This is a genomic window from uncultured Eudoraea sp. (assembly GCF_947258525.1).
Classification (GTDB): domain Bacteria; phylum Bacteroidota; class Bacteroidia; order Flavobacteriales; family Flavobacteriaceae; genus Eudoraea.
The window spans coordinates 1-41,930 of sequence record NZ_CAMYIP010000078.1 but is presented as its reverse complement, the minus strand read 5'-3'; the positions used below and the strand labels follow the sequence as shown (position 1 = coordinate 41,930).

Genomic DNA, 41,930 nt, shown 5'->3' with positions numbered 1-41,930 from the left:
CCTTTGCAGTAAACGGCACAGACCTGGAGATTACAGATAGCAATGGAACGCTTTCGGTGCCTTTAGCTTCACTTGGCACAGACGATCAGAATATCGATGTATTAACGCTCAATGCAGCCACCAACATATTAACGGTAGGTATCGAAAACGGTAGTGACCTTACGGTCGACTTATCAGGTCTTGTATCCGACGGTTCGGAAACGGTAGTAACCGGGGCAGGGATTAATGTGGTAACCGGCACAGGAACTACAGCAGATCCTTATGTGATCACTGCTACGGAAGTAGACGGAAGTGTAACCAATGAGATAAACACGGCCTTTGCAGTAAACGGCACAGACCTGGAGATTACAGATAGCAATGGAACGCTTTCTGTACCACTTGCAAGTTTAGGCACGGATGATCAGAATATCGATGTATTAACGCTCAATGCAGCCACCAATGTATTGACTGTGGGAATAGAGAATGGTAGTGACCTTACGGTCGACTTATCAGGTCTTGTAGCCGACGGTTCGGAAACGGTAGTAACAGGAGCAGGTATCAATGTGGTAACCGGCACAGGAACCACATCAGATCCTTATGTGATCACTGCTACGGAAGTAGACGGAAGTGTGACCAATGAAATAAAGATCACTGCTACGGAAGTAGACGGAAGTGTAACCAATGAAATAAACACAGCCTTTGCAGTAAATGCAGGGAACCTTGAGATCACCGATAGTGATGGAACTTTGTCAGTACCTCTTTCGAGTTTAGGTACAGACGATCAAACAGCTTCTGAAGTAAATTCTGATGTCCCTGTTGATGTTGATGGAGATGGGAATACAGAAGCAACAGTGGAGGATGTAATACAGGACATAGCACCTATTACCTCTAAAGCAGCACGTATATTTTATCCACCTTCAATAGCGGTAGATGCCTCTACAAATGGTGTAGGATATACGGTAGACCTTTACGCACAATATATAGCCCAGTTTGGAACGCCAACCGCAGCGAGCGCAGGAGCTCCCGCGGCCGTCCCAACATATGCAGCAACTGATTTATATTATTATGTAACCTATGCAGATCCTGCGGTATTTGCCAATATGAGTATCAATGCAAGTGGCGTCCTGACATATGATATCATTGGACAACCTGCAGATTACAATTCTTTAATCAACGTTGTATTTGTTGTTAAATAATAAGACATAAAGTCCCTAATGGGTTTGAAAACTGCAAACAGATATTATTTTCTAGTCCTCAGTACTGTATTTACATTACTGGGGATTAGTGCATCCAATGCTCAATTTTTACTTCAGGCACCTAACGGCGGTGACGAAAGTAATTATAGATGGTATGAAGCTTCTGATACCTCCACAGTATTAAGTACCGATTTCTTTTATGAGACGAGTACACCGGGAGTATATTTTGCCACTTATGATGGTACGTTATGCGGTTCTAATGCTACAGGATATTTTATATTAACAGATTGTACAGCTCCGGATAATCAGGTTACCCTGGACATTACCGCAAATGTCAGTGGTAGTGCTACGGTAAGCTGGAACCCTGCTGTTGGCGGTAATCAGTTACAGCCGGTAGTTACATCGACAACTTCGGTGGTACGTTATGTAGCCACAATTAGTAAAGCCGGTAATTCAATTGATCTTCCGGGTTTTACGGTGGTTTGTTTGCAGCAAGCTGCTACCTTAGTCGACGACTTTATTACGCTTGATGAAGATACTTCCGTCTTTGTTCCAATTTATGCCAATGACAGTGATCTGCCAACTATAGGAACTCTGACAACAACCAACCCAGCAAATGGAACTGTTACTATTAATGGCAATGGTACCCCTAATGATCCAACAGATGATATTGTTACATATATACCAAATCCGGATTATAACGGGCCTGACTCTTTTGACTATACAGTATGCAATACTACAGGAGATTGCAGTACAGCAACTGTTACAGTAGATGTACTGCCTATTGTAGATGCATTGCCGGATTCAATAGCCACAATAGAAGATATAGCTGTAGATATAGATGTTTTATTAAATGACAACGATATACCTACGATCGGAACACTTACGATTACTAGTCCGTCTGATGGCACAGCTGTAATCAATAATAACGGAACCCCCGGAGATCCTTCGGATGATATCATCACATATACTCCTAATCCTGGTTTTGTTGGGACAGATAGCTTTACGTATACATTATGCGATAGTTTATCCAATTGCAGTACCACCACAGTTACCATCCTTGTAAACCCGGTTGGAGTAGATCTTGATACAGACAATGATGGAATAGTAGACAGTTTTGAAGATTTAAACTTAGATGGAGATAATGATCCTACTACAAATCCAACAGATACCGATGGTGATGGTATAGCAGATTATCTGGATATAGATAGTGACGATGATGGTATTCCGGACAATGTAGAAGCGCAAACCACGGCAGGATATACTGCACCGAGCGGTATAGATGCCAATAGTAATGGTTTGGATGATGTATATGAAAATGGTGGTGGATTAGGAATTCTACCTGTGGATACAGATGGTGATGGTCTGCCGGATTATGTTGATACCGATAGTGATGATGACAATGTTCCGGATAGTATTGAGGGACATGATATGGACAGAGATGGTATACCTGATGTGGTATTTATTGGATCTGACAAGGATAATGATGGCCTTGATGACGGCTATGAAGGTTATACAACTATAGATGACGATGTAAATGATGAAATTGATGATCCGTATGATATGTTGCCAAATACAGATGGTGATTCTGAATCTGACTATAGGGATACAGATGACGATGACGACCTTATACCTACCGCATCTGAAGATACCAACGGTGATGGAAATTTTGCTAATGATGATATGGATGCAGATGGTACACCGGATTATTTAGAACCTAATGCCAGTGAAGAGGACATTGAGGTATTCAATGTGGTAACCCCTAATGGAGACGGTGTTCATGATGTTTTAAGTATTAGAGGATTAGAAGATTTCCCCGATAATACAATTCGCATTTACAATAGATGGGGTGTACAGGTTTATACCACAAATGCTTATAACACCCAGGGTAATGTCTTTGATGGCACATCTCAAGGAAGAGCAACGGTGGATGTGGATAACAAGTTACCGGTGGGTACATATTTCTATATCCTTGATTATGTGAATGATGATGGTGTACAGAAATCGCTGTCCGGATATATATACATTAATAGATAGACCAATGCTACAGTTAAAACAAAAAAGTTATTTGCAGAGAAGCCTGAAAATTATATATGGCCTTCTGGTTTTTCTATTAGCCGGACATCTTCATGCGCAACAAGATGCACAGTATACTCAATATATGTATAACACGGTGAGTGTTAATCCGGCATACGCAGGTTCTCGTGGGCATATGAGTATTGCAGGCTTATATCGTTCACAATGGGTAGGTTTGGATGGAGCACCAAAAACGCAAACTTTCAATATGCATACACCCTTGGGCTATAGAGGGGTTGGTCTTGGAGTATCTGTAGTAAACGACCAAATAGGACCTACATCTGAAACTTTTTTTGATATTGACTTTTCGTACACCCTGCAACTGGCAGAGGAATCTCGTTTAAGTTTTGGATTAAAAGCAAGCGCAAGTTTGTTAGATATCAGGTTTTCTGAGTTAAACCAGGATGTAACAAACCCCGGAGGACCCGATCCAACATTACAGCAGGATATTACAAACAGGTTCTCACCGAATATAGGTGCAGGAGTTTATTATCATACAGAAAGGTTTTATGCAGGTTTATCGGTTCCCAGATTTTTGGAAACCTCCCATTTTGATGAATCTTCTCTATCAACAGCCAAGGAACAAATGAATTTATATCTCATCACAGGTTATGTTTTTGATATGAGTGCATTTTGGAAATTTAAACCTGCTTTACTTCTTAAAGCCACACAGGGTGCACCCTTAGGAGTTGATTTATCAGCTAACTTTATGTACAATGATAAATTCATAATGGGGCTCGCTTACAGATGGGACGCTGCATTCAGCGGATTGGTAGGTTTTCAGATTTCACCTTCATTTCTACTCGGCCTGGCATATGACAGGGAAATTACAGAATTGGGACAGGCTGCCTTTAACAATGGTTCTTTCGAAATAATTTTGCGATATGAATTCATAAAAGTAAAAGGAAACCTAAAATCTCCGCGCTTCTTTTAGAACTATCTCAGCTTAAGCTAACTTACTTAATCAACTTTTTTGATCCTCTTAACCCAGAATATGGCATAAAGGTGCTATTTTTGCTGGATGGGAAATAAAAAAGAGGAAAATGTTATTCTCGTAAATCAATTGGATGAAGAGATTGGTATAATGCCAAAAATGGAAGCACATGAAAAAGCTGTACTGCATAGGGCTTTTTCTGTTTTTATTATGAATAAAAATGGTGAGACTATGCTACAGCAAAGGGCTGAACATAAATATCATTCTCCTTCATTGTGGACAAATACCTGTTGTAGTCATCAACGCCAGGGTGAAACCAGTTTGGAGGCCGGAAAAAGGAGATTACAGGAAGAAATGGGTTTTAAAACCGATTTAAAGGAACTTTTCTGGTTTATTTATAAAGCGCCATTTGACAACGGTTTAACCGAGCATGAGCTCGACCATGTGATGATAGGTTATTATGATGATCCACCAAATATTAACCAGGACGAAGTGGCCGATTGGAAATGGATGAGTCCAGAAAATATCAAAAAAGATATTTCAGATAATCCGGAATCGTATACAGTTTGGTTCAAAATAATATTTGAAAAGTTTTATGATCACCTTGTAGAGAATCACCAGATAGTATGAAAGTAAAAGTCAGTAGAAAGGCTCATTTTAATGCAGCCCACCGTTTATATCGAAAAGATTGGGATGATGCTAAGAATAATCTGGTTTTTGGTAAATGTAATAATCCCAATTATCATGGACACAACTATGAATTAGTAGTTAGCGTGACAGGGGAGATTGATCCCGAGACCGGTTTCGTAATAGACATGAAAATTCTGAAGGATTTGATCAAGTCTGAGATAGAAGATGCTTTGGATCATAAGAATTTAAATGTTGAAGTTCCTGAATTTAAGACGTTAAATCCAACTGCGGAAAATATTGTTATAGTTATCTACAATAAATTACTTCCGCATATAGATTCAAATAAGGAACTCGAAGTTGTTCTTTATGAAACTCCTCGTAATTTTGTCACCTACAATGGATAGATCATGGGTCTGAAGGTGGGACAAGTCATACCGCAATTTTCATTGCCCGATCAGGACGGTAAGCTATTCAACAGCAATGATATAGTAGGCAAGAAACCTTTTGTAATTTTTTTTTATCCTAAGGATTACACCCCTGGGTGCACATTAGAAGTATGTTCATTCAGGGACAGTTATGAGGAATTCACCGAACTTGGAGCAACAGTCATCGGCATAAGTTCCGATTCTGAAAATACACATCGTAGATTTGCATCAAAATATAAGCTGCCATTTAAACTTTTGGCCGATAGGCAAAAGAAAGTACAAAGTTTGTTCAAAGTAGAGAGCAAGTTGTTTAATTTACTTCCGGGCAGGGAAACTTATGTAGTAAGCAAGGAAGGTGTGATATTGATGGCCTTTAATAGTATTAATGCCTCATTACACATGAAAAAGGCTTTAAATACGTTGAAGAAATTGAAATGAACTTATATCCGATTAAATTTTACCCTATTCTTAAAGAACGTCTTTGGGGAGGAACAAAACTGGGTACCATTTTAGGCAAAGAACTGGAAAGTGATCTGGTTGGGGAGAGTTGGGAAATATCCGGCGTAAACGGAGACGTTTCAATCGTTGCCAATGGTCCTCATAAAGGAACTTCCCTAACAAATCTAATTGACGAATTTCCTGAAGCTATTCTCGGGAAAAGTGTTTTAGAACGATTTGGTAAGGAGTTCCCTATCCTCATTAAATTCATTGATGCACAGAAAGACCTCTCCATTCAGTTACATCCTAATGATGAACTAGCAAGAAAGCGTCACAATTCTTTCGGAAAAACTGAAATGTGGTACGTAATGGATTCTGATGAAGATGCCGAGTTGATAATTGGCTTTAATGAAGATGTTACGGAGGAAATCTATACAGAAAGCCTGAAGAATAATTCGCTAACAGACTTATTAAACTATGAGAGTGTTAGCGAAGGGGACACCTACTTTATAAATGCAGGTAAAATACACGCCATAGGTGCAGGGGTACTGATAGCGGAAATACAGCAAACTTCTGACCAAACCTATAGGGTGTATGACTATAACAGAAAAGATGCAGATGGAAATCCAAGAGAATTACATACAGAATTGTCGCTTGATGCTATTGATTATGCCAAAAAAGACGATTTTAAAGTTAGCTATGAGCAGAAAATGAACGCTGCTAACCCCATGGTAAATTGCCCTTATTTTAAAACCAATTTTATCAGCTTAAATCAAAATATCCGTTTTGATGTATCAGATCGGGATTGCTTTACCATATACATGTGTATTGATGGTGATGTTTTAATAGAAAACGATTTTGGATCGATCTTGATTAAAAAAGGCGAGACCGTTTTAGTACCTGCTAGTAGTAGCCATATTCTTTTGAATTCTGAACAAGCAAAACTTCTGGAAATTACTGTTTGAAATAGCGTACTTTTACACAAAATTATAGAGCAATGGCAAATATCAGAGAATTAAAAAAAGATATAAATTACGTACTGGGAGATATTATTGAAGCAGTTTACATTGTTGAGGCTTCCAATGATAAACAAGGCTCCAAAGAGGGGTCTGAAATTATTGATGGTGCAATTAAAACTTTTGATGAATTAATTTCAAAAGTTAACAAAAAAGACATTGAAAACAGGAAGGAACATCTAAAGGGTGTGCGTAAAGAACTGGAAGAAAAAGCCAGAGCCCTCGTAGATAAACTCAATAAATTACCTTAGGTATTTAACTTTCGTATTATTTATTTTCTACCTTTTCCAGATATTCTTGCAGAGCACTACCATATTTACCTTTAGCTACTTCAGGACTAAGTGAATTATTAATAGAATCCAGGTAAATTTTGTTGGCATCTGGCACCTCTTTTAAGGCTATATATGGCGCAATATGAGATTCTTTATTGTTAAGCGCAAAGTTTAAAGCATAGAGATAACCTCTTCTAATGTTCTGGTCACTTGCTTTTTGTAAGGAATCCTGAGTTAGGGAATCTTTAGGAGTTTCAGGATCGTAGACAGCTCTCATAATTTCGAGATTCGTGGTGTTAAAACGAGACATCACTTTCCTGTATTCCTCAAGTTTTTTATGTGTTTTAGAGCCTTCAATTTTAGCCTTGGTATCGAAAGTGTTCCAATTGGTGTTAATTGTAATTATTCCTGGCTCGCCAAAAAAAGTAATCCTGTCATTTATATCATTATTGTCTTTTTTAGCAAGGTATAAATAGAAAATCTCAGGACTTTCAACTTCGGTTTTAAAAGTGAAGTTACCATCACCCTCAACCTTTAGAGAATCTATTACTACCAGAGTTGTATCTGGTATATGCTGAAGATAAAGTGTGCCTTTTTTTAATCCTTTTACATTACCGGTAACTGTCATTGTATTTTCAGTATCCTTAGGTCCGCAAGAAATTATTACGGCACAGCTAAGTATAGTAATTATCAGGTTCCTCATAGTATTTTAATTCTGCGGCAAATATCAATAAAGTTTATTGGAAATTTAAACTTTTGAAGCAATTTCCATAAGTAAAGCACATATATATGCACCGGCGGTGCCTATAACGTAACCTAAAACAGCAAGCAAAATACCTACAGAGGTAAGTGAAGGATGAAACTCTGCCGCGACGATAGGCGCTGATGCCGCTCCACCTACATTTGCCTGACTTCCTACAGCAAGGAAAAAATAAGGAGCCTTAATAATTTTTGCCACAAAAATCAACAATCCGGCATGTATTGAAATCCAAATTAGACCTACCGCTATTAAACCCGGTTTGTCTAAAAGGCTTCCCAAATCCATTTTCATTCCAATGGTAGCTACAAGGATATAGATAAATAACCCACCTATTTTACTTGCTCCCGCACCTTCGTAATTTTTGGCTTTTGTGAAGGAAAGGATTATGCCCACAGTCGTAGCAAAAACGACCATCCATAAAAATTTTGAACCCAAAGAGGAAAGGGCTTTTTCTTTATTCCGTATGACTTCAAAATTGTCCTGTAGAAATTCTGAAAAATGGAACCCACAAAAATGAGCAATCCCAACTGCTGTAAATGACAAACTCAACATAATTATGTAGTCATTAAGTGTTGTTACCCTGGTAATTTTTGCTGTGTATTCTGAAACTTTTGTCTTGAGAGTTTCAATTGAAGAGGTATCTGATTTTAACCACTTGTCAATTCTTGCAGACTTACCGATACCAAGAAGAATTATAGCCATCCAAATGTTTGCAACTACGATATCTACCAATACCATATCCCCAAATTTCTTAGGGTTATAAGAAAAGACTTCGAGCATAGCTGCCTGGTTCGCACCACCCCCAATCCAGCTTCCGGCAATTGTTGCTAAACCTCTCCATACCGCATCAAAATCGTTCCCTCCAACCGTTTCAGGAGAAAATATTGAGACTATTAAGATAGCGATAGGACCACCAATGATAATTCCTGCAGTTCCCGTTAAGAACATAATAAGTGCTTTAGAACCAAGGTTCAATATCGCCTTAAGATCTATACTTAATGTCATAAGTACTAATGCCGCAGGCAGGAGATATCTGCTAGCTATATAATATAGTTTTGAATCTTCCTCTGAGATAAGTCCTATGCTTGTTAAAATTGCCGGTAGCATGTAGCACATTAACAGTGTTGGCACAACCCTGTAGAATTTTTTCCAAAATCCGGTTTTAATGGAAGAAGTGTAAAATACAAATCCAAGACAGAGACATAATAAACCAAAAATTACGGTGTCATCAGTTAGTGGTAAATGGTTCATGGAAGATTATTTAATTGTGAAAAGCCTTCAAATATAATGAAATTACATGGGGCTGCTCACTATAAAAATGAACCTAAATATTCAACCAATATGTAATTTTCAGATTAATGGATCTGGTCTTTGGTGCAAACCCATCCACAAAATAATTATCATTATACACCAGAAATAGATCCGAAAGCGGAGCAAAGCGCCATTGCAATCTGGAATTTATACCAAAATTATCCCTCTGATTGCTATATTGAATTAAAGTTGACCAGAATATTGATTTGCTGAATGTAACTTCAATTTTTGGACTTATCAACCAAATGTCCGCACTGGGGTAAGGGTCTGGTAGTTCAATTTTATCATACCTCATAAACATGGAAAGAAATACTTTGGGCTGAAAGCGAAAAGTCATTCCCCCTTGAACAGAAAAGCGGTTTCCATTAAAAAATCGGCCAATAGTAGGTTCAAGGGAATATGAGAAAATTTTCCTGCGGTCCGAATTAAATTCAACTTGAACACTGTTGTAATAATAGCCTTGATTTCCTGGTAATGGTATTCCGTCATCAGAGCCAGTCGGGTCAAAATCATCTATTAAGAAAGTATACTTATGTGAGAATTCAGCACTAAATCTGGATTGATCTCTAAATCTTGCTTGCCATTGCCCTCTTACATCATAGTCTGTATTTTTCAAATCCATGCTAGGACTCCAAAGGGCTATGGGAAAGATTTGGAATGCGTGATTTTGTATAAAACTATTTCTAGGCCAGAATACCCGTTCGAATTGTACGAAGCTTTTAAGGATATCCGTGCGGCGGACAAATCCTAAATCCGATCTGAAATCTTCTGCAACATAAATCAATTTGCCAGAAATATTATAATTTCTGGAGTTGTATTCCAGACGTGCGCCTGTAGCTATGTCATTATCTTTAATTCCCGGTTGAAACGATTTTTGAAAAAAGAACTTACCGTTCCACACGTTATCCCTTGAAATAAGATTGTAATCTATTCCCAGGACCCGGTTGTACTCGTCCTCCGGCAAGACAAAATCATAATCCTCAAAAGATTGGCGGTTAATAAAGAAAAAGCCAATATTAGACCTGGAAAAAACTGTTTGTTGCAGGGCCAGCATCATATTGTTATTCGAAGGAATCTCGTTGTCTTCATCCTCGGCAGTTTGAATATTAAGAAAACCCAATCGCAGGCCTTTGGTTAGCTTCCCGCTTAATCTGACACCTCCTATAATCTTATTTTCAATAGTATTACCTGCGGTATCATTTGCTATTCCAATCCTTCTTGAGAAAAAAGGATTTGCATCCCTGGAATCACCAAAACTTCCGAACAGGTCATTATTATCTATAAAGAACTGCCTTTTTTCTGGTAGTGAAATTTCAAAACGACTGAGATTCGTAACCTGGTCATCTACCTCCACCTGAGAAAAATCGGGATTTACAGTAATATCCAGATTCATGCTATTACCTATAGAAATTTTGGCATCCCCACCAACAGATAGTTTGTTAGTTGTGTTGTCTTCTTCAAAATCTTTAAGAGCGCTGCCATTTACGTAAGGGATAAGTGCCATTGGGGTTCTTGATTTACCGAGTGGTTTCTCAAAAACCATTTCGCCCATAAAACCTAAACCGAATATATTTTGGTTTTGAGGAATATTCGCCCAGGTAGTTGTTTCGTTGGACTGGTTATCAAAGCGATAACTATTAAACCTCCATTTTGTTTCTCCTTCTTTAAATTTAAATGATGTAAGGGGTATTACCATTTCCGAAGTATACCAGGAATCATAAATCTTAGAATTACCTTGCCACTTTACATCCCAGGAAATTGTAAACCCTCTTCGATCTATACCACCTCCGGATACTAGTCCTTCTCTTTGAACTCCATACGGATTTATACCAAATAAGAAAGCATTATTGTTATCATTGAATGTGTCAAAAAGCAAAGTAATATTATCACTGTTTCCTGCCCTGAAATCCCTTTTTAGCGATTGAATTGAATAATCCTTGCCCTCAGCATAAACGATAATTCCGATATAAAGGTTTTTATCGTCATAAAGCATTTTAATTTCAGTCTGCTGTTTGGCTTGTACAGAATCTAAAGGGAAATATTGCCAAAAATTATCGGCACTATTCGCAGTTTCCCAAATTGGCTCATTTAAAATACCATCGGGAATTATAACATTATCAATTTTTTTGACAACAAAAGACCTTGTTTTATTCTGCCCGTAGTAAATAGGGGATTTAATTCCAACTTGCCCGTAAAATGCTAATGAAGTAAGAAATAAAACTAAGCAAGTAAGATTTTTTACCATTTAATATTGATTAGACATTATCTGCTCGGGGATAATTAGGTACATAACGTTAAAGTAAATTTGGCACAAAGGTCTTCCTTTTTATTTAGAGGTCATTACCTTTTCTGCGAACGACCCGGGTTCTATTGTGAACGACATATTTTAGCGTATTTCTATCTAGGATTTTAATTGATTTACAACCTTTATAAGAAAATAAAAGAAAACAATTTTGCAAGATTAATGTCTTAAAAGATTACCAAAATTTCAACGTATTTAACTTAAGCTAGTTTTTTTCTTTGAAATTTTTGGTTTTCTTCCTTTTAGGATTTTTGAAAAGTCTTTTAAAGAAACCATCGCGTTTTTCAGGTTCGCAGTCAAGCATGGCAACGACTGCCGCATCCGGCTTCATAAACCTGGCCCGGGTTATGTAGTTATAAGCTTTCTCCCTGTTTAATTTTTGCATCCAAAGGGCGAAAATTGGTAATGCAGCACTGGCCCCCTGCCCAAGTGAAGTGTTCTTAAATCCAATTTCATGATTGTCCAAACCAACCCATGTTACATGAACTAATTTAGGAGTAATAGCAACAAACCAGGCATCTTTATTGTTCTGTGTTGTTCCGGTCTTGCCGGCAATATCATTTTCTAGTCCGTACGTATAGCGTATTCTGGAACCTGTACCTTCATTAATTGTTGCTTTCATAAATTCTACCATAATTTGCCTGTTTTCTTCATTAAATGACTGAACAGGAGAAATGGTTGGCTTAATGGTTTCAAGTATAGAATCCTGATAATTAGTTATACTACTTATCAAAAAAGGTTTAACGGCTCTGCCCTTATTTACATAACAAGCATAGGCTCCCGCCATTTCTTCAACACCTATTTCGCCTGCACCTAGCGCTAATGATGGTAAATTCGGTAAATCTGAAGTGATCCCCATCTTTTTAGCCTGATCAATGACATTTTCTATTCCTGTTTTTTCCAAAACCTTTACGGCAACCGTATTTACTGAATTACTTAAAGCCTGTTCCATGGAATAATTCATGAAAACTTCATCTTTATCCCCGGAATTTGAAGGGGACCAACCCTCAAAATTTTTATACTCCACTTCTTCGGCTGAAAAATAAGTGCAGGGTGCTATTTTATTTTCCAATGCCGCTGTATACACTATAGGTTTAAAGGTAGATCCTACCTGTCTTCTGCTTTGAGAAATATGATCGTATTTAAAAACTTTGTAGTTCACACCACCTATCCATGTTTTAACCGCCCCGCTACCTGGATCTATTGAGATGGAACCGGTATTGAGAAATTTCATGTAATGTGCAACACTGTCTATTGAACTCATTTCCACTTCTATTTCACCGTCCCATGAAGCAAGACTCATGACTTTCTTCTTTCTTAAGGCATTCAAGGCTTGTTGCTCATTTAACCCTTGTGCTATTAGATTCTGGTAGGCGGTTGAATTTTTAACTACTTTAAGAATTAAATCTTTATTGGTTAGCCAGGGAGCCGAATTACCATAACTCTTTTCAAATTTTCTTTGAAGACCTTTCATATGAGTTTTCATTGACTCTTCTGCTAGAATCTGCATTTTATAATCGAGGGTTGTGTAAATTTTGAGTCCTGATGTATAAATGTTGTAAGAATTTCCCTGGTCATTTTGATTTTTACACCAGCTTAAGACTCGTTTTCGAACCTCTTCCCTAAAGTACGGCGCCAATCCACTGTTATGATCGTAATCAGTATAATTTAAGGCCAACGGCAGTGACATGAGGCTGTCTTTTTCATCTGTTTTAATAAAATCATTTTCTTCCAGGGCCTTCAATACCAGATTTCTTCTTTGTAAACTTTTTTTAGGAAAAACTCTTGGATTATATGTGTAAGTGGCTTTAAGCATTCCAACAAGAACTGCTGATTCCTCAATACGGAGTTTGTTAGCTCCTTTGCCAAAGAATTTTATAGAAGCGCTTTCTATTCCAAAAGTATTGTCGCCAAAGGAAACCGTATTTAGATATTGCTCCAAAACTTCTTCCTTGCTATATATTTTTTCAAGTCTGGAAGCAATTATCATTTCTTTGATTTTATCAATAGCCAAAAAAAATGTTCCATTTCTAGTTCTTGGATAAAGATTTTTGACCAATTGTTGGCTTAAAGTACTACCACCTCCGGATGCTTCATTTTGTAATAAAATTGTTTTAATCGCAACTCGGAACAAACTTTTATAATCTACGCCAGAATGATCATAAAAACGTTCATCTTCAATTGCTATTAGAGAATTTATTAAATGTTTTGGTATGTTTTTATAAAGTATAGGCTGTCTGTCATTGAGGTAATATTTACCAATAAGAACACTGTCAGCGGTGAATATCTCCGAAGCCCTTGGATGTTGAATTTCTGCCAATGACTTCTTGTCCGGAAGTACTCCCCATACTCCAAAATAAATACTAAATACAAAAACTGCTGTTATCCCAATGAACAGGGAGGCTATTATAAGCGAATACCGTAAAAGCGGAGATTTTATCCGTTTAAAAATCACTTTGATAAAATTTAGGTGCAAGATGACATTTATTAATGAAAATAAGCCATGCCTTAACAATACATTAATGCCTATTCTTTAATTTTGAAAAAAATTAGTTATGAGGAGCATAATTTTATTACTTTTTTTAAGTGTCCATTTGGTAATGGGTAATTCAAATTTCTGGGCAAAAACAGGGCATCGGGTTGTTGGGGAACTAGCTCAGGGTCATTTGAACAGAAAAACCAAACGGGCAGTTTCAAAATTGCTGAAGGGGCAAAGTCTGGCAGCAGTTTCTAATTATGCAGATGCAATTAAGTCGGATAGGGCCTTTAAAAATTTCTCAGCCTGGCATTACGTAAATATACCATCGGGCAAGAAATATTCAGAGATAGAACCAAGCCCTAATGGTGATTTGGTAATGGGAATTCAAAGATGTATTGAAATACTAAAGAATGAGAGCAGTGCTGAAGAAGACAAAGTATTTTATTTAAAAATGCTGATTCATTTAATCGGTGATCTACATCAACCATTACATGCCGGGCGCAAAAAAGATAAAGGAGGAAATGATATTCAGCTGCAGTGGTTTGGAAAAGGAAGTAATTTGCATCGGGTTTGGGACTCACATATGATTGACGATTATGGAATGAGTTATAGTGAACTTTCAAGGGAGTTACCAACTCTTAGCAAAGAACAGATCAGAGAAATAAAAAAAGGGACCATTCTGGATTGGGTAGCGGAATCGCAGGAATTGGCTGACGAAATTTATAACTCAGTTGAGAAAGGTGAAAAGTTGAGGTATTCCTATAGCTATAAATATTGGGACATGGTGGAGAAACAATTGCAAAAAGGGGGGTTGCGTTTGGCCAGAGTGTTAAATGATATTTTTAGTTAGGCTGGAATAAATAAAAAATTAGAATACCATTTGTCTAATAAATAGGGGGTATGGCGATGGTTTATGTCTTTTCATCATTATTTTAAGTTATTTTAATAAGGTTGTATATGAGGAAATTGACATAGTATACCAAAGTGTTAAAGATAGTATGCAGCACCAAAACAAAAGGTATAAAAAAATCGACTTCTACAAGTCGATTTTTTTATTATGCGATAACCCTGAAAGTGAGATTAATCCTTTCTCCTATAGGCCTTCTTGTTTTGGCTATTTGATGATGCCAGAAATGTTGTGTTTCTCCACGCATAAGAAGAAGGCTTCCGTGTTCCAGGAGGATCTTGTGCTTTAAATGCTTTAATTTCTTATGCCTCAGATGAAAATAGCGCTCGTGCCCCAGTGAAACAGAAGCAATTACCGGATTCTTTCCCAGTTCCTTTTCATCATCTGAATGCCACCCATTGCTGTCCTTGCCATCTCTATAAAGATTTAGAAGACAACTCGTAAATTCAACATCAGTCAGGCTCGATATTTTTTCCCTGACATCAAATAAGGTTTCATTAAATGGCATAGGCTTCATAACAATACCTGAATAGGAATAAGAGCGATTATTATTTCCATATAACGCCGTTAACCTGGGCTGTGAATATATCTTACCATAAACTCTTATTTCATCCTGACGCCAGGGCACCGAAGATTTAAGCATCTCAAAATAGGCACTGGCCTTCTCACGATCGAGAAAATCGGAGAAATAAGTAATATCACTATCCCTGAGTTGCAGTTTCAACAATTTTCGCAGTTTTTTCTGTTATTGGACTACCTTTTTTAACCTGTTCCGAAATTCCGATGGACTTTGACCGGTAAATCCCTTAAATGATTTATTAAAATGTGAAAAATTATTAAAACCACTTTCATAACAAACGTCAGTAATGCTCATAGGTTGTTCAGCAAGCAATTTTGATGCGTGCACCAGGCGATATTCATTTACAAATTGAATAAAGGTCTTGTTCGTAATTTTTTTAAAGTACCTGCAAAATGATGGAACTGTCATCCCTGCTTTATCTGCAATTTCGGCAAGGGTTACCTCTTCTTTGAAATTATTTCTTACATGATTAAAAACGATATTTATTCGGTCGTTATCCTCAATATCTGTTTTAAATGAAAATCCCTCTGCATTCAATACTTTAAAATCCTTGGAATTTCCCAGCTCATTCAATACGGACAAAATGGACAATAATTGTTCAAAATCCGATTCATTTTTAAGTTTTTCCAGTTTTTCACCTACAATATTTTTGGTTTCGCCAAAGAATGCAACACCACCTCTCGCAATTTCAAACAAAGTCCGGGTTTGCTTCATCTCGGGAATATCAAAAAAAGAATTACCCAAAAAGTCTTCCTTCATTTGTATTACAATCTCACTTTTATTTCCGGTAAACTTATCCGTGAATCCACAATGAGGTAAATTACTTCCAATTAAAATTAAGTCGCCATCTGTATAGCAGGAAACATGACTTCCAATCTGCCGTTTCCCCGCTCCTCCGTTAACATAAACCAATTCTATTTCGGGATGATAGTGCCATAAATTGTCTTTGTTGTGTTTAGTAGAATCAAATTTTTGATACGTAAATGAATGCCCGAAATTCGGGGCAATGGCTTCAAAAGCCGGTTTTAACTTTTTCATTTTTTAATGATTGATAATGTAAAATTACTCAACCTTTATTTTTAAGATTGTTGCAAAATTACCTAAAATATGTGGAATATTAACCTGTATGCTTCAAACTACTCAAACTTGAGTTAAAATAGGATATAAATTTGAAAATCTTGTTGTAGTTCGGGTGAATTACTGGGTGTAAGTTTGCCCTGTAAATTATTCATTAACTCTAAAACGAAATGTTATGAAATTAAATTTGAAGTTTACCGCAATGATCGCCTTAATGTTTACTACAGTAGTTGGCATGGCAAGAGAACCTAAATTAAGCTTGATAAAAAATGGTGAATCCAAAAGCTTAGTTGTAGAATTAGACACGCAACACGACAAGACCTTTCTTAAGATAATTGATGAAGATCAGAACATCATATTTTCTGAGAAAGTTTCAGAAACCTCTTATTCTAAGAAGTTTGATCTGAATGAACTTGAAAGTGGTTCTTATTACTTTGAAGTAGAAGATGCCTTAAGGACGTTGGTCTATCCTATAAGTGTTGAGAATAAAGAGGTGAAAATTCTGAAAAGAATTGAAAACACAAAGCCTGTATTCCGCATCAAGGGAGATAGACTCTTTCTTAATTTACTTAATCTGGAGGGTAAAGATGTGCAAATCAAAGTTTTTGACAGTAATAACCGCACATTATACAAAGAGGTAATTGAGAACGAAACAGTAATAACTAAAGCCTTTAACTTCGAATCGGCCTACGAAGACCAGTACACCGTAGTAGTTAAAGAAGGTAAAAATATCTACTATGAAGATATAGTAGTTAATTAGTAGATTGTTTAGTTTGGTTTTAAAGGGGCTTTTTAGCCCCTTTTTTTATGAGTATTTTTTTAGTCCAACTCTTTTGTTTTCCGGTAGAGCCATATTTTCTAAGGCTAGTTTTACGAGTTTTTTATCTTTCTTCTTTGCATAAAGCAATTGAAAAAATTGATAGACAGTTAATAAATTATCCGAAGGTTTAATAAGTTTAAGTTCATCTTCCGGAGATACTTTGCCTTCTTCAAGTATTCTTACATACATCCCGGGGAAGCCATGATCAATAAATTCTTTCAAAATCTGCTGTGTCCCAAACCTAATGCCTAATTTAAAACAAGGCTCCCTTGGCTGAGTTATCTGCACTAATGCCGAACCAATTTTATAGATATCACCTATTCTAATTTGGGTTTCATCCATGTCACTAATGCTCAGGTTTTCTCCGAACATTCCCCAATTCCAATCCAGATTAGGATAGCGTTTTTCCCAATAAGGGTAGTGCTTAGCGGAAAAGAGATAACAAGCTTTGTAAATCCCGCCATGAACTTTTCGGTTTGCTATAGCATCATTTGCTACCGTTTCTTTTTCCAGCAATAAAGCGGAATTCGTAGGGTATTTATATATACCTGTGTGGAGTTCCTTCCCATTCCAGGTTATTGGGGTTAAATTTCCAATATTAGTAGATAATACGCGCATGTTTTGAAGATAACAAGCCTATGTATTAAATACAAATCAACACCCTTGATTTGTTTAAAGGATACCCAGATTGGGCAAAGATCATTGGTTTGTACGTAATCTAGATGATAAGAATGAAGCCTATGATCTTGGTTTTAGTTCAAATACCATAAATTTTAAATCCCCAAGACTCATATTCTCAAAATCAATAATAACCTCACCTTGCTGTTCTATGTTATAATAGTAAACATCACCTTTTTTGAACTGTCCAAATTTTATTTTTCCATCTCCCAGATGAAAAACACCAAAACCGTCTGTCATAAAAGTATAGCTGAAATCATTGGTTATTTTACGAAAAGGGAGTCTTTCCTTTGGTTTTAAAGTAATATTGTATAATCTGAATTCTTCATTTTCATATATAGGAGAATGGCCCAATGATTCGGCGAATTGTTCAGATCTCAATTCATTCAATCTGGTGACTTCCCAACTTTCAAAGTTTCCTTCCGGACTTAACTCTATTAAATTCATGAACATTTTTTTATAAATCTGTATTAAAGAATCAAAAAAAATAGGGCCAATTAATTGACCCTATAGGGAACTACCTAAATTCAACATATAGTAATACACTTTCTTAACTACTTGAACATTAGACATTCATGCACAATTGATGAATTCAGTGTGCAAAGATTGTCAAAAGACTTGTTTTACCTTTAAAATTTCATCCTGAAGCAGTATTGATTTCAGAATTATAAACTGAAAAAAGGAAGCAATTGATTTTAGAGATTAAAAATTCAACTTTAAGCGTATTTTTTTTGCGCTAGCTTTTTGAAGTTTCAATATGGTAATTCATTGGAGTGGTCCCGGTAGCCTTTTTAAATGCCGCGTAAAAAGATGCCTTACTGTGAAAGCCAACTTCACGGCTAATTCCTTCAATACTCAGATTGTTTAGAATATCGGTGCGCAGTAATTCCTGTGCTTTCTTTATCCTGAATTCATTTATATACGTATTGAAATTCTTATTGTAATGTTTATTAATTGCATTGGAGACATCTTTAGGATGTAATTCAAGGGCTGTGGAAATATCAACTACAGTCAGGTCCTGCTTTGTATAAATACCCGTATCAATCACGTAGTCATCAATCTTATTAATCAGATCTAACACTTTTTCTTTTGATACACCTTGCTTAATTGTTGCTTTAACAGGTAAGTTGGCATGTTGCACCGCAGAAAACACATTATACTGAATTATTCCGCTTATGGCAATTGAGAAGACAAGGATAAGGCTGGCACAGGAAATCAGTAATTCTAAAACCGGAGCTACTTTTATAAATAAGGTGCCAATATGTATTCCTACAAGCACAAAACAAAAAACTATAAAAAATCTTGTCCATTGTAGTTGTCTGTTTTTGACCGTTGCAAATTGATTTTTTACTTCTTCTGTGTGATTGCGAACATATTTATCAATTCGAACAACAATGTACAGGCTATAAGAAAGTCCTAAAACAAAAAATATTTCGAAAAGGTAGGTTCCACGCAGGTATTCCTTGGTTGATTCAGGTAATAAAAACAAAATAAAAAGGAAAAGAATAGAAATCACTCCGGGGTACAATATTCTGTAAGTAACTCTCTCATGGGCAAAAATGGAAATCTTTTGAACATACAGAAAGAAGAGCGGAAATAATATCCAGGAAAAACTAATCGGGAGCAAAAGAAGTCCGGGATGATTTTCAAGAATTTTAAAATCCTTTAAAATTACAGGCAAAAACTCAATGGCGAATCCAATGAGAAACAAACCGAGAAAGAAGGTAGATTTATTCTTTCTGTTAATAAAAAGAAGTATTACTCCTAAAATTAGCCCCTGAAATACTCCTAAGGCGTGTACTAAAGAAATAACATCATCATCCATTTAACTATGATTAAGAACCTTAAAGTTCAATAAACTAAGGCTTTAAACCAAATTATTCTACTGCAAATAAAAAAACCATCGCAATACTATGCGATGGCTTCATTTCCAGGATTATGGAGTTACACGTTTATTCCTCTTTGTCCAATTTTTTTGTAAGTGTAAAACCTGCAAAAAGTCCAAGACCGGCCATTAGGAAAATCGTTGCCGGATATGCAACCTCTTCATCCATGCCCATAGCATTTACAAATACAGAGGCAATAAATATGGCCAATCCAACACCTATAAGTAATAATGATAAATTAAGTATCAGTACCTTCCAGAAAGGGGCGGCGTGTCCACGCTTTCCTTTCACAAAAATACTTGCATCTGCACCTTTTTCAATTAATGCAAGTCGTTCTTTATTTCGTGTTGAAAAATACAAATAAAAAACTCCAAAGATTGCCCCGAATATGAGTGCAACTATAATTATTTCTCCTCCCATTTTATTTAGTTTTAATGGATTAAACAATTTGTTCATAGGGTATGACGAAAAAATTTGCATGATGGTTACAGGTTAATATTATTTTTTATATTTTCTGTAACCAGAATACATTTGTGAACGTCTTATATGACAAATGAGCCAGAAACCAGACGAGTACCTTATTAAAAAGGTAATAAGAGGGGAAAGTAATGCCTATGCCGAATTGGTAGACAGGTATAAGCACATGGTTTATACTCTGGCGTTAAAAATCGTAAAAAACCGTGAAGATGCTGAGGAAGTAGCCCAGGACACTTTTATTAAAGCGTATAGTTCATTGAAATATTTTAAAGGTGATTCCAAGTTTTCTACCTGGTTATATAAGATTGCCTATTATGGGAGTTTGGACTATTTAAAAAAGAATAAGAGACGGGTTGAGACAACCAAATTGGATATTTCAGAAGAATATAAGATTGCATCAATGGATGATGCTTTAGATGGGATGGAAGCAAAGGAACGAGCGGAAATTATAAAACATGCAATTCAGGAATTACCCGGTGAAGATGCTGTTTTAATTACCCTTTATTATTTTGAAATGCTGTCAATGAATGAAATATCGAAAGTTATGGGATTGGCCCCTAATACGGTTAAAGTACGTTTGTTTAGAGGGAGAAAGCGGTTGGCAAAAATATTAGAAAATAATTTGGAAAAAGAAATTATACATAGCTATGGAAGAAAATAGAGATAAACAGCTTGATGATTTTATAAAAAAAGTTGTAAATAATGCAGGACTTGAGGCACCTTCTGATGATTTTACTCAAAGTATTATGTCAAAAATAGCCGCTCAAAATGAAAAAAGTATGGTAACTCGTTATAAACCCTTGATTTCTAGAACAAGTTGGTTAGTTTTAGCCGGGATTGCTATTTTTCTATCAGTTTATATAATTTTTGGAAATTCAGACCTGAATGTCAGCTGGATACCTAGCATTACTGAGCTAGCTACCCACAACATAGGTATTATGAATACTTTGGAAAATTTACAATTACCTAATACGCTGGTTTATGGCTTAGCAGGACTTACATTCTTTATTTATGTGCAAATTGTTTTATTGAAAAAGCATTTGGAAAGCAGATATACCTTAAACTGAGCATTAAGAAAAGTATTCCATATTTAAAATGGTGTTCAATGCTACAAATAAGAGTACGCCCAATACATAAGACCAAACTGCAGCGGGATTCTAAGGATAAGAATCCAAGCGGGGATTCCTGCCGATGCTTTTTTTTCGGATAACATATAGAAGTGGACCGTAAGAAAAATGACCAACATTATTATAATACCGTAAATGGCAGGATCTTTAAGCGGAGCTATCAATATACCTATTCCTAAAAGTATTTCGGCAATTCCACTTAAAATTACCAAAAGTCGGTGAAAAGGAAGATACCTTGGCATGATACGGAGGTAGGCTTTTGGTTTTATGAAATGCATTACCCCTGCCAGGATATACATGACAGACATAAGCAGAAAATGCCAGGAATAATTCATAGACAAGTAAAGGAATAAAATTAGAATAAAAAACTTCACGGGGCACTGGGAATTATCCTAGAGATAATTTGAGTACACCCGTGAAGCATTCATTGAACATGAATTTTTTGAATTAATTATAAGCCAAAAATGACCTATTTAATCATCTCATAACTTCGGCTTATAAACTTAGTAAGCTCTTCTCCCTTAAGCAGGCCTTTTGATAGCCTGGCAAGGTCAAGAGACTGATTTATTAACCGTTCTCTTTTTTTAGCCGTCTTTGTTCCGAGAATCTCAGTTACAAGTGGATGATTTATGTTTACTATTAAATTATACATTTCGGGCATATTACCCATACCAAACATACCACCACCACCGGTTTGCTGCATTTCCTTCATGCGTCTCATAAACTCCGGTTCTGTGATAATAAAAGGAGAAGCATTACTGTCCATAGCCTCTAATTGAATGGTATAACCTTTATCTGTAGTTACACTTTCAATATTAGCCTTCAGCTTTTCCTTCTCATCATCAGATAATTTACTTATTTGAGTATCTTCTTTTTTGATCAGATTATCCAGATGATCGGCATCAACCCTGGCAAAAGATAATTTCTCATTAGAAGTCTCTAATTTTTGCATCAAATGCGATATAATCGGAGAATCAAGAAGCAATACTTCAAAGCCTTTAGCTTTGGCTGCATCAATATAACTATGTTGTGCTTCTTTATCTGAAGCATAAAGCACCACCAATTTATCGTCTTTATCTGTTTGAAGGTCTTTAATTTTTTCTTTCAACTCTTCAAATGTGAAATACGAGCCATCAACCGTAGGATATAGCGCAAATTTGTCAGCTTTTTCAAAGAATTTTTCTTCTGACAACATTCCGTATTCAATGACGATCTTAATATCATTCCATTTTTGCTCAAAATCCTCACGATTATTTTTGAATAAAGAGGTAAGCTTATCAGCCACCTTTCTTGTAATGTATGAGGAAATCTTTTTAACGGCACCATCTGCCTGCAAGTACGATCTGGAAACATTAAGGGGAATGTCCGGGGAATCAATTACCCCTCTCAGCATAGTCAAAAACTCAGGAACTATTCCTTCAACATTGTCTGTTACAAAAACCTGGTTCTGATAAAGCTGAATTCTGTCCTTCTGAATGTTCAGGTCATTAGTAAGTTTAGGGAAATAGAGTATACCTGTAAGATTAAAGGGGTAATCCACATTTAAATGAATATGGAATAGCGGTTCTTCAAATTGCATTGGATACAATTCCCTGTAAAAATTCTTATAATCCTCATCTTTTAGATTTGCCGGTATCTTAGTCCAGGCAGGGTTAGGATTATTTACGATATTATCAACCTCTTGTGTTGGAGCCGGATCTTCTTCTTTCGCATCCTCAGGCTTTGGAAGTGTCTCTGTCTTTGTTCCAAATTTAATTGGAATGGGCATGAATTTATTATACTTCCGCAACAATTCAGATATCCTGTTCTCCTCTAAAAATTCAGTTGAATCATCTGCGATACTCAAAATTATTTCTGTACCGCGCTCTTTTTTGTCAGATTTTTTCAAGCTGAATTTTGGTGATCCATCACAGCTCCAATGCACTGCGGGTTCATCCCTATAACTTTTAGTGATAATCTCCACCTTATCTGCAACCATAAAGGAAGAATAAAAGCCCAGGCCAAAATGTCCGATGATGCCCGAGTCTTTGTCTGCATCCTTGTACTTATCAAGAAATTCTTCAGCCCCGGAAAAGGCGATATCATTAATGTACTTTTTAACTTCTTCTTCATTCATTCCAATCCCCTCGTCAATGATATGAAGTTTTTTACCCTTCTTATCTATCTTCACTTCAATCATCGGATTTTCATACTCAACTTTTGCCTCACCAATTGAGCTTAGGTGTTTTAATTTAAGTGTAGCATCCGTCGCATTTGAAATTAACTCGCGTAAGAATATCTCGTGATCGCTGTAAAGGAATTTTTTAATTAATGGGAAAATGTTTTCAACTGAAACATTAATCTTACCAGTAGCCATATTTTATTGTTTTTATATTATTACTTACTCATGGCAAAAAAAGTACCACATTGTAGATAGGTGACAAACTGACACTTAACTTCTCTGAAAAACTTCACGATCGAAATTTTAACAAATTTTATGTTTAATAAATATAAATAATCATTAAACATTATGTATATTTGACCTGTGATTGCGAAAAACAATTGCTATGAAAAAGTTTTTTGATTTTGTAATCAGATTGTTTATTAATTGGTTAGGTTGTTTAAAAGTGTGTTTTCCCCTGAAAGCACACTTTTTTTATAATGATCTGGCTGGGGATAGATTTACATAATGTTTAATAAACAAGTTAATAAGATAAACATAAATATAATAGAATATGACTGCTAAAACCACTGCAAAAAAGCCCTCTAAAGAAAATATCATAGCTGCTTACATGAATTTTGTGCTGGAACAGGAAGCCGTTCCTAAATCTGTTTTCAAATTTTGTAAGGAAAACAAAATAAAAGAGGAAGAATTTTACAAGTTCTTTGGTTCTGTGACAGGAATACAAAAAGCCATTTGGGATTTGTTCTTAGAGAATACCATGAAGTTATTATCTAAAAACAAGGAATATTATGAGTTTTCTAGTCAGGATAAAATGCTGACTTTCTTTTTTACTTTTTTTGAAATGCTTAAGCTCAATCGTAGCTATGTGCTTTTCGTTTTGAATGAGGACAAAAACCCTTTGAAAAATTTAGAACAATTGAAGGGGGTACGCAGAGGAATCAAAAATTTTGCAAAAGAATTGATTGAAGAGGATAATAGTGAAAAAAGTTCCAGAATCACACAACATAACCCTGGATTATTTTCAGAAGGTGCCTGGGTTCAGTTTTTATTTATCCTTAAATTTTGGATGGAAGATACCTCAGCAGATTTTGAAAAGACAGATATAGCAATAGAAAAATCTGTCAAAACCATTTTTGATGTTTTTGATAATACACCTCTGGATAGTATCATCGATTTTGGAAAATTTTTGTTCAAAGAAAACTTTTCCTAATCATCTTAACCGAATTTTAAATGAAAACACTGGATAAAATTCCCACTGGGAAAATTGAAAGGGCAGGTAAGCTTGTAAAAACTGGTGTCAAAGTCGGTGGAAATTTTGTCAAGTATTATGGTAAAAAATTGGTAAATCCCGAGCACGATAAAGAGGAATTGAATGAAGACAATGCGTCTGATATCTACAATGGTCTTAAATCATTAAAGGGCAGCGCACTGAAAGTGGCACAAATGCTTAGCATGGAGAAGAATTTACTGCCATCAGCATATGTAGAAAAATTCTCTTTGGCTCAATTTTCAGTACCTCCTCTTTCCGCTCCTTTAGTTCGTAAAACTTTTAAAAGGTATTTAAACAAATTCCCGGAAGAAATCTTTGATTCTTTTGAACGTAACTCTATTAATGCCGCAAGTATAGGTCAGGTTCACAAAGCAACCAAAGATGGAAAGGAACTGGCAGTTAAGATACAATACCCCGGTGTAGCTGAGAGCATAAGCAGCGATTTGGCAATAGTTAAACCTATTGCTATACGGATGTTTAATCTTCAGGGAAAAGATTCTGATAAATACTTTAAAGAAGTAGAGCTTAAACTTCTTGAAGAAACCGATTATAGCCTTGAGTTTACACAAAGTGAAGAAATCACAAAAGCTTGTCGAATAATCCCAAATTTAGAATTTCCCAAATATTACAAAGAATTATCGAGTGAACGAATACTTACCATGGATTGGATGCATGGGAGGCATTTAAGTGAATTCACTAAACAGCACTTTGATTCGGAATTAGGAAATAAATTAGGTCAGGCTCTTTGGGATTTTTATATGTTCCAGTTACACGGGCTTAGAAAGGTTCACGCAGACCCTCATCCTGGAAACTTCCTGGTTAGCAAAGAGGAAACATTGGTGGCAATTGACTTTGGATGTATAAAGCAAGTCCCTGATGAATTTTATGTACCGTATTTTGAACTTGCCAAAAAAGAGAATATTGAAAATGACTCCATTTTCATGGAAAAGTTATATGAGTTAGAAATACTGTCTCCTTCAGATTCGGAAATAGAGGTTAAATTTTTTAAAGCCTTATTTAAGGAAATGCTTGGTCTTTTTACAACTCCTTTCCACGATGAATTCTTTGATTTTGGTAATGAGCAATTCTGGTCAAGAATTGCTGCCCTAGGGGAACGTTATTCCAAAGACGAACATATTCGAAAAATGAATGGAAACAGGGGCTCTAAGCATTTTCTATACATTAACAGAACTTTTTTCGGACTATTCAATCTCTTGCATGATCTTAAGGCAAATGTCGAGGTAAATTCATATCGCAAGTACTTAACTTAGTGCGGGAACTTACTTAAATCATCAATTATTTTTTAGTTATCTTAGATTTAAGGAATGATTTTTCTTGCACGATTGTTTGCAGACGTACAGGCAATTCTTTTCAGATTAACTAACACGCAAACCAAGTAATGTATAATTCAAAGATTATTGGACTGGGTTATTTTGTACCCGAGAATGTTGTAACAAATGATGATCTCTCTGAACTTATGGATACCAATGACGAATGGATCCAGGAAAGAACGGGAATAAAGGAAAGGAGACATGTTATAAAAGGTGAAGATACTACGTCCAGTATGGGTGTGAAGGCGGCCAGAATAGCCATTGAGCGGGCAGGGATAGATAAGGACGAAATAGATTTTATAGTATTTGCAACTTTAAGCCCAGATTACTACTTCCCCGGACCGGGCGTATTGGCACAACGAGATCTGGGAATAAAAACCGTAGGGGCAATAGATATAAGAAATCAATGTTCCGGCTTTGTTTATGGAATTTCTCTTGCAGATCAATATATCAAGAGCGGGATGTATAAAAACGTGCTAGTAATAGGTTCAGAATTACATTCTGGCGGCCTTGATATGACCACCAGGGGTAGGGGTGTTTCGGTAATTTTTGGAGACGGCGCCGGCGCCGTCGTTCTTACCAGGGAGGAGGATAATTCTAAAGGAATTTTGTCTACTCATTTGCATTCAGAAGGTGAGCATGCGGAAGAACTTTCCTTAATAGCTCCGGGCATGGGAAAAAGATGGGTCTTAGATATATTAAAAGACAACGATCCAGATGACGAATCTTACTTTCCTTATATGAACGGGCAGTTTGTTTTTAAAAATGCCGTAGTTCGTTTTAGTGAGGTGATTATGGAAGGGTTAAAGGCCAATAACCTTGAACCAAAGGATATTGATATGCTAATTCCCCACCAGGCTAATTTGAGAATTTCCCAGTTTATTCAGCACAAGATGAGGTTGGGAGATGACCAGGTTTACAATAATATTATGAAATATGGGAATACCACCGCGGCTTCTATTCCCATAGCCCTCACCGAAGCATGGGAGCAGGGTAAAATTAAAGAAGGAGATCTGGTAGTATTGGCTGCCTTTGGGAGCGGATTTACCTGGGGAAGTGCCATAATCAGATGGTAAACACTTAAAAAAATTTGCATGGGGAAGCGTTTTGAAAGTCTGAACTCAACACACATAGATTTTATATCTAAACAAAAACTATTTTTTGTAGCCACTGCCATTAAAGATGGATCTATTAACCTATCTCCTAAAGGAATGGATTCATTTAGAATTATAGATAACAGCAATATTCTTTGGTTAAACCTTACCGGAAGTGGGAACGAAACCGCTACCCATTTGCAATACGACAAAAGGATGACTATTATGTTTTGTGCATTTGAAGGGAAACCATTGATTTTACGTCTCTATGGCGAAGCAAGAACATTCCATAAGCGAGATGCCTTTTGGAATAAGCATATTGGACAGTTTCCTGAAATAGCGGGCAGCAGGCAACTAATTGATATGAAAATAAAGCTTGTCCAGACTTCCTGCGGGTTCGGTGTTCCTTTGATGGATTATAAAGGGGAACGAAACTTACTCAACGTATGGGCCGAAAATAAAGGTGTGGACGGACTAAACGAATATATGGGTCTGAAGAATGTTAAAAGTCTGGATGGTTTGCCCACTGGAATATTTGATGAATCCTCCTAAATTTAAAACCCCCTACTAATCAGCCGGGGATTATTTAATTGACAAATATTACAAGAGATAACCAACCAATACTCTGTATATTATATCAATTACTATTTATAAAATACCACCCCCACTTTGCTTTGTATTGCTATCTCTTCTTTTTCTTTTGGCAGCTTTGTTTTTTCCACTTCCAAACCGATACGAAATTCCTGCAAAAACCGTTTGACTCTCCCATCTGAATTCTCCTATCTGGTCATAAGGCTGATCGCCGGTTACTGAAAAGCGCATAGTATTAAAAACGTCATTGAAATTAACACTGAACGTACCTCTGCCATTCGCGAAATTGTAACGAGCACCGAGATTGACAAAATACATGGGGTCTACTTCAAATTGAATGGTTCTGTTTTGTCCTCTGTAGAATCCAAATAATTGAAAAGTAAGATTTTTGGTGGCTTTAAAACTGTTATTCATTCTGAAGTTCCAGGCTGTATTTTCCACTTCAATTTCCTCAATAATAATGTCATCTATTGTAGCGGTATTATTATCAGTTTGCAGACTCTCAGTAACTCCTCGCTGCGTTTGTGAATACAAATCAAAACTGGCATTAAAACTCCACCATTTAGTTACTTTATAATTACTTGAGATCTCAATGCCATAGGCCGAGGTGTCATCGAAGTTATCATGGGTTAATATAAGCTTGTTCAGATCTAGTCTGTCTATATAAACAGCCCTGTTAATTTCATCTTTAATACTTCTATAGAACACACCTGAAGTAATGCTGCCATTTTTCATTCGTCTGGTATAATTTAGTTCATACGAATTAGTGAACTGAGGTACAAGAGTTGGATTGCCGAAAGAAGATATCAAAGGTGTTGCCCATTCGCGGATAGGATTTACCTGCGTTAACCCCGGGCGGTCTACCCGCCTGCTGTAACTTGCTTGAAACGTATTTTTCTCTGATGGACTATAAGTAACATAACCCGAGGGATAAAGCTCAGTATATTTATCGGTGAATGCTCTCAGTTGGTTTGTATCTGCCTTAACCTCAACATCTTCGACACGCAGCCCAACCTGATATCCCCATTTGTCGTAATTCTGACCGAAATTGGCGTAAACCGCGTATATGTCCATACCATAAACAAAGTTAGTATCCGGGGTAGGAACAAGTGTTCCATCTGGTTCAAATGTTAATCCGGTAGAGGAATAATCCACATTGGTTTCAAATATTCTAACTTCAATTCCGGTCTCGAGTTTGGAAATAGAATCTAATGGATTTATATAATCCAGATTTACTATAGTCTGATCTCTTCTTGTGTCTACAAAATCCTCATAATCAGGGAATAAGGTATTTCCTGTAGATTTAAATTCGGCGTTCTCGTCATCTGTAAACCTATTATAGTCTACTTCCAACTCAATATTATGACCTTCTTTTTCAAATTCAAGTTTATAGTCAAAATTGTATTGCTCACTTAGGTTAGCGTTCTCATTATTAAAAATTTGATTCGTATTCAGAGGTGGATCATCAAAATAAGTAACTTTTGTTTCTCCGCTCGATGTTCCATCAAAATGATTTTGATTCGTAAAAAACGAAATGGTGTTCTTATCATTGAGATAAAAATCTATACCAAGTTTATATAAATGGGATTTACGATTATCCAGCCAATTGAATAATTGTTCTGAATTTTCGTCAATTCTGTATATAAATCCATTATTTACATATTTGCCTATATTGTTTCCGTAATTTCCATAAATATTGAACTTCCCATACCTGTAGTTTAGATCAATTGAGCTATTGAACTTTGCTTCCTGACCAACGGTAAGCCCCGTATTTAAACTTCCGTTAAATCCAATATTTGAATTTTTATGAAGTATTATATTTATGATTCCGCCCATTCCATCCGGAACATATTTGGCAGACGGATTAGTAATTAATTCAATAGACTTTATGGAAGTAGATGGTATCTGTCTTAATAATTGGGCAACCGGCACATTGGTTAGTTTGCCATCAACCATAACCCTTACATTTGGATTACCCCTTAAACTGAGCTGTCCGGTTTGCTGATCTATATTCACAGATGGGATATTATTCATAATATCTGAGGCTGTGGCTCCCGATGTAATAAGGTCTTTACCCACGTTTACTACCTTCCGATCTAGGCGCTGTTCAATAGTGGTTAGTTCAGCAACAACTTCCACACCTGATAGTTCTTCGGCTTCCTCTTTAAGCGAAATAACTCCTAAATCCGGATTGCGATTATCTTTAGATAATGTAATCCGCCGTATTTGCGATTTGAAGCCTATAAATTGAACCTCAACAATAAAAGAACCTTCAGGTAATTTTTTTATTTGAAATGTACCATCTTTATCTGTGATTCCACCGGTAATTGTGGTGTTATCTGAAGCTCGCTTGATCAGTATTGTTGCGTATGCCACCGGTTGATTGTGAACATTGTCAACTACCCTGCCACTAATGCTGCCGAACACAACATCTGAATCAGTTATTGCTCCTTTAACAAGTGTTACGCCACCCAATAGAAGGATAGAAAGTAGTACAATCTTGTTCATGAACTTCGTGATTTTGATTGATTGATGATACATACATGACGATAACATATAGTTAATGTTACTTTAAATAAATATTTTAACATATTTTCATGATTCAAATAATAGGCTGTCCTTTAAACTTATTTGAATGTGATTTGAATAAATTGATGTAGTATCTTTGGCTTTTTAATGGCCGGAAAATGCATTCATGTAGACTAATGTAATGAAATAACAAAACCCCGACAGATTTGCCGGGGTTTCTTTCGTTGCTGAGCCATACTAAACACTAACCATTAACTATAAAAATATAGCATCAACAACGAATTAAGTTTTTTGTTGTATTAATTAAAGACGAATTATTATTTGAAAAGTTACAGTCATTAACACACTTTAACGTAGCAAGAATTATTTTATGAAAAGAACACTTGTTTTTGGAGCTTCCTTAAACCCGAATCGCTACAGTAATTTGGCCATAAACAAATTGCGGGCAAAAAATATTGAAACCTTGGCTTTTGGTCTTAGGAATGGGTATGTGGCAGATGTGCAGATTAGTACGGAGCTTGAAAAATTTCAAAATATTCATACTATTACCTTGTACCTCAATGAAAAACGACAAAAGGAACATTATGAACAAATCATTCAACTAAAACCAGAGCGTGTGATTTTTAATCCCGGAACCGAAAACCCGGAGTTTTACGCACTGCTTCGAAATAATATAATTAAGGTGGAAGAGGCATGCACTCTGGTATTATTGGCTACAGATCAATATTAATTGATATGCTAAAGACAATTGTTTTTTTCTATTTGGCTTTTATGGTATTCACCGGAAATGCCCAGCAACAAGCAAATCAGAAATTAGTATTGTCAATAAACGAATATGTTGAAATGCTGGAGAATAAGTCGGATTGGGACTCAATAGTAGAATTTCAATTGTTAAACTATACCAGCAGCGGTGCTCATCTTAGTTCCTTTTTTGAGAAAGATGAAATCCAAAAGTTGTCGCTTAAGGCTTCCGGAGAAAATACTACTCTAGAAAAATGTTTCTATCTAAAGGATGACGAATTGATTTATTTTTCAGAAAAAAGCTATGACCTTCCTTATAATGAAGGTTCCGAAGATAAAGTACCTACCCGAATGCTTGACTATGAGACCAAATGCTATTTTGATGAAAAACGGCTTTTCCAGCAATTAGAGTTGGATGAATTAAATTCGAATAATACAGAGATCTATTTGAAAGAGATGGGAAATTCAATTCTTGAAGACCTTGAACTCTTAAAAGCCGCAATTATTGAAAAGTACTAATCAGGTCTTTTTCTTATCAGATATAATCCAATAAAAGTAAATAACCCATTAACAGGTAACAATTCATAGCCCACGGCATATCCTCCCAGGTATTCTACGGGGATATTCGCAATCCCTATTACCATTAGTACCGCGGTCACGGCTACAATCCAAACATAGTTGTCTGCCACTTTATGAGATGTAAAGATACCAAAGGCAAAGAGGCCCAATAATGGTCCGTAGGTGTAGGTAGCTACCGTTAAAAGGCCATCAATAACATTCCTGTCCAGAACATATTTGAATAGTATAACCATTAGAATCAGGAGCACGCTCATCCAGACATGGGTCTTTTTTCTTATTGTCTTTTGAGCGTTTGCCGGCTTCTTTTCAATTCCGAGAAAATCTACACAAAACGAAGTAGTCAGGGAAGTAAGAGCACTATCCGCACTGCTATAGGCAGCTGCAATCAGTCCAAGCATAAAAGTGATCGCAACGGTAATACCCAAACCACTGTTTAACGCAATTTCAGGAAAAAGAAGATCAGATTTTGGTTCCCCATCCATTAGTGGAGTTGCGATATCAAATTTAGAAGCATAAATAAAAAGCAAAGCACCCAATAGCAGAAAGACAAAATTTACCACAATAAGAATAATACTGAAAGAAACCATATTCTTCTGAGCATCTTTTAAATTCTTACAGGTTAAGTTCTTTTGCATCATATCCTGATCCAGACCGGTCATACAGATAGTAATGAACATGCCCCCCAGAAAAGACTTTATAAAGTGATTTTTCACATAAAAATCATCCGTAAACAGCACCTGACTGTACTCCTTTAATTCTTCAGAATTAAAAAACTCCGTAAAGCTCCAGCCCAATTTTGCGTTTATAAAGTAAATAGATAAGCCTACTGATAGTAGCATAAACAAAGTTTGCAGAGTGTCTGTCCAAACAATTGTTTTTATCCCGCCTCTAAAAGTATATATCCATATCAAAAGTATAGATAAAACCACGGTAACTTCAAATGGAACATTCCAGGCGTCAAATACAAACTGCTGCAGCACAATGGCTACCAGGAAAAGGCGGAAAGAGGCTCCCAATACCCTGGAGATAAAGAAAGATAAAGCTCCAATTTTGTAACTTACATTTCCAAATCGTTCCTTGAGGTACTCATAAATAGAGGTAACATTAGAGCGATAATATATGGGCATAAGAATAAAGGCAACGACAAAATATCCTACTAAATAGCCGAAAACAACCTGCATATAGCTGAATTGCGAACTTTCTACCCAACCCGGTACGGATATAAAAGTGACCCCGGATAAAGATGCGCCAATCATGCCAAAAGCAACTAAATACCAGGGCGATTGTTTTCCTGCCTTAAAAAAATCAGCATTGGAATCGTTTTTTCCGGTGAAGTAAGAGATAAGCAATAGCAAGAAGAAATAACCGCCAATAAGGAGCAGAATATGCGATGCTGTCATAAAAATAAATTACGAGCGCAAAGTACAAAAACTTAAAACATTATGTAATTTTGCTTTTATGGAATTTTCATCTAAACTCTTGGAAAATGCAGTATACCATATGTCTCAGTTACCGGGAATTGGTAAACGAACTGCTTTGCGGTTAGTACTTCACCTTTTAAACCAGCCGGAGGAACAAACATCAGATTTATCTCGTTCGCTCCAGGCGCTCAGAGAGGAAATCAGATTTTGCTCAAATTGCCATAATATCTCAGATGTTGCTCTATGTGAAATTTGTACAAATTCTAAAAGGGAGCAGGATGTGGTTTGCGTAGTGGAAGATATTCGTGATGTCATGGCTATTGAAAACACTGGTCAATATACAGGCTTATACCATGTGCTGGGAGGTAAAATATCCCCGATGGAAGGTGTTGGCCCGCAAGATTTAACCATTTCCTCCCTGATCTCAAAAGTTAATCAAAATAAGATAAATGAACTGATATTTGCCCTGAGTTCTACCATGGAGGGGGATACTACTAACTTTTATATCTACAAACAACTAAAGCCTTTTGATATAAAAATATCTACAATTGCAAGAGGTATATCGGTAGGCGATGAATTGGAATATGCAGATGAAGTTACTTTAGGAAGAAGCATTCTTAACAGAATTCCATTTGAAGGTTCCTTAAAGGCTACTTAAAGATAATTGATACAATAAATTTAAAAATAAGGACGTTTTTTTAGTATTTTTGCAAAATATTTAATCAAAAAAGCACTTTAAATAATAATATGGCAAAGTTTGAATTGAAATTGCCGCAAATGGGTGAAAGTGTTGCAGAGGCTACCTTAACAGCTTGGTTGAAGGAGGTTGGCGATACCATAGAAATGGATGAAGCGGTTTTTGAAATTGCTACTGATAAGGTAGATTCTGAAGTACCAAGCGAAGTTGAGGGTGTGTTGCTTGAAAAACTTTTTGAAATAGACGATGTTATAAAAGTAGGACAGGTCGTAGCTGTAATAGAAATGGAAGGCGGGTCAGATTCCACAGAAGGTGCGGTGGCCGAACATAAAGAAGAAATTAAGGAAGTTATTCCTGAGGAAGCCGGTGTTTTGGAAGAAAATGTGGCTAATGTCCAGGAATATGTTGCCAGCACTGCTCAAAGCACAGCTGATACTACCAGATTTTATTCTCCACTTGTTAAAAATATTGCGAGGGAAGAGGGGATAACCACCGAAGAACTCGATAAAATTGAGGGTACGGGAAAAGAAGGAAGGGTTACTAAGAACGATATATTGGCCTATGTTAAAAATGGCAAACCTGAAATCACACCGGTTGCAAAACCCACTCCAATACCGGTTAAGGAGCCTGAACCTGTAATAAAGGAAACTGCTGTTCGTACAGAACCACATCAGGTTACAAGAGTACAGTCTAATGGTGAAGATGAGCTTATTCCAATGACAAGGATGGGTAAACTCATTGCTCATCACATGATAGAGAGTATCTCAACTTCAGCTCACGTTCAAAGTTTTATTGAAGTAGATGTTACCAAGGTGGTTACATGGAGGAATAAGGTTAAAGATGAATTCCAGAAGAATGAGGGAGAAAAGTTAACCTTTACCCCAATTTTTATGGAAGCTGTTGCCAAAGCCTTAAAAAAGTATCCAATGGTCAACATTTCAGTTGAAGGGGATACGGTTATAAGGAAAAAGAATATCAACATTGGAATGGCTGCTGCATTGCCTGATGGAAATTTGATAGTACCTGTAATTAAAAATGCAGATCAGCTAAATTTAGTTGGTATGGCCAAAGTAGTTAATGACCTTGCAAACAGGGCAAGAAACAATGCGCTGAAACCGGATGAAATAAAAGACGGCACCTATACAGTCACAAATGTGGGCTCTTTTGGAAGCGTTTTCGGAACACCTATCATTAACCAACCACAGGTTGGCATATTAGCCCTGGGAGCTATTCGGAAAATGCCTGCCGTTATTGAAACTGAGGAAGGCGATTTTATTGGGATCCGAAGCAAGATGTTTCTTTCACACAGTTATGATCATCGGGTTGTAAATGGAGCATTGGGGGGCATGTTCGTTAAAACGGTTGCAGACTATCTTGAGGCCTGGGATGTGGATAGAGAGATTTAATAAGATTAAATTCAATCCGTATTTTTCTAACTTCATTAAACATTATTATAGTTGGCGCCCTTAAGCTAAAATTGTACAAAGACCCAATATTTAAGTCGGGTTTAACTTTGTTTTAAAAACTATCTTTGCTAAAAACCTCACAAATGGAACTAAAACTCAGCAAGCCCATATGTTTTTTTGATTTGGAAACTACAGGCACCAATGTCGCCAAAGACCGCATTGTTGAAATTTCTATTCTGAAAGTTTATCCTAATGGTAATAAAGAAAACAGGACCTGGCTGGTTAATCCTGAAATGACTATTCCTGATGAGGTAATTGCAGTCCATGGTATTTCTAATGAAAAAGTAGCTAATGAGCCAACTTTTAAGGACCTGGCTAAAGAAATTTTTAATATAATAAAAGACTGCGACCTGGCCGGCTTTAATTCGGATCGCTTTGATATTCCGCTTTTGGCAGAAGAAATGCTTCGTGCAGACATTGATTTTGATCTTAAAAACATGTTGTCTGTAGATGTTCAGACCATCTTTCATAAGATGGAAAAACGAACCCTGGCAGCTGCCTACAAATTCTATTGCGATAAGGATCTAACAGATGCCCATAGTGCTGAAGCAGACACTACAGCTACCTACGAAGTCCTTCTCTCTCAATTAGATCGTTATCCCGAATTGGAAAATAATGTAAAGAAACTCGCCGAGTTCTCTACTCATAGAAAGTTTGCCGATTTTGCCGGCTTTATTAGTTTTAATGAAGACGATGAGGAAATTTTTTCTTTTGGCAAGCACAAGGGCAAGAAAGTGCTGGAGGTCCTGGAAATGGAGCCTGGTTATTTTGGATGGATCCTGAATGCAGATTTTCCACTGTATACCAAAAAGGTACTTACTCAGATAAAACTAAGCCGGCTTAATAATAAATTAAGCTAAAATAATTAGGAATTAGGAGATGAAAATCATTTGTGTTGGTCGCAATTATGCAGATCATATAAAGGAATTGGATAATGAAAGGCCCAAAGACCCTGTAGTATTTATAAAGCCGGACTCTGCAGTTCTTCCAAAGGAACAGGATTTTTATATCCCTGATTTTTCGAACGAAATTCATTATGAATTAGAAGTTCTGGTAAAAATTAAAAAAGTGGGTAAGCATATCAATGAAAAGTTTGCACATACCTATTATGACGAAATTGGACTTGGTATAGATTTTACGGCCAGAGATCTGCAATCCAAACTAAAAGAAAAAGGTCTTCCCTGGGAAATCTCAAAAGGTTTTGATGGTTCGGCTGTAATTGGAAAATGGATTGATAAAAATAAATTTGAAAATCTGAATGATCTAAATTTTACACTTTCCAAAAATGGGGAAATCGTTCAAAACGGGAATACAGGTTTAATGCTATGGAGTATAGATTCGCTGATTTCTTACGTATCTAAATACTTTATGCTCAAAAAAGGAGACATTATTTTTACCGGAACTCCCGCAGGGGTTGGTAAAATAAGCGTAAATGATTACCTTTCGGCTGCGCTTGAAGGTGAAGAATTACTCAAAGTAAAAATTAAATAAATGATCTACAGTTTGGATAAAATTAATGAGATGGCTGAAGGGGATGAGGATTTCATCAAATCTGTTGTTTCTGTATTCCTTGAGGAAGTGCCTCAGGATATTAAAGATCTAGAGATCGCCATTGAAAATGGTGATTATGAGAACGTTTATAAACTAGCACATAAAATAAAACCCAATGTGGATTTATTGGGAATGGAGCAAAGCAGGGCTGTTGCTCTCGATATTGAAACATTAGGTAAAAGTTCGGAAAATAAAGAAGAAATTGAGAAAAAGTTTCCACTACTAAAAAAAGACATACATCAGGTAATTTCTGAACTAAAAAAGGACTTCGATTTCTGATGCTGGCAGAAATTATAACTATTGGCGATGAAATACTTATAGGACAAATAGTAGATACCAATTCTGCTTTTATCGCTACCGAATTAAATAAGATTGGCGTTTCTGTATTCCAGATTACTTCTGTTCAGGACGATAGATCTCATATTCTCAAAGCTTTTTCAGACGCGGAAAAAAGGGCAGAAATAATTATCATTACGGGTGGTTTAGGGCCCACCAAAGACGATATAACAAAACGTACACTCTGTGAATATTTGAATGATAAACTGGTAGAAGACAAAAAGGTATTAGCTCACATAGAGGAGTTATTTAAAAAGTATATCGCTACCCCGATATCCGATGTCAACAGGCACCAGGCTTTGGTGCCTTCCAAAGCTCAGGTCTTGCACAATGAATACGGTACAGCACCGGGAATGTGGATGTCTAATGAGAAAGCCACTTTTATTTCACTTCCGGGAGTACCTTTTGAGATGAAAAATCTCATAAACAATGCAGTTATCCCAAAAATTGCTGCTACTTTTCATCGTCCGCACATTTATCATAAGACGATCATGACCTATGGCCTGGGAGAAAGTGCGATAGCAGCTATAATTGAGGATTGGGAGGAAAATTTACCATCCTTTGTAAAGCTGGCATACCTCCCTAATTTAGGTAAAGTACGATTGCGATTAACCGCCAAGGGGCCAGACAAGAATCTTATAGAGGAGGCGGTTAAAACTGAAGCAGCAAAATTATATTCCATAATCGGGGATATCATTTATGGTGAAGAAGAGGATGGATCTATAGAATCGGGAGTTGCAAAATTGCTCACTGCAAAGAAAATGACCCTGGCTACCGCTGAAAGTTTTACGGGGGGTAAAATAGCAGAGCAGCTTACTGCCATTCCGGGTGCTTCGGCATATTTTTTGGGCAGTGTTGTAGGCTATGCCACTCAGGTTAAAATAGATGTTCTTAAAGTGCCTGAGGAACTGATAGAAAAGAATTCGGTAGTAAGCGCGGAAGTTGCAAAGGCAATGGCTATAAATATCAGGGAATTGTTGCAGTCAGACTTTTCCGTAGCAACAACAGGCAATGCAGGCCCTTTAAAAGGCGATTCGGACGCTCCTATAGGTACTGTTTATATTGCAATTGCTACCCCCAATGATGTAATCGTTGAAAAATTTACCATGGGAAATCACCGAACAAGAATAGTCCAAAAAGCAGTGCACAAGGCTTTCCAGATGCTGCAAAAAGAAATTTTAAATTTCTAGAAGAGAATTTTGTAAGAGAATTTTGTCCATCACACAAAAATGAATTAAATTTGCACCCTGTTTAAAATCAAGTAAAAAGTAGCGTAATGTCAAAAGTTTGTGAACTTACCGGGAAGAGAGCGATGTTTGGAAATAATGTATCCTTCTCTATCAATAAAACGAGGAGAAGATTTGATGTAAATCTTTCCAAAAAACGTTTCTATATTCCGGAAGAAGATAGATGGATCACTTTAAAGGTTTCTACTAGGGCTCTTAAATCCATAAACAAAAAAGGCATCTCTGCTGTTTTAAAAGAGGCTAGAGCAAAAGGATTGATTAAATAATCCTTTATTATACAGAATACAATGGCAAAAAAAGGAAACAGAGTTCAGGTAATATTAGAGTGCACGGAGCATAAAAATTCAGGTATGCCCGGTACATCCCGATATATTACAACCAAGAACAAGAAGAATAGCCCGGATAGGTTGGAGATTAAAAAATTCAATCCTATTCTAAAGAAAATGACTGTTCATAAAGAGATAAAATAAGAAAGCATGGCAAAGAAGACGGTAGCGAGTTTACAATCAAGTTCTAAAAGACTTACCAAAGCTATAAAAATGGTAAAATCACCTAAAACAGGTGCCTATACTTTTGTAGAATCTGTTATGCCACCAGAAATGGTGAACGAATGGTTGACTAAGAAGTAACAAACTAACTAAAATTTATGTTCCGAGCCGCTTTCTATTGAGAGCGGCTTTTTTAATTTCATATATTTGCTCAACGACTTTTAATGGTGCTATGAGCTTATTTAAAAAAATATTTTCCTCACAGAAAAAAGAAACACTGGATAAAGGTTTGGAGAAAACCAAAACCAGTTTTTTATCCAAACTTAGCAAGGCTGTGGCCGGCAAGTCTAAGGTAGATGATGATGTTTTGGATAACCTGGAGGAAGTTTTAGTTACCTCCGACGTAGGAGTAGCTACCACCCTCAAGATTATTGAACGAATAGAAGAAAGGGTTTCCAGAGATAAATACATGGGTACCGATGAGCTGAACGAAATTCTCCGCGAAGAAATCGCAGGCCTTTTATCAGAAACTCATTTGGGCGAAGAGGAAGAATTTAGGATACCCGACAGTAAAGGTCCATATGTTATTATGGTGGTTGGTGTAAACGGGGTAGGTAAAACAACTACAATTGGAAAACTGGCCTATCAGTTTAAAAAGCAGGGCTTGCAGGTTGTAATAGGAGCTGCAGATACCTTTAGAGCGGCAGCTATAGATCAGCTTCAGGTTTGGGCGGATCGTGTGGATGTGCCTTTAGTAAAACAAAAAATGGGCAGTGACCCTGCCTCAGTAGCCTTTGACACATTAAGTTCTGCTGTTACCCAGGGCGCAGACGTGGTTTTAATTGATACTGCGGGCAGATTGCATAATAAGGTAAACTTAATGAATGAGCTTGGTAAGGTTAAGCGAGTTATGCAAAAAGTTATCGATGAAGCCCCACATGAAGTACTTTTGGTACTTGACGGATCTACCGGGCAAAACGCATTTGAACAGGCCAAGGAATTTACCAGGGCTACAGAGGTAACGTCATTAGCGGTCACAAAATTAGATGGTACAGCCAAAGGGGGCGTAGTAATAGGTATTTCAGATCAGTTTCAGATTCCGGTTAAATATATAGGTGTTGGTGAAGGAATTGAGGATCTTCAGGTATTCAATAAATTTGAATTTGTGGATTCATTCTTTAACATCACTAATTGAAAGCCCTAAACTTCATACTTATTATTTTATGCTCAGCAGTTCTTACTGCACAAATTGAGATCCCTAAGGCCAGCCCATTTTCAAAGGTTGAGCAGGATGTTGGTCTTACGAAAATAACAGTGACTTATTCCAGGCCCGGAGCTAAAGGCAGAAAAATATTTGGTGACCTTGTGCCTTATGGACGCATTTGGCGGGTTGGCGCAAATGAGTCTACTAAATTTACTGTAGACTCCGATATATCTGTTATGGATAATAATTTGCCCCGGGGAACATATGCGCTATATGCCTTCCCATATGAAGATTATTGGGAGGTAGTTTTTCATAAAAATACTGAACATTGGGGTGATGGAAGAAAAGCATACGACCCTGCCGACGATGCCTTCAGGATCCGGATCAATCCTGTGAATAATTCTGATTATCAGGAAAACTTCCTTATTACTTTTGATGAAATTGATCACAATTCATGCAATATGTTGTGGATTTGGGAAAATACTATTATATCAATTCCAATCGCAGTAGATACAGATAGTAAAATGATGGAGGAGATTGCAACAGGAATAAAGGAAAACCCCACTGCGCAAACCTATTATGAGGCCGCGCGCTATCTGCAGGAGCAAGGGAAATTATACACGCAAGCCCTTCTTTATTTAAATAAGGCTATTGAAATTGGAGGGGATACTTATTATTTTTATAGGGTTAAGTCTATGGTTGAAGCTGCCTTGGAAGATTATGGTAGTGCCATTAATTCTGCACAAAAATCGTTGGAATTAGCCCAAAAAGAAGATAAAGATGAATTTGTTCGCATGAATGAGCAAAATATCTCTCTTTGGAGGGAGAAACAAGTAAAATCAAAACAATGAAAAAGAAAATTTTCTTACTTGCCTTTTTGGCAATTATTTCCTGCAAGGAAACCAAAGAAAAAGATTATTCCTCTGTTGTACTTTGGAAGGCCTACAATGACTCCTCTGAAGTAGCTGCAAATCAAGAGCACGAGAAATCACGGATGCAATACAAACTCATACAGTCCAGGGTATCCGACAAGAATGAGATATTCCGGCCGCTGTATCACGAAGTTGTAGAAATGTCCGAGGCTGAATATGAACAATTAAAACCCTTGATACTGGAACAGGATATTCCAACCATTCAAAGGCACATTAAAGACGGGAAATTAAATTACGAAAAATTGGTTCGTTTTTTTCTCTATAGAATTTATCTATTTGAACTCGATGGCAAAACTACTTTACATACCATAATAGCGCTAAATGAGAATGTGGTGGATGAAGCCAGGGAGCTCGATAAGTTAATGTCAGATGAACGTCATCCAATTTTTGGTATGCCTATTCTTCTTAAAGACAATATTGGTACGGAAGGTATGAATACCACTGCCGGGGCAATTGCTCTTAAAGAGAATGATACTAATGATGCTTTTATTGTTGAGCAATTGAAGAAAAACAAAGCTTTGATATTGGGTAAAGTCAATCTTAGTGAATGGGCGTATTATATGTGTAATGGCTGTCCTTTGGGATATAGCGCTATTGGCGGACAAACACTAAACCCTTATGGCAGGCGAGTTTTTGAAACAGGTGGCTCTAGCGCAGGGAGCGGAACCGCAGTAGCTGCGAACTACGCAGTGGCAGCCGTAGGAACAGAGACTTCGGGATCTATTCTTTCGCCATCGAGTCAGAATTCCGTGGTTGGATTAAAACCAACCATTGGACTTTTAAGCAGGACAGGCATTGTGCCAATTTCCAGTACGCTAGATACTCCCGGACCAATGACTAAAAATGTTGTGGATAATGCAATATTATTATCTGCAATGACCGGCAGGGATGCAGCTGATAAAAAGTCTGTTAGTACCAC

At 36.7% G+C, this 41,930-nt stretch carries 44 protein-coding genes; 30 read left to right on the top strand and 14 right to left on the bottom strand.

What is annotated here, in order from left to right:
- The 8 genes from Q0X89_RS06085 to Q0X89_RS06050 all read left to right on the top strand — a co-directional run.
- On the top strand, window positions 1-1,175 hold a 1,175-nt coding region (locus tag Q0X89_RS06085; protein WP_297692155.1), incomplete at its 5' end, for a hypothetical protein.
- 18 nt (window positions 1,176-1,193) lie between these two features.
- Complete coding sequence (locus tag Q0X89_RS06080; protein WP_297692154.1) at window positions 1,194-3,212, top strand: gliding motility-associated C-terminal domain-containing protein; 2,019 nt, start codon at window positions 1,194-1,196, stop codon at window positions 3,210-3,212.
- A gap of 4 nt (window positions 3,213-3,216) precedes the next feature.
- On the top strand, window positions 3,217-4,185 hold the full coding sequence (locus Q0X89_RS06075) for a type IX secretion system membrane protein PorP/SprF (protein WP_297692153.1): 969 nt from the start codon (window positions 3,217-3,219) through the stop codon (window positions 4,183-4,185).
- A gap of 87 nt (window positions 4,186-4,272) precedes the next feature.
- Entirely contained in the window at window positions 4,273-4,815 is a 543-nt protein-coding gene (idi, locus tag Q0X89_RS06070; protein ID WP_297692152.1) for an isopentenyl-diphosphate Delta-isomerase, read from the top strand.
- Window positions 4,812-5,219: a 6-carboxytetrahydropterin synthase gene (locus Q0X89_RS06065; protein ID WP_297692151.1), complete on the top strand. Its 408-nt coding sequence runs from the start codon at window positions 4,812-4,814 to the stop codon at window positions 5,217-5,219. Before idi ends, Q0X89_RS06065 begins: the two co-directional genes overlap by 4 nt.
- Window positions 5,220-5,222: 3 nt before the next feature.
- Window positions 5,223-5,678, top strand: coding sequence for a peroxiredoxin (locus tag Q0X89_RS06060; RefSeq protein ID WP_297692150.1), 456 nt, complete (start codon window positions 5,223-5,225; stop codon window positions 5,676-5,678).
- On the top strand, window positions 5,675-6,643 hold the full coding sequence (locus Q0X89_RS06055) for a type I phosphomannose isomerase catalytic subunit (protein ID WP_297692149.1): 969 nt from the start codon (window positions 5,675-5,677) through the stop codon (window positions 6,641-6,643). Before Q0X89_RS06060 ends, Q0X89_RS06055 begins: the two co-directional genes overlap by 4 nt.
- Before the next feature lie 32 nt (window positions 6,644-6,675).
- Window positions 6,676-6,945: a hypothetical protein gene (locus Q0X89_RS06050; protein ID WP_297692148.1), complete on the top strand. Its 270-nt coding sequence runs from the start codon at window positions 6,676-6,678 to the stop codon at window positions 6,943-6,945.
- Window positions 6,946-6,961: 16 nt separating this feature from the next.
- On the opposite strand, the gene Q0X89_RS06045 is transcribed toward Q0X89_RS06050, so the two are convergent.
- From Q0X89_RS06045 to Q0X89_RS06030, 4 genes are all read right to left on the bottom strand, one after another.
- Window positions 6,962-7,669, bottom strand: coding sequence for a DUF4369 domain-containing protein (locus Q0X89_RS06045; protein ID WP_297692147.1), 708 nt, complete (start codon window positions 7,667-7,669; stop codon window positions 6,962-6,964).
- Between the two features lie 45 nt (window positions 7,670-7,714).
- Window positions 7,715-8,977, bottom strand: a complete 1,263-nt coding sequence (locus Q0X89_RS06040) for a DUF819 family protein (RefSeq protein ID WP_297692145.1) — start codon at window positions 8,975-8,977, stop codon at window positions 7,715-7,717.
- A 73-nt stretch (window positions 8,978-9,050) separates the two neighbouring features.
- Complete coding sequence (locus Q0X89_RS06035) at window positions 9,051-11,282, bottom strand: DUF5916 domain-containing protein (RefSeq protein WP_297692143.1); 2,232 nt, start codon at window positions 11,280-11,282, stop codon at window positions 9,051-9,053.
- 262 nt (window positions 11,283-11,544) lie between these two features.
- Window positions 11,545-13,794 (bottom strand): transglycosylase domain-containing protein, encoded by a 2,250-nt coding sequence (locus tag Q0X89_RS06030; protein ID WP_297692141.1) that lies wholly within the window; start codon window positions 13,792-13,794, stop codon window positions 11,545-11,547.
- A gap of 100 nt (window positions 13,795-13,894) precedes the next feature.
- On the opposite strand from Q0X89_RS06030, the gene Q0X89_RS06025 reads away from it, so the two are divergent.
- Complete coding sequence (locus Q0X89_RS06025; protein ID WP_297692139.1) at window positions 13,895-14,668, top strand: S1/P1 nuclease; 774 nt, start codon at window positions 13,895-13,897, stop codon at window positions 14,666-14,668.
- A gap of 205 nt (window positions 14,669-14,873) precedes the next feature.
- Here the strand turns inward: Q0X89_RS06025 and Q0X89_RS06020 are convergent, their stop codons facing one another.
- The gene (locus Q0X89_RS06020) at window positions 14,874-15,449 is read right to left on the bottom strand and encodes an alpha-ketoglutarate-dependent dioxygenase AlkB (protein ID WP_297692156.1); all 576 of its coding nucleotides are present in this window, start codon (window positions 15,447-15,449) and stop codon (window positions 14,874-14,876) included.
- 21 nt (window positions 15,450-15,470) lie between these two features.
- The gene (locus Q0X89_RS06015) at window positions 15,471-16,343 is read right to left on the bottom strand and encodes an AraC family transcriptional regulator (protein WP_297692137.1); all 873 of its coding nucleotides are present in this window, start codon (window positions 16,341-16,343) and stop codon (window positions 15,471-15,473) included.
- A 214-nt stretch (window positions 16,344-16,557) separates the two neighbouring features.
- Between Q0X89_RS06015 and Q0X89_RS06010 the strand changes: the two genes are divergently transcribed.
- On the top strand, window positions 16,558-17,142 hold the full coding sequence (locus tag Q0X89_RS06010) for a hypothetical protein (RefSeq protein WP_297692135.1): 585 nt from the start codon (window positions 16,558-16,560) through the stop codon (window positions 17,140-17,142).
- Window positions 17,143-17,187: 45 nt separating this feature from the next.
- On the opposite strand, the gene Q0X89_RS06005 is transcribed toward Q0X89_RS06010, so the two are convergent.
- The 4 genes from Q0X89_RS06005 to Q0X89_RS05990 all read right to left on the bottom strand — a co-directional run bounded on the left by Q0X89_RS06005 (window position 17,188) and on the right by Q0X89_RS05990 (window position 20,186).
- Complete coding sequence (locus Q0X89_RS06005) at window positions 17,188-17,820, bottom strand: MOSC domain-containing protein (protein WP_297692133.1); 633 nt, start codon at window positions 17,818-17,820, stop codon at window positions 17,188-17,190.
- Window positions 17,821-17,940: 120 nt separating this feature from the next.
- The gene (locus Q0X89_RS06000) at window positions 17,941-18,327 is read right to left on the bottom strand and encodes a hypothetical protein (RefSeq protein ID WP_297692131.1); all 387 of its coding nucleotides are present in this window, start codon (window positions 18,325-18,327) and stop codon (window positions 17,941-17,943) included.
- Window positions 18,328-18,616: 289 nt separating this feature from the next.
- Window positions 18,617-19,705: a helix-turn-helix transcriptional regulator gene (locus Q0X89_RS05995; RefSeq protein WP_297692129.1), complete on the bottom strand. Its 1,089-nt coding sequence runs from the start codon at window positions 19,703-19,705 to the stop codon at window positions 18,617-18,619.
- Between the two features lie 127 nt (window positions 19,706-19,832).
- Window positions 19,833-20,186, bottom strand: a complete 354-nt coding sequence (locus Q0X89_RS05990) for a DUF6249 domain-containing protein (protein ID WP_297692128.1) — start codon at window positions 20,184-20,186, stop codon at window positions 19,833-19,835.
- Between the two features lie 133 nt (window positions 20,187-20,319).
- On the opposite strand from Q0X89_RS05990, the gene Q0X89_RS05985 reads away from it, so the two are divergent.
- On the top strand, window positions 20,320-20,904 hold the full coding sequence (locus tag Q0X89_RS05985; RefSeq protein ID WP_297692126.1) for a sigma-70 family RNA polymerase sigma factor: 585 nt from the start codon (window positions 20,320-20,322) through the stop codon (window positions 20,902-20,904).
- On the top strand, window positions 20,891-21,310 hold the full coding sequence (locus Q0X89_RS05980; RefSeq protein ID WP_297692124.1) for a hypothetical protein: 420 nt from the start codon (window positions 20,891-20,893) through the stop codon (window positions 21,308-21,310). Before Q0X89_RS05985 ends, Q0X89_RS05980 begins: the two co-directional genes overlap by 14 nt.
- Before the next feature lie 41 nt (window positions 21,311-21,351).
- On the opposite strand, the gene Q0X89_RS05975 is transcribed toward Q0X89_RS05980, so the two are convergent.
- Window positions 21,352-21,705 carry a MauE/DoxX family redox-associated membrane protein gene (locus Q0X89_RS05975; protein ID WP_297692122.1) on the bottom strand — a complete coding sequence of 118 codons (354 nt, stop codon included), beginning with the start codon at window positions 21,703-21,705 and terminating at the stop codon, window positions 21,352-21,354.
- A gap of 134 nt (window positions 21,706-21,839) precedes the next feature.
- Complete coding sequence (htpG, locus tag Q0X89_RS05970; RefSeq protein WP_297692120.1) at window positions 21,840-23,726, bottom strand: molecular chaperone HtpG; 1,887 nt, start codon at window positions 23,724-23,726, stop codon at window positions 21,840-21,842.
- 358 nt (window positions 23,727-24,084) lie between these two features.
- Here htpG and Q0X89_RS05965 point away from each other — a divergent pair, with 358 nt between their 5' ends.
- From Q0X89_RS05965 to Q0X89_RS05950, 4 genes are all read left to right on the top strand, one after another.
- Window positions 24,085-24,744, top strand: a complete 660-nt coding sequence (locus Q0X89_RS05965; protein WP_297692117.1) for a TetR family transcriptional regulator C-terminal domain-containing protein — start codon at window positions 24,085-24,087, stop codon at window positions 24,742-24,744.
- Window positions 24,745-24,764: 20 nt separating this feature from the next.
- The gene (locus Q0X89_RS05960) at window positions 24,765-26,075 is read left to right on the top strand and encodes an AarF/UbiB family protein (RefSeq protein ID WP_297692115.1); all 1,311 of its coding nucleotides are present in this window, start codon (window positions 24,765-24,767) and stop codon (window positions 26,073-26,075) included.
- Window positions 26,076-26,203: 128 nt separating this feature from the next.
- Complete coding sequence (locus Q0X89_RS05955) at window positions 26,204-27,211, top strand: 3-oxoacyl-ACP synthase III family protein (protein WP_297692113.1); 1,008 nt, start codon at window positions 26,204-26,206, stop codon at window positions 27,209-27,211.
- Between the two features lie 18 nt (window positions 27,212-27,229).
- Window positions 27,230-27,781, top strand: a complete 552-nt coding sequence (locus Q0X89_RS05950) for a pyridoxamine 5'-phosphate oxidase family protein (protein ID WP_297692111.1) — start codon at window positions 27,230-27,232, stop codon at window positions 27,779-27,781.
- A 96-nt stretch (window positions 27,782-27,877) separates the two neighbouring features.
- Here the strand turns inward: Q0X89_RS05950 and Q0X89_RS05945 are convergent, their stop codons facing one another.
- A complete protein-coding gene (locus Q0X89_RS05945; RefSeq protein WP_297692109.1) occupies window positions 27,878-30,328 on the bottom strand; it encodes a TonB-dependent receptor in 2,451 nt (816 codons plus the stop codon).
- Between the two features lie 391 nt (window positions 30,329-30,719).
- Between Q0X89_RS05945 and Q0X89_RS05940 the strand changes: the two genes are divergently transcribed.
- Both Q0X89_RS05940 and Q0X89_RS05935 read left to right on the top strand, forming a co-directional pair.
- Window positions 30,720-31,079 (top strand): CoA-binding protein, encoded by a 360-nt coding sequence (locus Q0X89_RS05940; RefSeq protein ID WP_297692107.1) that lies wholly within the window; start codon window positions 30,720-30,722, stop codon window positions 31,077-31,079.
- Window positions 31,080-31,084: 5 nt separating this feature from the next.
- Window positions 31,085-31,609, top strand: coding sequence for a hypothetical protein (locus tag Q0X89_RS05935; protein ID WP_297692105.1), 525 nt, complete (start codon window positions 31,085-31,087; stop codon window positions 31,607-31,609).
- Here Q0X89_RS05935 and Q0X89_RS05930 read toward each other — a convergent pair.
- The gene (locus Q0X89_RS05930; RefSeq protein WP_297692103.1) at window positions 31,606-33,069 is read right to left on the bottom strand and encodes a sodium:solute symporter; all 1,464 of its coding nucleotides are present in this window, start codon (window positions 33,067-33,069) and stop codon (window positions 31,606-31,608) included. The genes Q0X89_RS05935 and Q0X89_RS05930 overlap by 4 nt on opposite strands.
- A 58-nt stretch (window positions 33,070-33,127) precedes the next feature.
- Between Q0X89_RS05930 and recR the strand changes: the two genes are divergently transcribed.
- The 12 genes from recR to Q0X89_RS05870 all read left to right on the top strand — a co-directional run.
- Window positions 33,128-33,748 (top strand): recombination mediator RecR, encoded by a 621-nt coding sequence (recR, locus tag Q0X89_RS05925; protein ID WP_297692102.1) that lies wholly within the window; start codon window positions 33,128-33,130, stop codon window positions 33,746-33,748.
- Window positions 33,749-33,837: 89 nt separating this feature from the next.
- On the top strand, window positions 33,838-35,193 hold the full coding sequence (locus tag Q0X89_RS05920) for a dihydrolipoamide acetyltransferase family protein (RefSeq protein WP_297692100.1): 1,356 nt from the start codon (window positions 33,838-33,840) through the stop codon (window positions 35,191-35,193).
- A gap of 143 nt (window positions 35,194-35,336) precedes the next feature.
- Entirely contained in the window at window positions 35,337-36,113 is a 777-nt protein-coding gene (locus Q0X89_RS05915; RefSeq protein ID WP_297692098.1) for a 3'-5' exonuclease, read from the top strand.
- Window positions 36,114-36,132: 19 nt separating this feature from the next.
- Entirely contained in the window at window positions 36,133-36,744 is a 612-nt protein-coding gene (locus tag Q0X89_RS05910; protein WP_297692096.1) for a fumarylacetoacetate hydrolase family protein, read from the top strand.
- The gene (locus tag Q0X89_RS05905) at window positions 36,745-37,083 is read left to right on the top strand and encodes an Hpt domain-containing protein (RefSeq protein ID WP_297692094.1); all 339 of its coding nucleotides are present in this window, start codon (window positions 36,745-36,747) and stop codon (window positions 37,081-37,083) included.
- Window positions 37,083-38,330, top strand: a complete 1,248-nt coding sequence (locus Q0X89_RS05900; protein ID WP_297692092.1) for a competence/damage-inducible protein A — start codon at window positions 37,083-37,085, stop codon at window positions 38,328-38,330. Before Q0X89_RS05905 ends, Q0X89_RS05900 begins: the two co-directional genes overlap by 1 nt.
- Before the next feature lie 86 nt (window positions 38,331-38,416).
- Window positions 38,417-38,653 (top strand): 50S ribosomal protein L28, encoded by a 237-nt coding sequence (gene rpmB, locus Q0X89_RS05895; RefSeq protein ID WP_019670388.1) that lies wholly within the window; start codon window positions 38,417-38,419, stop codon window positions 38,651-38,653.
- A 21-nt stretch (window positions 38,654-38,674) separates the two neighbouring features.
- Complete coding sequence (gene rpmG / locus Q0X89_RS05890) at window positions 38,675-38,857, top strand: 50S ribosomal protein L33 (protein ID WP_019670387.1); 183 nt, start codon at window positions 38,675-38,677, stop codon at window positions 38,855-38,857.
- 6 nt (window positions 38,858-38,863) lie between these two features.
- The gene (locus Q0X89_RS05885; protein WP_019670386.1) at window positions 38,864-39,016 is read left to right on the top strand and encodes a DUF4295 domain-containing protein; all 153 of its coding nucleotides are present in this window, start codon (window positions 38,864-38,866) and stop codon (window positions 39,014-39,016) included.
- 91 nt (window positions 39,017-39,107) lie between these two features.
- Window positions 39,108-40,070: a signal recognition particle-docking protein FtsY gene (ftsY, locus tag Q0X89_RS05880; protein WP_297692085.1), complete on the top strand. Its 963-nt coding sequence runs from the start codon at window positions 39,108-39,110 to the stop codon at window positions 40,068-40,070.
- Window positions 40,067-40,930: a DUF2911 domain-containing protein gene (locus Q0X89_RS05875; protein ID WP_297692083.1), complete on the top strand. Its 864-nt coding sequence runs from the start codon at window positions 40,067-40,069 to the stop codon at window positions 40,928-40,930. Before ftsY ends, Q0X89_RS05875 begins: the two co-directional genes overlap by 4 nt.
- On the top strand, window positions 40,927-41,930 hold a 1,004-nt coding region (locus Q0X89_RS05870), incomplete at its 3' end, for an amidase family protein (RefSeq protein ID WP_297692081.1). The genes Q0X89_RS05875 and Q0X89_RS05870, both read left to right, overlap by 4 nt.

Coding starts and splice junctions, on each gene's coding strand:
- Q0X89_RS05920 (WP_297692100.1), top strand. CDS start 33,838: ATGGCAAAGTTTGAATTGAAATTGCCGCAAATGGGTGAAAGTGTTGCA.
- Q0X89_RS05960 (WP_297692115.1), top strand. CDS start 24,765: ATGAAAACACTGGATAAAATTCCCACTGGGAAAATTGAAAGGGCAGGT.
- Q0X89_RS05965 (WP_297692117.1), top strand. CDS start 24,085: ATGACTGCTAAAACCACTGCAAAAAAGCCCTCTAAAGAAAATATCATA.
- Q0X89_RS06060 (WP_297692150.1), top strand. CDS start 5,223: ATGGGTCTGAAGGTGGGACAAGTCATACCGCAATTTTCATTGCCCGAT.
- Q0X89_RS05995 (WP_297692129.1), bottom strand. CDS start 19,705: ATGGATGATGATGTTATTTCTTTAGTACACGCCTTAGGAGTATTTCAG.
- rpmG (WP_019670387.1), top strand. CDS start 38,675: ATGGCAAAAAAAGGAAACAGAGTTCAGGTAATATTAGAGTGCACGGAG.
- Q0X89_RS05915 (WP_297692098.1), top strand. CDS start 35,337: ATGGAACTAAAACTCAGCAAGCCCATATGTTTTTTTGATTTGGAAACT.
- Q0X89_RS05900 (WP_297692092.1), top strand. CDS start 37,083: ATGCTGGCAGAAATTATAACTATTGGCGATGAAATACTTATAGGACAA.
- Q0X89_RS05985 (WP_297692126.1), top strand. CDS start 20,320: ATGAGCCAGAAACCAGACGAGTACCTTATTAAAAAGGTAATAAGAGGG.
- rpmB (WP_019670388.1), top strand. CDS start 38,417: ATGTCAAAAGTTTGTGAACTTACCGGGAAGAGAGCGATGTTTGGAAAT.
- Q0X89_RS05990 (WP_297692128.1), bottom strand. CDS start 20,186: ATGGGAGGAGAAATAATTATAGTTGCACTCATATTCGGGGCAATCTTT.
- Q0X89_RS06055 (WP_297692149.1), top strand. CDS start 5,675: ATGAACTTATATCCGATTAAATTTTACCCTATTCTTAAAGAACGTCTT.
- Q0X89_RS05975 (WP_297692122.1), bottom strand. CDS start 21,705: ATGAATTATTCCTGGCATTTTCTGCTTATGTCTGTCATGTATATCCTG.
- Q0X89_RS05950 (WP_297692111.1), top strand. CDS start 27,230: ATGGGGAAGCGTTTTGAAAGTCTGAACTCAACACACATAGATTTTATA.
- Q0X89_RS05955 (WP_297692113.1), top strand. CDS start 26,204: ATGTATAATTCAAAGATTATTGGACTGGGTTATTTTGTACCCGAGAAT.
- Q0X89_RS06065 (WP_297692151.1), top strand. CDS start 4,812: ATGAAAGTAAAAGTCAGTAGAAAGGCTCATTTTAATGCAGCCCACCGT.
- Q0X89_RS05905 (WP_297692094.1), top strand. CDS start 36,745: ATGATCTACAGTTTGGATAAAATTAATGAGATGGCTGAAGGGGATGAG.
- Q0X89_RS06040 (WP_297692145.1), bottom strand. CDS start 8,977: ATGAACCATTTACCACTAACTGATGACACCGTAATTTTTGGTTTATTA.
- Q0X89_RS06045 (WP_297692147.1), bottom strand. CDS start 7,669: ATGAGGAACCTGATAATTACTATACTTAGCTGTGCCGTAATAATTTCT.
- Q0X89_RS05935 (WP_297692105.1), top strand. CDS start 31,085: ATGCTAAAGACAATTGTTTTTTTCTATTTGGCTTTTATGGTATTCACC.
- htpG (WP_297692120.1), bottom strand. CDS start 23,726: ATGGCTACTGGTAAGATTAATGTTTCAGTTGAAAACATTTTCCCATTA.
- recR (WP_297692102.1), top strand. CDS start 33,128: ATGGAATTTTCATCTAAACTCTTGGAAAATGCAGTATACCATATGTCT.
- Q0X89_RS06050 (WP_297692148.1), top strand. CDS start 6,676: ATGGCAAATATCAGAGAATTAAAAAAAGATATAAATTACGTACTGGGA.
- Q0X89_RS05885 (WP_019670386.1), top strand. CDS start 38,864: ATGGCAAAGAAGACGGTAGCGAGTTTACAATCAAGTTCTAAAAGACTT.
- Q0X89_RS06025 (WP_297692139.1), top strand. CDS start 13,895: ATGAGGAGCATAATTTTATTACTTTTTTTAAGTGTCCATTTGGTAATG.
- Q0X89_RS06005 (WP_297692133.1), bottom strand. CDS start 17,820: ATGCGCGTATTATCTACTAATATTGGAAATTTAACCCCAATAACCTGG.
- Q0X89_RS05945 (WP_297692109.1), bottom strand. CDS start 30,328: ATGAACAAGATTGTACTACTTTCTATCCTTCTATTGGGTGGCGTAACA.
- Q0X89_RS05980 (WP_297692124.1), top strand. CDS start 20,891: ATGGAAGAAAATAGAGATAAACAGCTTGATGATTTTATAAAAAAAGTT.
- Q0X89_RS06075 (WP_297692153.1), top strand. CDS start 3,217: ATGCTACAGTTAAAACAAAAAAGTTATTTGCAGAGAAGCCTGAAAATT.
- Q0X89_RS06080 (WP_297692154.1), top strand. CDS start 1,194: ATGGGTTTGAAAACTGCAAACAGATATTATTTTCTAGTCCTCAGTACT.
- Q0X89_RS06010 (WP_297692135.1), top strand. CDS start 16,558: ATGAAATTAAATTTGAAGTTTACCGCAATGATCGCCTTAATGTTTACT.
- Q0X89_RS05930 (WP_297692103.1), bottom strand. CDS start 33,069: ATGACAGCATCGCATATTCTGCTCCTTATTGGCGGTTATTTCTTCTTG.
- Q0X89_RS06015 (WP_297692137.1), bottom strand. CDS start 16,343: ATGAAAAAGTTAAAACCGGCTTTTGAAGCCATTGCCCCGAATTTCGGG.
- Q0X89_RS06035 (WP_297692143.1), bottom strand. CDS start 11,282: ATGGTAAAAAATCTTACTTGCTTAGTTTTATTTCTTACTTCATTAGCA.
- Q0X89_RS06000 (WP_297692131.1), bottom strand. CDS start 18,327: ATGAATTTAATAGAGTTAAGTCCGGAAGGAAACTTTGAAAGTTGGGAA.
- Q0X89_RS05910 (WP_297692096.1), top strand. CDS start 36,133: ATGAAAATCATTTGTGTTGGTCGCAATTATGCAGATCATATAAAGGAA.
- idi (WP_297692152.1), top strand. CDS start 4,273: ATGGGAAATAAAAAAGAGGAAAATGTTATTCTCGTAAATCAATTGGAT.
- ftsY (WP_297692085.1), top strand. CDS start 39,108: ATGAGCTTATTTAAAAAAATATTTTCCTCACAGAAAAAAGAAACACTG.
- Q0X89_RS05940 (WP_297692107.1), top strand. CDS start 30,720: ATGAAAAGAACACTTGTTTTTGGAGCTTCCTTAAACCCGAATCGCTAC.